This window comes from Acidimicrobiales bacterium (assembly GCA_035531755.1).
Lineage (GTDB): Bacteria > Actinomycetota > Acidimicrobiia > Acidimicrobiales > UBA8190 > DATKSK01.
The window spans coordinates 1-43,715 of record DATKSK010000044.1 but is presented as its reverse complement, the minus strand read 5'-3'; the positions used below and the strand labels follow the sequence as shown (position 1 = coordinate 43,715).

The window sequence follows — 43,715 nt, the reverse complement described above, 5'->3', positions numbered from 1 at the left end:
GACACCACTGGAGCATGTCCTCGGGATGGAGCTCGCCCGCTGGCACAAAGTGTCCGTAGTGCTCGTCGCTGCATTTCCACACGAGGTGGTCAGCCGTGACGTCGAGTTGGTGCCCCGCCTTGGTGTGGATCCGGAGGACGTTCTTCCGCCCGTTGTGCTTGACGGCAACGACCCGCGTCAGCCCGAAAGCGTCGAAGACCTTCGCCCCGATGGCGTTCTCCTCGACGAGCTGGCCGATGGGGACCAGGCCCTCAGGTGTGCTCACCAAGGCGTGGTACGGCTGGCACGCGCTCGCCTGCTGTGGCACGCCCCGCACCCCGATGTTGAACCACACCGGGGAGTTGAAGGCGGCGCGCTGGTTCACGATGATGTGCTTCAGCTCGTCGCGGAAGATCTCGGCCTCGTCGGCGTCCTCGAAGTAGCCGTCCTTGATCCCCCAGTCGGCGATGGTGTCGGCCACGCGGTCGGCGACCTGGCGCAGCGACCACTCCCGCTCGGGGGAGCCGGGGGTGCCGCGGAAGTACTTCTGGGCGAGGATGTTGGTGGCGTTCAGGCTCCAGCCGGCGGGCACCTCGACGTCGAGCTGCTCGAAGGCCACGCTGCCGTCGCGGTAGTCGGTGATGCGCGAGTCGCGTCGCTCCCACGCGATCTCGTCGTAGGGGTGGACCCCCTCGGTCGTGAAGTGCCGCCGAAGGCCGATGGTGGTCCGCTGCGGGGCGATTGCCATGGTGTCCTCCACCTTTTCGTTGGGTCCCAGCGTAGGTTTTCCGTGGCCGGGAGCGGTGCGGGCCGGCCGGCCCGCTGCTGCCCCGATACCACAAGATGTTGTGGTTCCCCCCTGAGGGCCCCACCAGATGCGGTGGCTATTACAGCACTGTAGTTACGAGGGTGTCAACGGCCTCGGCCCCACGTCCTCCCTGGTCGGCACCCGTTCGCGAAAGTTTGCATTTCCGGCCACCGGGGAGCCCCTCCGAGGGGCCGGGCACGACCCGGATAGGGTCCCGCCCCGTGGCCTGCGTGATCGCCGTGGATGCCGGGACGAGCAGCGTCCGGGCGCTCGCCGTGGACGAGCACGGGGCGGTCCTCGACGTGTCGCAGCGCGAGCTCACCCAGCACTTCCCCCGTCCGGGCTGGGTCGAGCACGACCCGGCCGAGATCTGGGCCGCCGTGGTCGCCACCCTCGGCGAGGTGGCCAGTCGCCGCGGCGACGCCGGCGACGCCGTGGCCGCCGTCGGCATCACCAACCAGCGCGAGACGGTGGTGGCCTGGGACCGGTCGACGGGCCGCCCCCTGCACCGCGCCCTCGTGTGGCAGGACCGCCGCACGGCGGCTCGCTGCGACGAGCTGCGCCGGGAGGGTCGGCTCCCCCTCGTCCGGGCGCGCACGGGCCTCGTCCTCGACCCGTACTTCTCGGCCACCAAGATGGAATGGCTCCTCGGCCCCGGCGGCGTCGAGGTCACGTCCGACCTCGTGCTGGGCACGGTCGACGCCTGGGTGCTGTGGAACCTCACCGGCGGCACCGACGGCGGCACCCTCGCCACCGACCCGTCGAACGCGTCGCGCACCATGCTCTTCGACATCTCGGCGATGGCGTGGTCCGACGAGCTGTGCGACCTCTTCGGCGTCCCCCGCAGCGCCCTCCCCGAGGTCCAGCCGTCGTGCGGGCGGTTCGGCGTCGTGCGGGTCGCCGTCGGCGACCGGGGCGACGCCCTCGTCGGCGTGCCCGTGAGCGGGGTGGCGGGCGACCAGCAGGCGGCTCTGTTCGGCCAGGCCTGCCTGTCGCCGGGGATGGCCAAGGTGACCTACGGGACGGGGAGCTTCGTCCTCATGAACGTCGGTGAGCGCTGCCCGCCGCCGTCGGAGGGCCTCCTCACCACGGTGGCCTGGGACCTCGGTGGGCGCGGCGGCTCGTCACCCGTGGCATACGCGCTCGAAGGCGCCGTGTTCGTCACCGGCGCGGCGGTGCAGTGGCTGCGCGACGGTCTCGGCCTCATCGAGGAGGCGGCCGACGTCGGACCGCTGGCCGCCCGGGTCGACAGCAGCGAGGGCCTCTACGTGGTCCCCGCCTTCACCGGGCTCGGCAGCCCCTGGTGGGACCCCTACGCCCGCGGGACCATCACGGGGATCACCCGGGGGGTCGGCGCCGCCCACATCGCCCGGGCCGTGATCGAAGCGATGGCATACCAGGTGCGCGACGTCGTCGACGCCATGGCCGCCACCGCCACCGGTGTCGCCGCCCTGCGCGTCGACGGCGGCGCGGCGGTGCTCGACCTCCTGCTCCAGATCCAGGCCGACCAGCTGCGCGTGCCCGTGTGCCGACCGGCCACCACCGAGACCACGGCGTTGGGGGCGGCCACCCTGGCCGGGCTGGCCGAAGGCGTGTGGGGCACGCCGGCGGACGTCGCTTCCACCTGGTCGCCCGACGCCGAGTTCGGCCCCCGGGCATCGGCGGTGGCCGCCGACAGCGCGTACGCCGGCTGGCGCCGCGCCGTCGAGCGGTCCCTGGCGTGGGCCGCGCCGGGCACCGAGGAGACCTAGCGCCCGACCCCGACGCCGATCCCGGCGCACCGCTCCCTACGATGACCTGGCCCCGATCGGGCCACGGGGCGAAGGGGGCGGCGGGCCGTGCTGCTGCTGTACGTCATCGGCTTCCTGGCAGGACTGGTCGCCGGCATCTCCCCGTGCATCCTGCCCGTGCTGCCCGTCGTTCTCGTGGCGGGCGCCTCGGCCCCGGTGCAGGACTCGTCGGCCGACGACGGCGTCGAGGCGGGGGGTGGACGGCCCGAGCCCGAACCCGGCGGCGCCCCGACGACCGGCCGGGCGCCGGTTCGCTCCCCGCGGCGCAGCTACCGCGCCTACGCGGTCGTGGCCGGGCTGGTGGTGAGCTTCACCGTCTTCACCCTGGTGGGCTCGTCGCTGCTCAGCGCGCTCGGCCTGCCCCAGGATTTCCTGCGCGACGCCGGCCTCGTGGTCCTCGGGGCGGCCGCCGCGGGCCTCATGGTCCCCGCCCTCGGCCACGTCCTGGAACGCCCCTTCGCCCGGTTGGGACGGCGCCAACCGACCACCGATGCCGGCGCCTTCGTCCTCGGCCTCGGGCTGGGCGTGCTGTTCGTGCCCTGCGCCGGGCCGGTGCTCGCCGCCATCACCGTCGTGAGCGCCATGCACCAGGTGGGCCTGCGTGCCGTGGTGCTCACGATCGACTTCTCGCTCGGGGCGGCCGTCCCGCTCTTGGCCGTGGCCCTCGCCGGGCAACGGGTGGCCGAGCGCGTGAAGGCGTTGCGGTCCCGGGCCCCTGTCGCCCGGCGGATCGGCGGCGCCGTGCTCCTGGCCATGACCCTGCTGATCGCCTTCAACGTCACCGACGGCCTCCAGCGTGACGTGCCCGGGTACACGAGCGCGCTCCAGAAGCACATCGAGGGCGGCGCCTACGCCACACACCAGCTGGCGTCGCTCACGAGCGGGTCGGGCGCGTCGCCGTCGCTCGCCGACTGCACCCCCGGCGTGCCCGTGCTCGAGGACTGCGGCGCCGCCCCCGACTTCCGGGGCGTCACGGCCTGGCTCGACACGCCGGGGGGCCGCCCCCTGACGCTGAAGGGACTGCGGGGCAAGGTGGTGCTCGTCGACTTCTGGACGTACTCGTGCATCAACTGCCAGCGCTCGCTTCCCCATGTCGAGTCGTGGTACTCGCGTTACGAGGCCGACGGGTTCGTCGTCGTGGGCGTGCACACCCCCGAGTTCGCCTTCGAGCATGTCGTCTCCAACGTCGTGACGGCGTCGCACCAGCTGGGCGTGCGGTACCCGGTGGCCGTCGACGACGGGTACAAGACGTGGACCGCCTACAGCAACCAGTACTGGCCGGCCGAGTACCTGATCGACGCCAGCGGCCACGTCCGCCACGCCGAGTTCGGCGAGGGCGACTACCGCGTGACCGAGTCGCTCATCCGCCAACTCCTGGTGGCCGCCCACCCCACCCTCCGGCTGCCGGGCACGACCCACGTCCCCGACGTCACCCCCACCGGCGCGCTCACCCCCGAGTCGTACCTCGGCTACACGCGTGTGCAGAACTTCGCCGGCACCTCGATCACCCCGGACCGCGCCGCCGCCTACCGGTTCCCGGCGGTCCTGGCCCCCGGCACCCTGGCGCTGGCGGGGACGTGGACGGTGGGCAAGGAGAAGGCCACCGCCGGGGCCGGGGGGCGCCTGGAGCTGTCGTTCCACGCCAAGCGCGTCTACCTCGTCCTCGGGGGCACCGGCACCGTCGACGTGGCGGTGGACGGCCTGCACACGCAGACCGTCGCCGTGTCGGGCATCCCCCGCCTCTACACGCTGGTGCAGGCGCCCGGTGTCGAGTCGGCCACGTTGGTGCTGGGCATGTCGCCGGGCATCGATGCCTACGACTTCACCTTCGGGTGAGCGAGCCCAGCGGGGCCCAGCCGCAGTCCATGTCGACCGTCGTCGGGACGTGGCTGGACGACGACGGGAACCGGCGGTAGGACTGGTACCCGTGGTGGACGACCTCCTCGACCCGCGCCGCGTCGAGCCGCCCTTCGTGGCGAGCGAGCGGGCCATGCTCGCGGGGTGGCTCGAATTCCATCGCGTCACGCTCCTCTTGAAGTGCGAGGGCCTCGACGATGCCCGCCGCAAGGCCCGGCCGATCCCCACGTCGAAGCTGTCGCTGCACGGCCTGGTGCGCCACATGGCCGAGGTCGAGCGGTCCTGGTTCCGGCGGACGCTTCTCAGCGCGCCGGAGACGCCGCCCATCTGGTACGACCCGGCGATCGAGGACAGTGAGCTCGTGCCGCTCGACGACGCCGACTGGGCGGCCGACCTGGCCGCATGGCAGGAGGAATGCGGGCACAGCCGGGCGGCCGCGGCGGCCCACGACCTCGACGACACCGGCCTGCGCCACGGCGAGCCCTGTTCGCTGCGATGGATCTACACCCACATGATCGAGGAGTACGCGCGGCACAACGGCCACGCCGACCTCATCCGCGAGCTCGTCGACGGTGCCGTCGGCTGGTGAGCACCCACGACACCGTCGCGCAACCCCACGCCTCCGACGTCGCCGGCGCGTCACGCCGGGGACGCCGGTGCGTCACGGTTGGATCAGAAGGTTGCCGAGTGACGCGTATGCCAGGAAGACGATCGGCAGCATGAACGCGAACGAGATGGCGATGGGCTGCCATCCACGGCGACGAGTCACCGCCGCCACCGCGATCAGCGCCGGGAACGCCCACGCCAGGAAGCGCGGCTTGAACCCGAGGCTGTTGCTCACGAACATCAGCGCGAACGTGGCGATGCAGTACCCGGTCAACAGCAACGGGGGCTTCGCCCGCACCAGCACCACGATCGAAGCGACGACGGCCACGAGTCCCACCCACTCCATCCAGCCCTTGCCCTGGAAGCCACCGGACCACGGATGGACGAGCAGGACCAGCAACGACTTGCCGAAGTCGACCTGGGCGCTCCAGGCTTGGTGTTGAAGGTGCCACCAGTACAGCATGTCGTGGTACCTGAGACCGAGCCCCACCACGTAGGCGACGAACCCCATCGGAATGAGCGCCGCGGCCACCAGCGCACGCGGCGCCCTGCGTCCACGGAGCGCCTGCACGACGGCGACGAGGGCCGCCACCGTCAGCGGTAGCGCCATGGGGCTCGTCGCGGTGGCGACGGCGCCGGTGACGCCTGCCCAGAACCATCGCTCCTTGACCATGAGCAGCAGGCAACCTGCGGCCAGCGCCAGCCCGACGCACTCGCTGTACGTCATGCCCCAGGCGATGGCCATACCCGGGAACACCGAGAAGAGCATCGCCCCGATGCTCCCGACGCGTTGACCGTAGACGGCTGTTCCGAGCCGCCAGACGAGGATCACCGACACGGCGCCGGCCACCAACGAGACGGCCACTGCCGCCTGCACCGCGGTGAACCCGGCGAACTCGACGGCCCGGATGAGCACGGGGAACACCGGTTCGAACCCGGCGGCACCGTAGGTGAGGTGTCCACCGGCCGTGGGGGCAGAGGCGGGATAGCCATGGGCGGCCACCGACAGGTACCAGTGCCCGTCCCAGGCCGTCAGCGGCCCGTCGGGGTGCGTCCCGTAGGTGAGGTGGCCCGCCAGCGCGTCGGCGACCAGCAGGCCGGCCCGCACGATCGCGTAGATCCCCAGGAGGGGCAGGGCCGGGCGGAACCACCGATAGGCGGGCTCGACCCACGGTGCAAAACCGAACCTCTCCCATCCCGATCGTGGCACCGGGGGTGCACCGACGGAAGGATGGTCAACCCAGACTGATCGAGCGATCGCCACCACGGACCCCCCGCTAATGGGCTCCCAATACTGTAACGACTGGGTCGGCAACGACCGGGATCAGCAGCGACTGGGATCAGCAGCGACCGGGTCGAGAACGACTCGGTCAGGCGGCGGAATCAGACGCAGCCGACTCGGGCTGCGGTGCCACGGGCGGCACCGGCGCCGGTGCATGGCCGTCGCCGTTCGGCGACGAGTGGACGTGAGCCACCTCGGCGCCCCCGACCACGCCGTGGCGCTTGGCGTAGCGGTCGACGTACTCCTGGCCCGACAGGGAGCGGATCTCGAACATCAGCTCGTCGGTCACGAGGCGCAGGGTGAGCGGGTCGGCGGCGGCGTCCCCGCCGACCCGGGCCAGGTGGAGCGGCGGCCCGAACCGCACCACGACCTTCTTGAACGGCCGGGGCAGGTTCGAGCCCGGGAGCTGCACCCGCGACGTCCCGACCAGCCCGACGGGGATGACAGGGGCACTGCACCCGATCGCCAGTCGCGCCACCCCGGTGTGGCCGCGGTAGAGGCGGCCGTCGGGCGATCGGGTCCCCTCGGGGTAGATGCCGAGCACCTTGCCGTCGGCCAGGACGTCGCGGGCGGCGGCCAGCGCCCGCTCCGACGCGCTCCCGCCCTCGCGGCGCATGGGGATCTGGCCGGCGGCTCGGAAGAACCACGCCGTCTTCCACGAGTCGAAGTACTCGGACTTGGCCACGAAGGTGACCCGCCGGCGCAGCACCAGCGGCAGGAACAAGGAATCGAGGAAGGTGACGTGGTTGGGGGCCAGGATCACGGGCCCCGTGGTGGGGACGTGCTCGCGCCCCTCGACCTTGATCCGCCACAGCAGGAAGAAGATGGGGCTGAGCAGGACCTTCAGCACCCAGTAGGCCACGGGCACACGGTAGCGCGCCGCATGGCGCGCCGCCGTGGACGCTGGCCGGGGGCCCCCGGTCCCTGCCCCCGCGGGCGGTAGCTTCTGGCGATGGCACGCCGCTTGACCGCACGGGGGCAGCGGCGGCGCCAGGAGCTGCTCGACTTCGCGGCGCGCCAGTTCGCCTCACAGGGCTACCACCCGACATCGGTCACCGACATCGTGGACGGCCTGGGCGTGGGCAAGGGCGTCTTCTACTGGTACTTCGCCTCGAAGGAGGAGCTGTTCCGTCAGATCCTGGCGGACGCCCAGCGCGACCTGCGGCGCAACCAGCGCCAGGCCATCGGGGACGAGCCCGACCCCGTGCGGCGCATCGAGGCCGGCATCAAGGTCACGGTGGCGTGGCTCGACGCCAACCGCCACCTCTTCACCCTGCTCGAGTTCGCCCGCACCGAGGAGCGCTTCGCCGCACTCATCCGCCAGGGCGAGGAGCAGGCGGTCGCCGACGCCCTCCCGCACGTGAAGGCGGGCATCGCCGCGGGCATGATCCGGCGCGACGATCCCCTGGTCCTGGCGCACGGCATCCTGGGCGTGACCGACCGCCTGGCGCGGGTCCTCGTCCTCGAACAGGGCCGGGCCGCCGAGGAAGCCGGTGCGGCGGCCGTCGCCTTCTGCCTCGAGGGGATCCTCTCCCCCGCCGCCGCCCAACGCCGCCTGGGACGCAGCCCCGGCTGACGGGTGCGCCGCGACTGGACACCGGTGCCGGAGAAGTCGCCGACATGCGGCGCGAGCCGGCGCCGGGCGGCGTCGTCATCGCCGGCCACCTCGCCGAAGACCGCGGCGGCCGAGAGTTCGGGCGCAGCCACCTCAGGACTGCGCCGCGAAGCGCGCCAGGGCGTTGAGCTGCGCGGCCGTTCCGACGCCGATCAGGACGTCGCCCGCCTCCACGGTGACCTCGGGCGCCGGATTGGTGGCGAAGGTCCCGTCCGGGCGGCGGATGGCGAGCACCAGGGCACCCGTGGTGTCGTGGAGGCGGACGGCCCGCAGCGTGTTGCCCGTCAGGGGCGAGGTGGCCGACACCGGCATCTCCTCGAGCCGGAACTCGAGCGTGCCGTCGTGCATGACGACGTCCACGAAGTCGACGACGTGGGGCTGGGTGACGAACGACGCCATGCGGTCCCCGCCGAGCTGCTGGGGGTTGACGACGCGGTTGGCGCCCGCCCGGATGAGCTTCGGCTCGGAGGACTCGTTGCGGGCCCGGGCGATGATCTGGAGGTCGGGGCGCATCGACCGGCACGCCACCGTGACGAAGAGGTTGTCGGCGTCGGTGTCGAGGGCGGCGACGAGGGTGGCGGCCCGCTCCACGCCCGCGGCCATGAGGGTGGCGTCCTCGGTCACGTCACCGGTGACCGACGGGTACGGCACCTCGCTCATGCGCGCCGCGTCGCGGTCCACCACCACGACCTGGCGGCCGGCGGCGTCGAGGAAGCGGGCCACCTCGCGGCCGACCCGTCCCCATCCGCACACCACCACGTGCCCGGACATGCGGTCGATGTTGCGCTCCATGGACCGTCTCCTCATCAGGTCGCGCATGTGGCCCTCGAGCAGGACTTCGAGGACTGCGGAAAAGGAATAGAGGGCGGTGCCCACGCCCACCAGGATCAGGGCGATGGTGAAGATCTTGCCGCCGGCGCCCAGGGGGTGCCCGGTGCCGTAACCGACGGTGGTGACCGTGATCACGGTCTGGTACAGGGCGTCGAGGAAGCTGTAGCCGAGCGCCAGGTAGCCCACGGTGCCCGCCAGCACCACCAGGACCAGGGCCGCCAACCCGATCCGCACCCTCCGGAATGGATCCCGCACGGGCGCCATCATGCCCGACACCGCCCCCTGCGCCCGCCGGCCGGTGTCCCGGTCGCCGAGCGGGGTCAGTGCAGCTTCGTGAGCGTCCGCCGCAGGTTGCGGACGGCCTGGCCGATGCGCTGCTCGTTCTCGATGAGCGCGAAGCGCACGTGGCCGTCGCCACCGGGGCCGAACCCGACCCCCGGTGACGTGGCCACCTCGGCCTCCGACACCAGGAACGAGGCGAACTCGAGCGATCCCATCTCGCGGTAGGGCTCGGGGATGGGCGCCCACACGAACATGGTCCCCTTGGGCGGGGTCAGGGCCCACCCGATCCGGTTGAGACCGTCGCACAGCGCGTCGCGGCGGGCCAGGTAGGTCTCGTTGACCCACTTCGGGTAGTCGGGTGCCTCGTTCATGGCCACGATGGCGGCGATCTGGATCGGCTGGAAGGTGCCGTAGTCGAGGTAGCTCTTCAGCTTGGTGAGCGCGGCCACCACCTCGGCGTTGCCGACGAGGAACGCCACGCGCCACCCCGCCATCGAGAACGACTTGGTCAGCGAGTACAGCTCCACCGCCACGTCCTTCGCCCCGGGCACCTGCAGGATCGACGGCGGGCGGTAGCCGTCGAAGGCGATGTCGGCGTAGGCGAAGTCGTGCACGAGCACGATGTCGTGCTCGCGGGCGAAGTCCACGATGCGCTGCATCCACGCCAGGTCGACGCAGGCGGTGGTGGGGTTGTGGGGGAACGACAGCACGATGACCCGCGGCTTGGGCCACGCCGACCCCCACGACTCCATCAGGTTGTCGAAGAACGCCTCCGACGCCGGCGTGCCGTCGGCGTCGCCGGCACCGGCCTGCTCCAGGCGGACCTGGCGCACCTCGGCACCGGCGAACAGCGGGGCGTAGATGTGGATGGGGTACGACGGCGACGGCACGAGGGCGCTGTCACCCGGCCCGAGCAGCACCCACATCAGGTGCGACAGGCCCTCCTTGGCGCCGATGGTCGTCACGACTTCGGTCTCGGGGTCGAGCTCGACGCCGAAGCGCCGCAGATAGAGCGAGGCGATCGCCTGGCGCAGCTTCGGGATGCCCCGGCTCGCCGAGTACCGGTGGTTGCGCGGGTTGTGCACCGCCTCGGCCAGCTTCTCGACGGCCGCGCCGGGGGACGGCAGGTCGGGATTGCCGAAACCGAGATCGACGACGTCCGAACCGGCTCGACGGGCCGCCAGCTTCAGCGCCTCGATGTGCGCGAAGACGTACGGGGGCAGGCCGTTGATCCGTCGGAATTCCATGGCGAAAGGTTACCGGTGGCTTCAGGCGCCCCGGACCAGTGCGGCCGCTTCGGCGACGGCCTGCAGGGACTCGGGCCAGGCGCACACCGCCCAGGTCGCCCCGGCGCGGGCCAGCTCCGACAGCCACTCGGCGGCCTCCGCCACGCCGGCGGGCACGGGGCCACCCCAGGTGACCTCGCAGCGCGTCCGGAGTGCCGCCACGGCGGCCGGCTGTCCCTCCCACAGGTTGACCGCGGCGCCCACGTCCACCGCCAGCTCGACCGTGGCGCGGGCGCCGCCGCCCACCCACACCGGGATGCCCGCCGCCAACAGCCGCCGGGCGCAGTCGCCGAGCGACAGCCGGCGGGCGTCGGGCGGCGCCACGGGGATGCCGTAGGCGAGGTTCTCGGCGGCGCTCTTGCGGTCCCCGGTGCCGAGCCCCGCGATCAGCCGGCCCGGCGCCATGAGGTCGAGCGACACCAGCTCGGCCACCAGCACGTCGTCGGGGAGGAGGCCGACGCGCGCCACGAGCGGCCCGAACCGGATCGTGCTCGTGCTGGCGGCGACGGCGCCGAGCACGGGGAACGCCGACAGCGCGGGGCGCCGCGGCGCGCCCATGGGCCACAGGTGGTCGAACACGAAGACGCCGTCGAGGCCGAGCGCCTCGGCGCGGCGCGCGGCGTCGAGGGCGGCGGCGTCGTCCCGGAACGTCGGCAGCGTGACCCCGATCCGCACGGCGCCGGCTCCCGGTCAACCCGCGTCGGACCGGTAGCGGTCCCCGGCGCGGGCCACCAGCGCGGCCCCGATGGCCCCGGCGCGCTCGCCGAGCTGCGCGGGCACGATCCGCACGTCGGGCCGGTAGACGCGACCCTCCAGGAGGTCGTTGAACGAGTCGCGCACGGCGTCGAGGACGAGGGTGACGGTGTCGACGAGGCCCCCGCCGTAGACCATGACGGCGGGGTCGAGGGCGAGGGCGAGGTTGGACAGGCCGAGCGCCAGCCACCACCCGAGCTCGGTCAGCACCGCCAGGGCGCCGGCGTCGCCCGCCTCGGCGGCCATCGTGACGTGCTCCCCCCTCACCGACTCGGCGTCGCCACCGGCGAGGTGCACCACCTCGTCCAACCGCCCGGCGTGGGCCGCTTCGCGAGCGAGGCGCCCGAGGCCGCTGCCCGAGGCGAAGCGCTCCCAGCAGCCACGCTTGCCGCACGGGCACGGCGGGCCCGTCGGGTCGACCACCATGTGGCCGACCTCCCCCGCGAACCCCGACGCCCCGCGCACCACGTGGCCCCCGGCGATCAGCCCGCCCCCGATCCCCGTGCCCAGCGTGACCAGCACGGCGTCGGCGGCGCCGGCGGCGGCCCCGAACGCCCACTCGCCCACCGTGGCGCACGTGGCGTCGTTGTCGACGACGGTGCGCAGCCCCCCGAGCCGTGTCGAGAGGCGCCCGGCGATGTCGAGGCCGGCCCCGGCGGGCAGGTTCGGGGCGAAGCGCAGCATCCCGGTGTTGTCGACCAGGCCCGGGGCCCCCACCCCCACCGACACGACCTCGGCGTCGACCGTGGCCCGCAGCTGCCCGGCCACCGCCGCCAGGGCCTCGATCACGGGCTCGCCACCGCCGTCGGCGGACCCGGCGACGCGACCGGGCGTCGGCACCCGGACCTCGGCGAGCACCTCGCCGGCGGCGTCGAGCGCCAGGCCCAGCACCTTGGTCCCCCCGACATCGATCCCGAGCGTCACCCCCCCGGGCACGGCACCCTCCTGCAGGACGGGGCGCGCCGCGGCGGTGGCGCCGCGCTCACGTCGTGAGCGAGGACTCGACGCGTGCTTTCAGCTCCTCGAGCGCGGTGTGCATGATGCGGCTCTGGGCTCTGCGCTTGATGAACCCCGGGAGCGGGACCCGCAGCTCCACCTCGAGCGTGTAGGTCACCTCGGTGGAACCGTCCCCGGTGGCCTCGAACCGGTAATCGCCGTCGAGCTTGGCGGTGAGGTCACCGGCGGTCTGCTTCCAGGCGAGGGTGCGGGGGGCGCCCGCGTAGTCGTAGGCGAGGGTGTAGCTGGTGGACCGGCCGAAGGCGCCGGCGCGGAACGTGGCCGCGGCGGGACGGCCCTCGGCGTCATGACCCTCGATCACGACCTGCTTGATGTCGGCCGCCCACTCCGGGTAGCGCTCGACGTCGGCCGCCACGGCGAAGCACTGCTCGGGCGTGGCGGCGACGACCATTCGCTCGGTGGCCAGTTCCGCCACAACCGCTCCTTTGCTCGTGAGTCATGACGGGCTGCACCGACCACCTGCCGCACCCGGGTCCCGGGGCCCGGTGGGCGGCGATCAGCCTTCCACGTCCTGCAACGCCGCGGCCAGCCTATGTGCGAGGAGGTCCCAGGCGAAGCTCTTTACGGCCCGACGCCGGGCGGCCCTTCCCATGCGGCGACGCAGGGCGTCGTCGGTCAGGAGCCGGCGCAGGGCCGCGGCCACGCGCCCGGGGTCGCGCGGGTCGTCCACGACCAGGCCGGTCTCCCCGTGGACGACGGCCTCGTCGGCCCCGCCGCTGCGCCCGGCCACCTGCGGCACGCCGCACGCGGCGGCCTCCAGGAAGACGATGCCGAAGCCCTCCTGCTCGAGGCCGAGCCAGCGGTCACGACAGGCCATCACGAAGACGTCGGCCACGCCGTACAGCGCGGGCAGCTCGGCGTCGGCGACCGCGCCCACCAACCGCACGGGGGCGCCGGTCGACCGCACGCGGGCGTCGAGTCGGGCACGGTCGCGGCCGGCGCCGGCGATCACGACGGTCAACCCGGGGAACGAGGGCTCGAGCGCGGCGGCCGCGTCCACGAGCACGTCCATGCCCTTGCGGGGGACCAGGCGGCTGACGCTCACCACCACGGGGGCGTCGAGGGGCAGGCCCATGCGGGCCCGGGCGGCGCGGCGGGCGGCCGCGGTCAGGGGCCGCAGACGGTCCGTGTCCACGCCGGGCGGGACGTCGACGACCGGCGGCATCCGGCTGCCGGCCACCCGCCGCCCCTCGGCCTCCGGGTACGTCCCGGCGCACACCGCCAGCCGGGCGCGCGCCAGCACGGCCGCCATGGCCTGGCGCGACCCGGGCAGCCGGCCGGGAGCGGTCACTTCGGCACCGTGGAGGACCACGGCGTACGGCAGGTCGCCGAGGGCGGGCCCGGCGAGCGCCAGCGGGAGCGCGGGGTCGATGACGACGAGCGAGGCGCCCGAGTCCCGGGCGAGCGCCCGGATGGCCCGCACCGTCGCCGGGGTGGGCAGGAGCACCCGGCCGGGCACGCGCTCGATGCGGAACCCGAGTCCCTTCTGCTCGGCGTCGAAGGCGGGGGCGTCCGCGTGCGACGACGCCGTGAGCACCGCGAACGACGACGGGTCCAGCCGCCGCCACAGCTCCCACAGGTACGACTGGATGCCCCCCACCTTGGGCGGGAAGTCGTTGGTGACGAGAAGGTGGCTCACCCCCCGCCTCCCGCGCCCGGCCCGTGCACGGGCCCATGGTGGCACGCCCCCGGCGGCCCGCCGCCCGGCAGGGAGCTGTCGCCCCCGCCCGACCGGCCCGGCCGGGGATCAGGCGGTGGCCCAGTCCCGGTCGGCGCCCGAGTGCCGAAGGTCGGGCACGAGCCCGGCTCGCGACAGCATCCGCATGGCGCGCGCCTCTTCCACGTCGACCACGACGGCGTCGTCGGGCTCGCGCCCGAGCACGAAGGTCACGAGGCAGTCCTGGCAGGCCGGCGAGCCCTGCAGCTCGCAGTCGTCGCAGCTGATGCAGATGGTCGCTCCGGTGGTCACGTGTCCCTTTCGGTCCGCTCCGCCCTCGATCACGTCGGCGCCAGGCTCGCACGGGGGTGTGACGCCGGGGCGGCCGGGGCGCGTCAGGCCGGGGCGCGTCAGGCCGGGGGGCCGCCCGCCTCGGCCGCCGTCGGGCTGGGATCGCCGTCCCCCACGTCGTCGACCACCTCGACGGCGCGGCCGTGCCCGCACCAACGGCAGCTCACCTCGACGACGGACTCGGAGAGCACCTGCTCGTCCTCGACCGACAACTCGCCGCCCACGCTGAAGTGATGGAAGGCGCGAGTGCGCCGGTCGGTCACGACGTCGAAGCGCGTGAGGTTCCCGCATGCCGCGCAGCGGTACCGGACGGGGGCCACGGGCCCACGCTACCGCCGCCGCGCCGCCCTGCGGCCGCCGACCGGGCGGCCCTGCCCCGCCTTGCGGCGGCCCGGGGCGGCGGACGGTCCGCCCCGCCGTACACCCTGGTGCTTACGATCTCCCCAGTGTCGATCGCCTCTTCCCGGTGGGCGCGTTGGGTGGGCCTGAGCGCCCGGCTCGAGGCGCGGTCGGCCGCCGCCACGGCCACCACGGCCCTGCCGTCCGGCGTGGACCCGTGCACGGCGCTGTTCGACGTCCCCTTCGCCGTGATCGACGTGGAGACGACGGGGGGGTCGCCGGCCACGTCCACGCTCACCGAGATCGCCGCGGCCACCTACCGCGGCGGCGAGTGCCTCGGCACCTTCCAGACGCTGGTCGACCCCGGGTGCGGCGTCCCACCGCTCATCTCGCTGCTCACGGGGATCACCGACGACATGCTGATCGGCGCCCCGCCCGTGTCGTGCGTCCTGCCGTCGTTCCTGCAGTTCGTGCGGGGGTCGGTGCTCGTGGGCCACAACGTCTCGTTCGACCTGTCGTTCCTCGATGCGGCCCTGCGCGCCGAGGGGCGCGGGCCGCTCGACAACACCGTCGTCGACACCCTGGCGCTGGCGAGGCGCCTGGTGCGCCCCGAGGTGCCGAACTGCCGGCTGCGCACCCTCGCCACGTGCCTGGAGCTCGAGCACCTGCCCTCGCACCGCGCCCTCGACGACGTGCGGGCCACCGCGGACCTCCTCCACCGCCTGATCGAGCGCGCCACCGGCTTCGGCGTCTTCGTGCTCGCCGACCTGGTCGACCTGGTGGCCACGCCCGTCGCCGGCCTGGTCGGCACCCCCGGCCTCAGGCCGGCGCGGGTGTCGTAGGTAGGCTCGGGGGCGTGCTCCACGCCTTCGTGCTCATCGACGCCGAGCCGTCCCGCATCGCCGCACTGTGCGAGGAGCTCGCCGCCACCGACGGGATCAGCGAGGTGTTCTCGGTGGCCGGGGGCGTCGCCGACCTCATCGCCATCGTGCGGGTCCGCCACCACGACGACCTGGCGGACGTGGTCACGCGCCGGATCGCCGCGCTGCCGGGGATCCAGGAGACGACGACCCTCGTGGCCTTCCGGGCGTACAGCCGCCACGACCTCGAGGCCATCTGGGACATCGGGCCCGCCTGACGGCGCGCCGCCGGGATCACACCAGGATCCTGGTCCAGCCCTCGCCCACCGGGGACATGAACACGGTCGTGAGCGTCATGGACCGGTGCATCCATACCCCGTCGACCCGCGCGTACTCGTCGTCCTCGTAGCCCGACATCCAGTACGACGTGCCCTCGGCTCGCCGGCACGGGCTCAGCAGGTCCCAGCGGGCCACCGCGGTGTCGCCGTCGACCTCGATGCGCGGGTTCACGAAATAGTGGCGCGCGAACGTGAGCGTCGGCTCGCGCAGCCGCGCCGCGATGGCCCTGCGGCCGGTGACCCGCCCGAGCCCGGGACCGCCGTCCCAGGTGCCGTCAGGGGTGAAGAGGCCGGCCACGGCCTCGGCGACCTGCGCCAGACGATCGGCGTCCACGACCGCCCCCGCCGAGAAGCGTCGGTCCACGAGCTCGGCGTAGCGCGCCTTGAGCGTCTGGATGGCGAGCACGCTCTCGGCCACCACCACCCGGGTGCGGAGCGCGGCCACCTCGGCCGCCAATGCCTCGACGGTCATCACCGTGACCACCCTCCTCGGTCGCTGGGATGCCGGCCCTGCCATTATCGGACCCAGCCGGTACGGGGTGCGTCGACGGGCCGGTCGGGGTGCGTCGACGGGCCGGTCGGGCCCTGGCGGTGCGATCGTCTCTCAGACGACCCCGAGCTGCCCGTAGGTGCTGCAGAGCCCCACCGCCTCGATGACCACGAAGGCCACCACGATGGTCGCGATCACGACGAACCGCCACCGGCCGCCGCCTCGTGCCATGACCGCCGGCATGTACCAGACGGGGAGCGTGGCGGGAGCCGGCGCGCCCGAAGACTGCGACAGAGACTGCGACAGGTACTCGTGCAGGGGAACCGCATCGGGGCCCACCGGCTCGTCGGGGTCGGCGGCGAGGGCCAGGGCGGTGAGCTCGTCGTCGCCGATGCACGGCAGGTCGGTGCCGGGGCCCGGCCCGCGCTCCGCGTCCGGCCGCTCCACCCGGTCGCGAGTCGCGCGCACGGTCGGCACGCTAGCCCTCCTCCTGGCGTCGGCGTGGTCGCCCCGCCGACACCGACCACCATCGCCGCACTCCGCCACCGGTCACGGTGCGGGCACCTCGTCTGCGGCCGCCTGCGAGGTGCGCACCAGCCGGTCGAGCGCGTCGAGCGCGTCGCCGCCGTCGATGACGGCGCGCGCCCGCTCGACGCCCTGCGCCAGGTCCGGGCTGACCCCCGCCACCACGAGGCCGGCGGCGGCGTTCAGCACGGCGATGTCGCGGTGAGGTCCCCGCTCCCCCGCCAGCACGCGCCGCACCACCCCGGCGTTCTCGGCGGCGTCGCCGCCGCGCAGCTGGTCGAGCGTGGCCGGGGCGAGGCCGAGCGCCTCGGGCGTCACCGTGGTGCGGCGCACCTCGCCGTCCTCGCCGGCTGCGATGATCGAGGACGGCCCGGTGGTCGACAGCTCGTCGAGGCCGTCGGCACCGTGCACCACCATGGCGCGGCGGGCGCCGTTCGCCACGAGCACGCCGAGCATGGTCTGCGCCATGGCGGGGTCGCTCACCCCGACGACCTGCAGGCGGGCGCGGGCCGGGTTGGCCAGGGGGCCCAGGAAGTTGAAGACGGTGGCGACACCGAGCTCGCCGCGCACCGGGACGGCGTAGCGCATCGCCGGGTGGAAGCGGGGTGCGAAGCAGAACCCGATGCCGGCCTCCTCGATGCACCGGGCCACACCCGCGGGCCCGAGGTCGATGACGACGCCGAGAGCCTCGAGGACGTCCGCCGACCCGGCCGCCGACGACGCCGCCCGGCCGCCGTGCTTGCACACCCGGGCGCCCGCGCCCGCCACCACCAGGGCGGCGATGGTCGAGACGTTGATGGAGCGGCTGCGGTCGCCGCCGGTGCCGCACGTGTCGACGAGCTCTCCGGGCACGACGAGCGGCTCGGCGTGAGCCAGCATGGCCCGCACCAGGCCCGTCATCTCCTCGACGGTCTCCCCCTTCATCCGCAGCGCCACGATGAACGCGGCGATCTGCGCGGACGTGGCCGCGCCGGCGAGGATCTCGCCCAGCGCCACGCCCGCCTCGTCGGCGCCGAGGTCCTGTCCCGCCACCAGGCGACCGAGGACACCGCGCCAGCCGCCGAGGGCGGCGAAGGCGCTCTCGCTCTCAACCTCGCTCACGACCGGTCCGTCGTCGTCACCGTCGACCCCACCGGTCAGTCCCACCACAGGTCGCGGTCGAGGACGCCCCGGGCCACCAGGCCGAGCTGCACCTGGCTGGTGCCCTCCACGATGGTGAGCTGCTTGGCGTCGCGGTACCACTGCTCGGTGGGGTGGTCCGCCATGTACCCCGCCGCGCCGAGCAGCTGCACGGCCAACCCCGAGGCGCGCACGGCGAGCTCGGTGGCGTGGTACTTGGCCGCCGACAGCAACGGCACCCACTCCTTCGTGAACTTGCCCTGGTCTGCCAGCCAGGCGGCGCGGTAGGTGAGCAGGCGGGCCGCCTCGAGGTCGACGGCGCACTTGGCGATCTCCCACTGCACGCCCTGGAAGTCGGCGATGGTCTTGCCGAATGCGGCGCGCTGCTGGACGTACTCGGTGGCGTACATGAGCGCGCCCTCCGCCAGCCCGATCCCCCGGGCGGCCACGACGGGGCGCATGGCGTTGAGGCCCAGCATCGCCAGCCGGAACCCGCCGACCTCGCCGATGACGTTGGCGGCGGGGACGCGCACGTCGGTGAGGACAAGCTCGCCGGTGTCCACGCCCCGCACCCCCATCTTGTGATCGGTGCGCCCGACGACAACCCCCGGCCAGGCGCGCTCCACGATGAACGCCGTGACCGAGTCGTGGGCGCGGCTGGCGGGGTCGCCGGTCTTGGCGAACACCGTGTACCAGTCGGCCTCGCGCACCCCCGACATCCAGCACTTGGTGCCGTTCAGGACCCAGCCGCCGTCATCGGCGGGGTCGGGGGTGGCGCGCGTGCGCATGCCCATGACGTCACTGCCCGCCTGGGGTTCGGACAGCCCGAAGGCGGCCCGCCGGGCCCCGCTGGCGATGCCCGGGAGGTAGCGCGCCTTCTGCTCGTCGGAGCCCGCGATCATCACCGGTCCCGTCGGAAGGCGGGTGAGCAGGAGCATGAGGGCGGCGGTGTTGGAGTACTTCGCCACCTCCTCGATGGCGAGCGTCAGGCCGAGGATCCCCGCGCCGGAACCCCCGTGGTCCTCGGGGATGCACAATCCGAGGAGGCCGGCGTCCCTGAAGGCCTCGAACACGTCCATCGGGTACTCGCCGGACGTGTCGATCTCCCGCGCACGCGGCTTGACCTTGTCCCGGGCCAGGCGCCTGACCGTCGCCTGCAGCTCGGACAGCTCCGGGGTGAGGTCGAAATTCATGGCCCGGAGGCTACCGGACGTCCCCGGCGCGCCCCGGCGCTGCCCACGCCGTCTCGGCCGCGCCGGTGCCGAGCCCGGCGCGGCCGCCGGTAATGTCGACATGTGACCAGGGGGAACACGGGTCGTTTCCGCGCGGCCCACGACGGGAGCCCCGCAGACAACGGCACTGCAGCCGCCGACGCGGGCGCGAGGTCCACCGGCGGGTCCGCCGCCGACGGCGACGCGCCCGGTGGAAACGGCGCGTCGGCCGGTGCGTCGGCCGGTGCGTCGACCGGCGCGTCAGCCGGCACCCGTCCCACCACGAGCGTCTCCGAGCCCGCCCGGTACCACGCGCCCCGGGTCTCCATCGATCCCGACCGCACCAAGACGTGGCTGCGCCGGGCGATGCCGATCCTCCGCGCCCACCGGGGGATCTTCGTCACGTCACTGGTGCTGTCCTTCGTGGGCCTGGTCCTGCAGGTGCAGATCCCCAACCTGCTCAACCACGCCATCGACAACTCCGTGGTACGCCGCACCGTGCCCCTGCACTTCTACGTCTGGTGGGTTCTCGGGCTCGGGCTGGCCGGGGGGATCGCCGGGTACGTCTCGAGGCTGTTGCTCTTCCAGACGGCGTACGAGATCGAGTACGACCTGCGCACGATCATCTACGAGCACCTCACGCGGATGTCGTTCTCCTTCTACGACCGGGTGCAGTCCGGGCAGCTCATCTCGCGTGCCAACTCCGACATCCGCTCGGTCCAGATGTACATGACCTTCGCCCCCATGATCCTGGTGCAGTGCAGCATCGCGGTCGTCGCCTTCTGCTTCATGCTCTCCATCGACGTCCCCCTCGCCTTCGTGGCCATGGTGACGATGCCCTTCGTGTTCATCGTCGGGCACCGCATGCGAAAGGGGATGTTCCCGGTGTCCTGGCTCATCCAGGCCCGGCTGGCCGACGTCGCCACGATCGTGGACGAGAACGTCAACGGCGTCCGCGTGGTGAAGTCCTTCGCCGCCGAAGGCGAGCAGCTGCGCTCGCTGGCCAAGGCGGCCGACAAGGTGCAGTGGGGGTACGTCAAGGACGCCGACCTGCGCGCCCGGTGGACCCCTGCCGTGCAGAACCTCCCCCAGGTGGGCCTGGCGCTGGTGCTCGGCTTCGGCGGCTGGATGGTGATCCAGGGGCACCTGGGGCTCGGCGCCATCCTGGCGTTCAACTCCTACCTCCTCATGCTCCAGGCGCCGTTCATGATGCTCGGCATGATCATCATGATGGGTCAGCGCGCCGCGGCGTCGGCCGAGCGCATCTACGAGATCCTCGACGAGAAGCCCACGATCGTGGACTCACCGGGTGCCGTCGAGCTCACCGACTGCCGCGGCGACGTCCGCTTCGAGCACGTGGGCTTCTCCTACGGGGAGGGGCTCCCGGCGGTCCTCGCCGACTTCGACCTGCACCTGCACCCGGGCGAGACCGTGGCCCTGGTGGGCCGGACGGGGTCGGGCAAGTCGTCGGTGGCGCGACTCATCCCGCGCTTCTACGACGTGACGTCGGGACGGTTCCTGGTGGACGGCCGCGACGTGCGGGACCTGACGATCGAGAGCCTCCGGGCCAACGTGGGGGTCGTCCTCGACGAGGCCTTCCTGTTCTCGGTGTCGATCCGCGACAACATCGCCTACGGGCGCCCCGAGGCCGACATCGCCGACGTCGAGGCCGCTGCCCGGGCGGCGGGGGCGGACGCCTTCATCCGGGAGCTTCCCCGGGGCTACGACACGGTCGTGGGCGAGCGGGGCTACACGCTGTCGGGGGGCCAGCGCCAGCGGATCAGCATCGCCCGCACGCTGCTCGACAACCCGCCCATCCTGGTGCTCGACGACGCCACGAGCGCCATCGACGTACAGGTCGAACAGCAGATCCACGACGCCCTGCGCGTCCTCATGCAGGGACGGACCACGCTCATCGTGGCGCACCGGCTGTCGACGATCAGCCTGGCCGACCGGGTCGTGCTCCTCGAGGGCGGCCGCATCGTCGCCGACGGCACCCACGCGCAGCTGCTCGAGTCGACGCCGCAGTACGCCGAGGTCCTGGCCCAGGTGGAGCAGGAGGCCCCGCCGATGCCCGTGCCCGAGGCCGACGGCGGGCCGGCCCCGGCCGGCGCCGGCCGGCCCGGCGACGCCTACGGGGGACGCTGATGGTCTTCGGCGGTTGGGGCGGTGGGCCGGGGTTCGGCGGCGGGGGACGCCCCGGCGCGCCCGCCGTCGCCGGGCTGCCCTTCGGGGGGATCCCCTCCGAACTGCAGGACGGCGTGGACACGCTGCTGGCCGAGGAGCCGGAGCACGGCGAGCCCGACGTCGTCTTCTCCCAGCACCAGAGCGCCAAGGAGCGCCGTCGCCTCACGCTGTGGCAGCTGCTGCTCGAGTACCCCCGCATGCTGGTGGTGTCGACGGTGCTGGTGGTCACCACGAGCGTGGCGCTGCAGGCCGGCCCGAAGCTCACGCAGCTGGCCATCGACAAGGGGATGGTCCCCGGCCACCACCACCTGGACGTTGTGCTGGTGATCGCCGCTGTGTACCTCGGCTTCGTGGCCTTCACCTCGGTGGCCCAGCGGGCCCAGGTGCGGGTGACCGGCCGGTTGGCGGCCGGGGTCATGAACGACCTGCGGGTCAAGGTCTTCTCGCACCTGCAACGGTTGTCGCTGGACTTCTTCACAGCGGAGAAGGCCGGGGTGGTGATGACGCGGATGACCAGCGACATCGAGAACCTCCAGCAGCTCCTGCAGGACGGCCTGGCCCAGTTCGCGGTGCAGGGGCTGACCATGGTGATCATCACGGTCATCCTCTTCACCACCAACGCCCTCCTGGCGCTGATCACGGTCGGACTGGTCGTGCCCATCCTGGTCGCCATGTCCCTGTGGTTCCGGGTGGCGTCCGAGCGCGGCTACGACCGGGTGCGCGACGGGATCGCCGACGTCATGTCCGACCTCTCCGAGAGCCTGCACGGCGTGCGCGTGGTGGCCTCGCACAACCGCCAACACCACAACATCGTCCATCACCGCAACGTCGTGGGCTCGTACCGCGACGCCAACATCTACACCGCCCAGATCAACGCGGTCTACGGCCCCGGCACGCAGCTGGTCGGCTGGCTGGGCCAGGGCGCGCTCCTCGCCATCGGCGGCGTCATGGTCGTGCACCACTCGCTCACCATCGGCGGGCTGATCGCCTTCTTCTTGTACCTGAACCGCTTCTTCGCCCCCATCCAGCTGCTCGTGCAGCAGTACAACAGCTTTCAGCAGGGACAGGCGTCGATCTTCAAGCTGCGCACCCTGCTCGAGACCGAGCCCACCGTCACCGAGGCACCCGACGCCACCGAGCTCCCACCCGTCGACGGCGAGATCGTCTTCGACGGCGTGACCTTCGGCTACGACCCCGAGGTCCCGGTGATCACGGACGTCGACCTGCGCATCGCGCCCGGGGAGACGGTGGCGTTCGTCGGCCCCACCGGAGCCGGCAAATCCACCTTGGCCAAGCTGATCACGCGCTTCTACGACCCCACGGCCGGCCATGTGCTCATCGACGGGCACCGCATCGAGGACGTCACGCTGGCGTCGCTGCGCCGCCAGCTCGGCGTGGTGCCGCAGGAGCCCTTCCTGTTCGCCGGGACCATCCGCGACAACCTGGCGTTCGCCCGGCCCTCGGCGTCCGACGAGGAGGTCGCCGAGGCGGTCCGCGCCGTCGGGCTCACCGAGCTGGTCGACCGGCTCCCCGACGGGGTCGACACCGTCGTCCACGAGCGCGGCCAGTCCCTGTCGTCGGGCGAACGCCAGCTCATCGCCCTGGGGCGGGCCTTCCTGGCCCATCCCCGGGTGCTCGTGCTGGACGAGGCGACGTCCAATCTCGACCTGCAGTCGGAGAACCGGATCGAGGCGGCCCTCGACGTCCTCCTCGAGGCACGAACCGCGGTGCTCATCGCCCACCGGCTCTCCACCGCCATGAAGGCCGACCGGATCGTGGTGGTGGACGGCGGCCGCATCGTGGAGACCGGGGCCCACGCCGAGCTCGTGGCCCGCGGGGGCCGGTACGCGGAGATGTACGCAGCCTGGGTCAACCAGTCCGACGACGGTGCCGAGCGCCCCGACCACGACCGAGGTGCCACTTCCGGTGCTGCTTCCGGTGCGGGTGCCGACCGCGGCGCCCCACCGCCGAAGGCCTAGCGGGCAGGCGCCGCTCTCATGCCCCGTCGGGGGCGAGCGCCACGGTGACCTCGATCTCGACTGCCCCGCCGCGGGGCAGGGCGGACACGCCGATGGCCGAGCGGGTGTGGCGCCCGGCGTCGCCGAAGACGCGGTACAGCACCCGGCTGGCACCGTCGATCACGGCGGGCTGCTCGTGGAACTCGGGCGTCGACGCCACGAACCCGGTGACGGTCAGCACGCGCTCGACGCGGTCGAGGGTCCCGAGCGCCTGCGCCAACACCGCCAGGGCGTTGAGCGCGCAGACCTCCGCCGCCCGCGCGCCCTCCTCCACCGTGACGTCGAGGCCGAGCGTGCCGATGCACGTGAGCTCGCCGGCGATCCGGGGAAGCTGCCCGGAGGTGCGCGCCACCCCGCCGTGCACCACGACGGCGTCGAGCGGGTCGTGGGGCGGGTGGGGGCCGTGCAGGGTCAGGCCGAGGGCCTCCAACCGAGCGGCGATCCGTTCCGGCACGCCGGCATCGTAGAGGCGCCGGCGGTGGGGCTCAGGCGGTCTTGCGCCGCTGGCGGTGGATCCGACGACGCTCGCGCTCGGTGGCCCCGCCCCACACGCCCTCGCGCTCGCGGTGGGCCAGGGCGTACTCGAGGCACGCCTGGCGGACCGGGCACTCGGCGCAGATCGCCTTGGCCTCCTCGGCGTCCTCGTCGGACACCGGGTAGAAGACCTCGGGGTCGATTCCCCGGCAGGCGGCTCGCTTGCGCCATATGGCGACAGAGGGGGCGGTCATCAGAGTCACTTCCTCAAGCACACTGTGCGTTCGTCGTCTTACTCTACGTGTTGTTCTCCGCTGACAAACCTGTGACCAGGGACAATGGTCCCCTGGAGGGGAAATCAGCGGAACTTCCAGTATGGCGCATGCTCGCGACTGTGTAAAGAACACCCCAGGTGGCGGGGCTTGTCCCCCGCCCCGGGCCCGCCCCGGCCCCGCCCCGGGCGCCCCGGGCCCGTCGCCTCCGTGGGCATGGAACCCCAGGTCAGCGGGGTGCCGGCGGGACACCGAGCATGCCCGCGGTGGCCAGCGGGGTGCCGGCGGTGGCCGGCGGTCAACCGCGGAGGTCGGTGAGGAGCTCGGCCCGCACCTCGTCGGGCAGTTCGGCCTCCTGGCGGTACTCGGGATGGTCGATCACCAGGACGACGGGCCCGGTGGCGAAACGTTCCACCTGGTCCGGGCTCAGCGAGACACGCACGTAGTGCACCGACGCCGTGACGGTGGGCCGGGTGAGCGCCTCCTCGTGGGCGGCCTCGGGCTCGGCGCGCACCTCCTCGCCCCCGTCGGACGACCCCCCGGTCAGCCGGAGGACGACGGAGCGCTCGATGCCCACGAGCCGGGGCAGCCACCGGCGCAGCAGGTGCTCGCCGGTCAGCTCGATGAACAGCGTCGCCGAGAGCTCCCCGGGCCCGGGGATGAGGGGGTTGTAGACATCGAGCTCCTTCTGGATCTGCTCGTCGGACGCCATGCGCTCGGCCCTCGCCATCTCCTGGACCTGTGACCGCACCGTCTCGCGGTTCTCGAACACGAGCGACACGATCGGCCCCACCGTCACGCGGCGGCGACGCTTGAGCTCGATCACCGCCCGCCGGTAGTCCTCGCGACCGCGCTCATAGGCGCGCAAGTCCTCGATGTCGTCCAGCGTGAGCGTGCGGGGGGTGCCGTCCATGGGGGAACGTCCTTGGTTTCGGTGGAGCGGGTGCCGGTGGAGATCATCGGGCCGGCCCGGACGAACCGGGCCGGCCCGGACGAACCGGGCCGGCCCGATGTGCGGCGGATCGCCGGATGTCGCCGGCGCCTCCGGTCAGGTCAGGGCCTTCAGGCCCTCGGTGAAGCGGCCGGCGTGGCTCTTCTCGGCGCGGGCCAGCGTCTCGAGCCAGTCGGCGATGTCGGCGAAGCCTTCGTCGCGCGCCGTGCGGGCGAAGCCCGGGTACATCTCGGTGTACTCGTAGGTCTCACCCTCGATGGCGGACTTCAGGTTGTCCGCCGTCGGGCCCACCGGCACACCGGTCACCGGGTCCCCGACCTCGCGGAGGAAGTCGAAGTGCCCGAAGGCGTGCCCCGTCTCGCCCTCGGCGACGGAGCGGAACAACGCGGCGACGTCCGGATAGCCCTCGACGTCGGCCTTCTGCGCGAAGTACAGGTACCGGCGGTTCGCCTGGCTCTCACCTGCGAACGCCTCTTTCAGGTTCTTCTCGGTCTGGGATCCCTTCAGTGCGGGCACGGTGCTCCCTTTCTCCTTCATCGGTTCTACTTGTCTGGACAATCGCGGGCCGGGCGCGCTCGGGGGAACCCGGCGCCCCGCCCTCATACGGTGACGGGTGCTTCGCCGCGGCGGCCTGCTCGGCGGCTCCCACGGGCGCGGCACTGGCGGCAGCGCCCTCTGAACACGACCTCGGCCTCGCCCACGTCGAACCCCTCGTCGGCGCCGACGGGCACCGTGACGGCGCTGAAGTCGGCGTGCAGGTCACGCACCTTGCCGCACCCACGGCACACCAGGTGGTGGTGGACGCCGTCCACGTTGGGGTCGAACCTGGTCGTCCCGGTGCCGAGGTCGAGGGCGGCGATCTCACCCATGGCGGCCAGCTCGTGCAGGGTCTGGTAGACGGTCTTGAGCGAGATCGTCTCCATCTCCGCCCTGGCCGCGGCGTGGATCGTCTCGGCGGTGGGATGGCTCACGTCCCCCTGCAGCAGGCGGAAGATGCACTGCCGCTGCGCCGTCACCTTCCGGCCCTGGGCGCGGAAGAGGGCGGTGATCTCGTCGGGGGGGCGCATGGCGTCGCCGACCCTATCACCAACGATTGTTTTTTGACAACCATTGTTGAAATGTCGCGCTGCGGGCACCCGGTTCTCCCACTGTGGCACCCGGAGGTGGCCGCCGCGCCCGTTCACGCCGGGCCCTGACCGAGCGCCTTCTCCCCCCAGTAGCTGGCGGAGCGGTTGCCGTTGTCGTCCGGGACGGGCCGGTGGCCGGACCGCTCGTAGAGGCGTTGGGCGGGGGGCTGGCGGGGCCCGGTGTCGAGGCGGACGGCGGGGTGCCCTCGCGCATCGTCGGGGACTCTACGTCCCACCGTGCCGGCACCCACGCGTCGGTGGGACGCGGCGGGGTGGTCCCGGGCGCGGCTGTGGCAGGCTGGCCCGATGCCGCCGGATCGCGCCTCCTCCCCGTCGGCACACCGCGGGTTCGACCGGGCCGAGGCCCTTCGCCGGCTCGAGGAGGAGACCTTCGACGTCCTCGTGATCGGCGGTGGCATCACCGGCGCCGGTGTCGTCCTCGACGCCGCCGCCCGGGGGTTGCGCGCTGCGCTGGTGGAACGCCACGACTTCGCCTCGGGCACGTCGTCGAAGTCCTCCAAGATGGTGCACGGAGGGCTGCGCTACCTCCAGCAGCGCGACTTCCGGCTCGTCTACGAAGCGCTCCACGAGCGCCAGCGGCTGCTCGAGAACGCACCCCACCTCGTCGCCCCGCTCCCCTTCCTCATCCCGCTGTTCGGGCGCGACGGCATCGTGAACAAGAGCGTCGCCCGGACCTACGCGACCGCCCTGACCCTCTACGACCTCACCGGCGGGTTGCGCATCGGGCGGCGCCACCGGCGCATAGACCGGGCCGAGACCCTGGCGCACCTGCCGACGCTGCGCACGGACCGCCTCGTGGCGGGCTTCTTGTACTACGACGCGCGCGTCGACGACGCGCGGCTCACCCTGGCCGTCGCCCGCACCGCCGCGCTCGACCACGGCGCCGTCGTGGTCAATTACGCCGAGGTGACGGGTCTCGTCACCGACGACGCGGGCGCCGTGCGCGGCGCCCGGGTGCGCCCGGCGGTGCCCGGGACCGGCGCAGCCTCCGGGACCGGCGCGGCGCCGGCGCCGGAGTTCGAGGTGCGGGCCCAGGTGGTCGTCAACGCCACCGGCGTGTGGGCCGACGACCTGCGCGCGCTCGAGGAGCCGTCGCACCCCCACTCGATCCGCCCCGCCAAGGGCATCCACGTCACCGTGTCCCGGTCGAAGCTGCCCGCCGACATCGCCGCGGTCCTGCCGGTGCCCAAGGACCGGCGGTCGGTGTTCGTCGTGCCGTGGGCCGACGGGGACGACGTGTACCTGGGCACGACCGACACCGACTGGGACGGGCCGCTCGACGACCCGGCCTGCCTTCCCGAGGACGTCGACTACGTCCTGGGCGCCGCCAACGGCGTCGTCACGCGCCCGCTCGAGCGCGCCGACGTCACCGCGGTATGGGCGGGGCTCCGCCCGCTGCTGGCGCCGGCCGACGGCCACCGGGTCAGTGCCCGCACGGCCGACCTGTCGAGGCGCCACACCGTGCGCGTGTCACCGCACGGCATGGTCACGGTGACCGGCGGGAAGCTCACCACCTACCGCCGGATGGCGCAGGACACCATGGACGTGGTGGTGCGCCGCCTGGGGCCCGGCGCCCCCGCCGGCGCGCGCCGCTGTCCGACGAAGCACCTGGCGCTGCGCGGCGCCTCGGGTCTCGAGCAGCTGCGCCGGCCGGCGGCGGCGGCCCGGTTCGGGATCGATGAGGACGTCTTCGCCGCCCTCGTGGCCCGCCACGGTGGCGAGGCGCCCGCGGTGCTCGAGCTGGCGTCGGGTCGGCCCGAGCTGCTCGAGCCGCTCGTCCCGGGCCTTCCCCATCTCCGCGTGGAGGCGCTGTGGGCGGCGCGCCACGAGATGGCCATGACCGTGGAGGACGTCCTGGCCCGCCGGACTCGTGCCGTGCTGCGCCGGGCGGTGGCGGCCGCCGAGGCCGCGCCCGGCGTCGCCGAGCTGCTGGCCCCGGAGTGGGGACGTGACCCCGCTGACGCGGCCGTGGATGCGGCCACCTTCGCCGACCGGGCGCGCCGCGACCTCGCCCGGGCCGGGCTCGACCCCGTGCCCACCGTGCCATGACGACCGTGCCCACCGTGCCATGACGACCGTGCCATGACGACCGTGCCCACCCCGGTGACACCGGTCGACGCCGCCCCCGGCGAGGTCACCGACCACCTGCTCGGCCCGCGCGTGCCCGTGGGCGACCACCTGCTCGAGCGGTTGCGGTCGGTGTGCGCCCACGTCACCGTCGAGGACGCCGATCGCACCGAGGCCGGCCGCGACTGGTGGCCGCTCGCCATCCGGTGGGCGATGCGCGGCGCGGTGCCGGCCCGTCCGGGCGCCGTGGCGCGGCCCACGGATGCCGACCAGGTGGCCGCGGTGCTCGCCGCCTGCCACGACGCCCGCGTGCCGGTGACGGCCATCGCAGGACGTTCCGGGGTGTGCGGCGCCAGCGTCCCGGTGTTCGGGGGCGTGGCCCTCGACCTGTGCGGCCTGGCGGGCGTGGTCGACGTGGACACGACGTCGCTGCTCGCCGACGTGCGCCCCGGCACGTTCGGCCCCGACCTGGAGGTGGCGCTGCGGGCCACGGGCACGACGCTCGGCCACTGGCCGCAGTCGATGGACCTGTCCACCGTCGGGGGCTGGGTGGCCTGCCGCGGCGCGGGGCAGTACTCCACCCGCTACGGCAAGATCGAGGACATGGTGGCCGGGCTCGAGGTCGCCCTGGCCGACGGTCGCCTGATCCGCACCTCGGGGACAGGGCCGCGCGCCGCGGTGGGCCCCGACCTGACCCAGGTGTTCGTCGGCTCCGAGGGGGTCCTGGGCGTGATCACCGAGGCGCAGCTGCGCCTCCACCCCGTGGCCGCCGCCGAAGGCCGGCGGGCGTTCGGGTTTCCGGGCTTCGCCGACGGGCTCGACGCCTGCCGGCGCATCCTGCGCCGCGGCGGCACCCCGGCGGTCCTGCGCCTCTACGACCACGTCGAGTCGGCCCGGAACTTCGAGTCCGGCGACCACTGCGTCCTCGTGGTCCTCGACGAGGCCGACAAGGGCCTGCTCGACGCCACGCTGCGGATCGTCGAGGCCGAGTGCGCGTCGGGGGGCGCGACCGCCCTCGACGAGGCCCTCGTGCAGCGGTGGGTGGGGCACCGCAACGACGTCTCGGCGCTGGCCCCCTTGTACCGCGCCGGCATCGTGGTCGACACCATCGAGATCGCGGCGCGCTGGTCGTCGCTGCCGGGCATCTACGCCGCCTGCGTGGCCGCGCTGCAGGACCTCGACGGCACCCTGGCGGCGTCGGCCCACCAGTCGCACGCCTATGTCGACGGCGCCTGCCTGTACTTCACCTTCGCCGGGCGGATGCCCGAGGCCGCCGGCACCGACGGCCCGCCGGGCGACGACCCGCCGGACGACGACCCGTCGGGGATCGACGCGGCCGACGCCTGGGCCGAGCGCTACTACGCGGCGGCGTGGCGCGTCGTCATGGACACCGTGCGGGCCCACGGGGGGGCCATCAGCCACCACCACGGCATCGGCCTGAACCGGGGGCGGTTCGTGGCGGAGGCCCTGGGAGGCGCGTTCGACGTGCTCGTCGACCTCAAGAACGCGCTCGATCCCCGCGGCATCCTCAATCCCGGGAAGCTCGGCCTGCCCTCGCCCTTCGGCGAGGTCCACTGGCCGTGAGCCGGCGCGACCGGTAGGAGGGCGGGCGTCGTGAGCATCCTCGTGGTCGACGTGGGCACCTCGGGCGTCCGCGCCGGGGTGGTCGAGCCCGACGGGACCGTCGCCCACGTCCGGCACGTGCCGGTGCTGCCCTCGTCGCCGGCGCCGGGCTTCGTCGAGTTCGACGCGGCCGTCATGGCGGCCGCCGTGCTCGACGTGGCGGGCACGGTGGTGCAGGCCGGTGGCCCGGTCGACGCCGTGGGCATCGCCAACCAGCGGGGCTCGACCATCGTGTGGGACCGCGTCAGCGGGGAACCCGTCGGCCCGGGCATCGGGTGGCAGGACCTGCGCACCGTGGGCACCTGCCTGGCCCTCCGGGACCAGGGCATACGGGTGGCGCCGAACGAGTCGGCGACCAAGCTCGCCATGCTCCTCGACATGGCCGATCCCGAGCGCGCCCGCGACCTGTGCTTCGGCACGGTGGACACGTGGGTGGCGTGGACGCTGTCGCGGGGAACCGTCCACGTCACCGACGCCACCAACGCCGGGATCACCGGGATGGTGGGCGGTGACGGGTCGGCATGGGACGACGCCATGCTCGAGGCACTGCGCATCCCGCGCGGCGTGCTCCCCGCCATCGTCGACTCGTCGGGCGCGGTGGGGGCGGCGAGCGCGCTGCCCGGGGCGCCGCCGATCTGCGGCATCGCCGGCGACCAGCAGGCGTCGCTCGTGGGGCAGGGGTGCACGCGGCCGGGCATGGCCAAGGCCACGTTCGGCACCGGCGGCATGCTCGACCTCTGCGTGGGCGAGACCCGCCCCCGCTTCGCCCGGCGTGGCGGCGCCGGGACGTTCCCGATCGTCGCCTGGCAGCGGTCGGGCAGGAAGACCTGGGGCGTCGAGGCCGTCATGCTCTCCGCCGGCATGTGCGTGGAGTGGCTGCGCGACGACCTCGGCATCATCGACAGCGCGGCGGACTCCCACCGGGTCGCGGTGCAGTGCGACGACACCGGTGACGTGTGGTTCGTGCCCGCGCTGCTGGGGATGGGGGCGCCGGCCTGGGACTTCGGGGCACGCGGGACCTTCGTCGGGATCACCCGCGGCACCGGGCGTCCCCACATGGTGCGCGCCGTGCTGGAAGGGGTGGCACACCGCGGCGCGGACCTCCTCGAGTCGGCGGAGGCCGACACGGCCATGACCATCGCCTCGTTGCGCGTCGACGGGGGCATGTCGGCCAACCCCACGTTCGTGCGCGCCCTGGCCGACGCCACCGGCCGACCCGTGGAGATTTCGCCGGTCACCGAGGCGACCACGCTCGGCGCCGCCTACCTCGCCGGCATGGCCATCGGGACGTGGGCCGACGAAGCCGACGTGGCCGCCGCTTGGCGGCCCTCGGCGGTGGTCGAGCCCGCGACGAGCGACGTCCGCCGGGCGGCGGCGCGCGAGCGCTGGTTGGCGGCCCGCCAGCGGGCCCTGCGCGCCGTGCCCGAATTGTCCACCCTGGAGTTCTGACCGCGGGCCGAGTTGTGCCCACGTCAGCGGGGTTGTCCCTGGTGGTGCGTACAGTACGGCCGCGGGCCTGCCGATAACGTGGACCTGATGGAGCGCGCCCACTTCGGGGATCAGCAGGGGACCTCGGACAGCCCCGTGGGCGTGGCCGGGGGCCGGCGCGCGGGTGTGGGCCCCCAGGTGGGAGCGCTCGCCGGCATGCTCGAGGGCCCCTTCCCCGACGACGCCGCCGACCTCGACGCCGCCATCGGCCTCGGGCGCGACCTCGTCGAGAACCTCAGCCGGGTCCTGCTCGGCACACCCGGGGCGCTCACGGCGGCCGCCATTGCCGCGCTGTCGGGCGGCCACCTGCTCATCGAGGACGTCCCGGGCGTGGGCAAGACCGTGCTGGCGCGGGCGCTCGCGGTGTCGCTCGGGGCCGAGCTGTCGCGCGTGCAGGGACACCCCGACCTCCTGCCGTCCGACGTCACGGGCGTGTCGGTGTTCTCCCCCGACGCGGGGACCTGGGACTTCCGCCCGGGCCCGGTGTTCGCGCACGTGGTGCTGGTCGACGAGCTCAACCGCACCCCGCCGCGCACGCAGGCCGCCCTGTTGGAGTCCATGGAGGAGCAGCAGGTGAGCGTGGACGGCGAGTCCTGGCCGCTGCCGCGCCCGCACCTGGTCATCGCCACGCAGAACCCCTTCTCCCAGCTCGGCACGTACCCGCTCGTGGAGAGCCAGCTCGACCGGTTCGCGCTGGCGACGGCGATCGGCTACCCCGACGAGGAGACCGAGGCGCGCCTCGTGCGCCACAGCGGCGGCAGGTTCGCGCTCGAGGAGCTGCGCCCGGTGTGCACCACGCAGGGCTGGCTCGCCGCACAACGCGCCACCGAGTCCGTCGAGGTGGCGCCGGCCATCGCCGAGTACGCCGTGGCCCTGTGCCGCGCCAGTCGCAACGCCACCGGCGTCCGCCTGGGTGCGAGCCCGCGCGCCGCCATCTGGCTCATCCGTTCGGCCCAGGCCCACGCCGTGCTGTCGGGCCGCCCGTTCGTGACCCCCGACGACGTGAAGGCGGTGGGCGTCGCCTGCCTGGCGCACCGCCTCCTCACCGACGGGGGCGTCGAGCAGGGCGTCGTCGTGGTCCGCGCGCTGCTCGACACCACTCCCGCCCCCCGCCCGTGACCGGGCGGGCCGCACGGCCCCGCTCCTCCGGCGGCGGCGGCGGCCGCTGCAGACGCGGGGTGCGCCCCATCCGGCCCCTCGGCCCCCTGGTGAGCTGCGCCGGCGTGCTCCTGGCGTGGTGGCTGGTGGCCCACAACAGCGGTGCCGGATGGGTCCAGGCCGTGGGCGACCTGCTCGCCGGGGTGCTGCTCGTCGGGCTGGCGGCGCCGGCGGTGGTGGTCGCCCGGGCCCGGATCACCGTGGTGGAGGCTCCCGCCGACGCCACCGCCGGCCTGCCGGCCGACCTGACGGTGGCGACCACCACGCGGGTCCGGGCCACGCCCCTCGACCCCCCAGGCCCCGAGGTGTTCGTGGGGCCGGGCGGCCCGCACCGGGGCGCACCGGGGCACGCACCCGGTGGGGCGCTGGCCGGCGATGGCGAGCCCGGCCGACCCGGGACCGAGCCCCTGACGCTCCTGCCCGAGGGGCGCGGGGTGCACCGCCGCGTGGTGGTGGAGCTCGCCAGCGCCGCTCCCTTCGGCCTGCTGTGGTGGCGCCGCACCCGCGTGGTCGAGCTCCCGCGCCACCTCCACGTGGGGCCGCGCCTGGGCCGGCCGCTCCCGCTGCCGCGCGGGCGCCAGGACACCGCCGGCGAGGGCATGCAGCGGGCCCCCGTGCAGGTGGGCGAGCCCCGCGGCGTCCGCCCCTACCGGCCCGGTGACCACCGGCGCTGGGTGCACTGGCCGGGCACGGCCCACAGCGGCGAGCTGATGGTGCGCGAGATGGAGGGGCCGACCGCCGAGCCCCTGGCCGTGGACGTGCGACTCCCGGCCGACCCCGAGGCCGCCGAGCGGGTGGCGGAACGGGCCCTCGGCACCGTCGTGGCGCTCGTCGACCGGGGGACACCGGTGCTCCTCGTCACGACGGAGGACGACGGCCGCACCGTGGCGATCGTCGGTGACCGCCGCACGGCGGGGCGGCGACTGGCGCGCGCCGTCGCCGAGGCCGACGGCGCGGCCACGGGCGTCCGGACCGGTGACACCGCCGGCATCTCCCCGGGATCGTCGCGGCGCCGGTGAGCGTGCTCGACGCCGTCAGGCGCGCCAACCGTCCGGGCCCACCCGAGCACTCGATCACCCTGCGCCTGGCGTGCGCGGGGGCGGTGGTGACCGGCATCGCCGCGTGCCGCGCCGAGGGCGAGCTGTCGTGGGGCGTGGCGGTGGCCTCGACGACGCTCGTCGTCCTGGGCATGGTGCTGTCGTACCGGACGCGCCAGCGGCCGATGGGGTGGATCAAGCCCATCCTCGCCGGGGCGGCCGTCCTCGCCTTCGTGTGGTTCTTCCGCCAGCTCACGGGCCAGGCCATCTACGACGTGAGCACGGTGGAGAACCCCCTCGCCGTGCTGTTCGTGTGGGTCCAGGTGGCGCATGCCTTCGACGTCCCGGCCCGACGAGACCTCGCCTTCTCCCTGGCCGGGTCGGCGAGCCTCATGGCCGTCGCCGCCGCCCAGGCGATCGACATCGCCTTCGGGGCGTACGTGCTGGCGTGGCTGGCCTTCGGCCTCGTGGGCCTGCTCGCCATGTGGAGCTCGGCCAGCCACGGGGGCCGGCTGCGCGCCCGCGGCCTCGTCGCCACCTTCGCGTCGGTCGCCGTGACGGGCACCGCCGTGCTCGTCGTGATGCCCGCCCCGCACGTGGCCGGCCGCATCGACTTCCCGGCCAACGCCGGGCCGGGCTCGCAGATCCCGATCCCGGGGGGTCTGGCCGGCGACGGGCGGGTGGCGCAGCTCGCCAAGCCGGGGAGCCGGGCGGGCGCCAGCCGGGTGGGGGGATACCTCGGCTTCGCCAACCGCCTGGACACCGCGCTTCGGGGCGGGCTCGGCGACACGGTGGTCATGCGGGTGCGAGCCCAGCGCCCGTCGTACTGGGTGGGAGAGACCTTCGACGCCTGGGACGGCACCAGCTGGAAGGCGACACAGCACGGGACGTCGCAGCTGACGGCGGGATCGCCGTTCATCATCCCCGGCCCGGACCGGGCCCCGGTGGGAGCGCAGAGCGACCTGCAGACCTTCTACGTCGTGCAGTCGTCGCCCAACCTCGTGTTCCACGCCGACAGCGCGCACGAGGTGTGGTTCCCGTCGAGCGACCTCTTCTCCACCGACGCCGGCACGCTCATCTCCCCCATCGGGCTCGGGCCCGGCGCCATCTACACGGTGCAGTCCTACGTGAGCACCCCGTCACCCGACCAGCTGCGCGCCGCGCCGGGGCCGGCACAGGACCCTGCGGGCCTGCGGGCGCGGTACCTGCAGCTGCCGCCCGGCATCGCCCGGGCGCAGGCGCTGGCCGAGAACGTCGCGGCCCGCGCGCCGTCCACCTACGACAAGGTCCAGGCCCTCATCGGCTGGATCGCCACGCACACCCACTACGCCACGGACATCCCGCCGCTGCGACCCGGACAGGACACCGTCGACCAGTTCCTGTTCGGGAACCGCACCGGCTTCTGCGAGCAGATCTCCACCGCCATGGCCGTCATGCTGCGGTCGATCGGGATCCCGGCGCGCGAGGCCGTGGGATTCGTCCCCGGGCCCTACAACCCGATCACCGACCTGTACGACGTGCAGGCCCGCGACGCCCACGCCTGGGTCCAGGTCTGGTTCCCGGGCTACGGATGGCGGAGCTTCGACCCCACCGCCGTGGTCCCCCTCGCCAACCCCTCGCCGGGGTCGACGCTGGTGCACGAGGCGGCGGGCGTGCTCTCCCGGCTGCCGTGGCTGCCCATCGGGCTCGTCGTCGGCGTCGGGGCGGGCACGACCCTGGCGCTGCGGCGGCGCCGGCGCCGCCCGCGGACCTGGGCGGCACAGGCCGCCCGGGGCATCGAGGCGGCGGGACGGCGCGCCGGGCGGGCGCGGCGCCCCGGCGAGACCCTGACGGAGTACGCGGCGGCCATCGACGAGGTGGCCGGCGACCCGTCCGGGACGTGGCAAGCCCTGGCCGGCGTCGTGGAGGCGAGCGCCTATGGCGGCCGCCATCCCGGGCCCGAGGACGGCCGGCGGCTGTTGGCGTCGATGCGCGTCATGCGCAGCCGGATGCCGCGCCGACGCGTGGAGGCGGGGCGCCGGCCGGCGACGGCGGCACCGTCGACCGCGCCGCAGGGCCCGTCGGGCCCCGGCACGGTGCGCTCGGCGGCGGTGCTCAGCCCGGCCGGTGTGCCCGAGCCTCGTCGAAGCTCGCCCCCGCCTCGAGCAAGGGGCGGTAGCCCATCAGCTGGCGGGGACGGCTGAAGCCGAGGGCGGCGGTGAACCGTCCCTGGCGGCCGTAGAGGGCCACGAAGCGGCGCTCGGCCGTCGACCCGTCCACCACCGCGATCTCGTCGTCGGGGCCGGGGTGCCCGATGACCTGGATCTTCACGTCGTACTGGTCGGACCAGAAATACGGGACCGAGACGTACGGCGCCGCCTGGGCCCGGCCGGCGAGGAGGTTCCGAGCGGCGGTGGCCCCCTGTTCGGCGGCGTTGGTCCAGTGCTCGATCCGGATGTGGGCGCCGAGCGTCTCGTCGAACCAGCGGGCGACGTCGCCGGCGACCACCACGTCGTCGGCGGCATGCAGCGTGGCGTCCGCCACCACGCCGTCGTCGATCTCGAGCCCGGCGCCCTCGAGCCAGTCCGTGGTGGGCACGACGCCGATGCCGACGACCACGGCGTCCGCCTCGATCACCCGTCCGTCGTCGAGCCGCACGCCGCGCACGCGCCCACCGGCGTCCTCGAACCCCGTCACGCCCGTCCCCGCCACGAGGTCGACGCCGTGCGCGGCGTGCAGGGCGGCGCACGCCGCGCCCATCTCGACGCCGAGCACCCGGGCGAGCGGCTCGGGCAGCGCCTCGACCACGGTGACGCTCGCCCCGCGCCCCCGGCAGGTGGCGGCCACCTCGGACCCGATGAACCCCGCCCCGACCACGACCACGCGGGCGCCGTCGACCGCGGCCACCCGTCCGAGCTCGATGGAGTCCTCCAGGGTGCGCAACGTGTGCACGCCGGCGAGCGGGGGCGCCCCGCGGAGGTGGCGGGGATGGGCGCCGGTGGCGAGCACGAGGCCGTCGAACCGCACCACGGCGCCGTCGTCGAGCTCGAGGGTGTGCCGTTCCACGTCGAGGGCGCCGGCGTGGTGCCCGAGGCGAAGGTCGAGGCCGAGGGCGGTGATCTTGTCCGCCGGCCGCAGCAGCACCCGGTCGAGGCCCCACGTGCCCGCCAAGAATTGCTTCGACAGCGGCGGGCGGTCGTACGGCAGGTGCGGCTCGGCGCCGATGAGCGTGATGGTCCCGGTGTGGCCGGCGGCGCGCAGGGACTCGGCGGCGCGCAGGCCGGCCAGGGACGCGCCGACGACGGCGATGGTGGAGCTCGGGTCAGGCACCATGGGCGGGCACGACCCTACCGGGGCGGCGGGCGGCGCCAGCCTGTGCGCGACCCCGGGTGCGCGGCCCCGGGTGCGCGGCCCGGGTGCGCGGCCCCGGGTGCGCGGCCCGGGTGCGCGGCCCCCGGTACGCGGCGCCCGCGGCGTGCGGTGCCGGTGCCGGGGCGGCCATGGCGCGACGCCGGGGCCGTAGGTGCTGAAGTGGTGTCGTCCACCGCCCCTCGGCGGCGTGACCCGGCCCGGAGGAGACCGCAATGGGAAAGTCCGCCACCACCGAGGAGCACGCCCCGGCCCCGGGGACACCACCGACCCGCGTGCGCCGGGGGATCTACACCACCGGGCGGGGGGCGGCGGCCGCCGAGCATGCCGCCGAGGCCGCCGAGGCCATCCGCCGGGCCCCGCACCTCCACAAGCCCCAGCTGGTGGTGTCGAGGCAGGTGCGGGGCAACCGGGTCCTCGACAAGATCGCCGACGCCGTCAACACCTTCTGCGGGTCGATGTGGGTCTTTCTGTTCATCACCGTGTCCATCGTGGTGTGGCTCTTCGCCGGCAACGTGGTCGGGTTCGACAAGACGCCGTGGCCGCTGTTGCTCACGATCCTCAACCTGCCCCAGCTGTCGATCATGGTCTCGTTGCAGGTGAGCGCCAACCGGGCGCAGACCGCCAGCGACGCCCGCGCCGTGGCCGACCACGAGACCCTGATCGCCCTGCACGCCATGGCGACGCACCAGCTCGACATCCTGGAGGGGCAGAACAAGATCCTGGCGATCCTCCGGGACCTGTCCACCCACGACATCGTCGAGCGTCAGAAGGCGATCGTGGACACCCAGGAGAAGATGCTCGCCATCCTGGACAAGCCCGCGCCCGGCGGGTGACGAGGCCGTCCCCACATCGCCAAGGCCGGGCCCCGGGGCCACGCGACGGGCGATCAGGAGCCGAACATCGTCATCCACTGCTCGGGTGAGCGCAGACGGAAGACGTAGTTGCGCCGGCGGGTGTCCCCCAGGCTGGCGGAGGGCTCGGGCGAGTAGAGGTGCCCCGGGTACAAGACGGTGTCGTCCCCGAAGCGCGCCAGCCGGGTGGTGAGCGACTCGTACATCTGCTCGGCGTCGCCTCCGGGGAGATCGGTGCGCCCGCACCCGTCGAGGAACAGGGTGTCGCCCGAGACGAGGCGCCCGTCGACGTGGAAGCACTGGCTGCCGGGCGTGTGGCCGGGCGTGTGGACGAGCTCGATGTCCACCTCCCCCACCCGCACCACGTCGCCGCTGTGGTGCTGCACGAGGTCGCCCTCCCCCACGCCGGTGGCCCGCACGACCCACGGGGCTTCGTCGCGCTGCACGTGCACGGGCGCCTGCACGGCGGCGAGGAGGTCGGTGATGCCTTCGATCCGGTAGCCCATCAGGTCCCCGCCGACGTGGTCGGGGTGGAAGTGGGTGGCGAGCACACCCGTGCACCGCATGCCGTCGGCGGCGAGCACGTCGAGGAGGGCGCCGACGTCGTAGGCCGGGTCGACGACCACGGCCTCGCCGGTCTGGCGGTCACCGATCAGGTAGCAGAAGTTGACCATCTGGCCCGCCACGGGGTCGCCGGGCGCGAAGTCGCGTCCCGAGAGCAGCTGGCGGAAGTAGAGGCGGTCGTCCGGCATGCGCCCGATGGTAGAGGCCCGACGGGCCCCGGCCGCTCGCCGGGGTGCCACGCCGCCATGGCCCCGCCCTACAGTGGGGCGGGCCCGGTGGTCGCCACCGGCGGCTCGTGGGGAGGGGGAGACGTGCGACACTCCAGCGTGGCCGGCATGTTCCGGGCAAACGTGGCCGAGCACGCCGAGCGGCCCATGTTCCGGTTCGGCGACAGGACCGTCACGTGGGCACAGCACCACGACCAGGCCTGCCGTGTGGCCCAGGCGCTGCAGGCCGACGGGGTCGGGCCCGGCGACCGGGTCGCCTTCCTCGATCGCAACGGGCTCGAGTACTTCGAGGTCCTCTTCGGCGGGGCCCTGACCGGCGCGGTCAACGTCGCCGTCAACTGGCGCCTCGCACCACCCGAGATGGCCGCCGTCATCGACGACTCACGCGCCACCGTGCTGGTCGTCCACCCCGAGCTCGTGCCATGCCTGGCCGGCATGCACAGCGGCCTCCCCTCGGTGTCGCGCGTGGTCGTCCTCGGCGACCCCAAGGCCGACGCCGACATCGGCGGCGCCTCCGACCTGGCTCGCCGCGTCGGCTACGAGGACTGGGGAGCCGACCGGCCCGCGGCCGACCCCGGCTACGAGGGCGGACCGCAGGACGTGGCCATGCAGCTGTACACGTCGGGCACCACCGGGCTCCCCAAGGGCGTGATGCTCGCCAACGCCAACATCCGGTGCATGCTCGAGCAGGCCGCCGGGGAGGCCTTCGAGATCGACGACCGGACCGTGAGCCTGGTGGCCATGCCGCTGTTCCACATCGGGGGCTCGGGATGGGCGTTGAGCGGGATGTCGCGCGGCGGCACGTCGGTCATCCTGCGCGACATGGACCCGGTCGAGCTGCTGCGCCTCGTCGCCGCCGAGCGCATCACGCACGCCTTCCTCGTGCCGGCGGTGCTGATGCTGCTCCTGGCCACGCCGGCCGTCGCCGAGGCCGACCTGTCGAGCCTCGACACCGTCTACTACGGCGCCTCCCCCATCGCCGAGGACGTCCTGGCGCGCTGCATCGACGTCCTGGGGTGCCGTTTCGCCCAGGTCTACGGCATGACCGAGACGACGGGCGCCATCGTCCGCCTGGCCCAGGACGACCATGACCCGGCCGGCCCTCGTCGTCACCTGTTGCGCGCCGCGGGCAAGCCCTTGCCCGGCGTCGAGCTGCAGGTCGTGGACCCCGACACCGGGGCCGAGGTGCCGGCGGGCGCGGTGGGCGAGATCCGCACCCGCTCGGGCTTCAACATGCTCGGGTACTGGGACAAGCCCGAGGAGACGGCCCGCACCATCGGCGACGACGGCTGGTTGCGCACCGGTGACGCCGGGTACCTCGACGACGAGGGCTACCTCTTCCTGCACGACCGCATCAAGGACATGGTGGTGTCCGGCGGCGAGAACATCTACCCCGCCGAGGTGGAGAACGTGCTGCTCGCCGCGCCGGGGGTCGCCGACGCCGCGGTGATCGGCGTCCCCGACGACACGTGGGGCGAGACCGTGAAGGCCGTCTGCGTGGCCGCCCCGGGCGCGACCCTCGACGAGGCGGCGGTGATCGCCTTCTGCCGGGAGCGCCTGGCGCACTACAAGTGCCCCACCTCGGTGGACGTCGTCGACACCCTGCCGCGCAACCCGTCGGGCAAGGTCCTCAAGCGCGAGCTGCGCGAGCCCTACTGGCGCGACCGCGAACGTCGGATCCACTGAACCATGGCCGACCCCGTCGCCCCCCTCGCCCCGGCCGGGCCTGTCGTCGCGGACGGGCCCGCCGCCGACCGTCCGACGGTCGCCGGGCCCGTCGACCTCGACGCCGAGCTCGTGGCGCTGCTCGCCACGCCGGCGGGGCGCGCCGATCCCTACCCCCGCTACGCCCGCATCCGGGAGCACGCGCCGATCTTCCGGTCGAGCATCGGGAGCTGGATCGTCACCCGCTATGCGGACTGCCAGCAGGTGCTGCGGGTCCCGCATTTCGGCAAGGAGTCCGACCACGACGAGCTGATCCGCATGCGCACCGCCCGGTGGGGGATCCCGGCCGAGGAGATCGCGGACTTCACCGAGTTCTTCGGACGCCGGCAGTCGATGCTGACCCTCAATCCTCCGGATCACACCCGCCTGCGCGGCCTGGTCGCCCGGGCCTTCACCCCGAACACGGTCGAAGCGCTGCGACCGGGCGTGATCGCCCTGTGCGACGGCCTGCTCGACACGATGGCCGAACGCGGTGCCGGGGGTGACGCCGTCGACGTGATGAAGGAGCTCGCCTTCCCGCTCCCGGTGGCGGTGATCGGTGAGCTGCTCGGCGTGCCGGTCGCCGACCGCGCCCGGTTCCAGGGCCTCGTGCGGGCGGCGACGGTGATCCTCGAGCCCATGTCGGGGCTCGAGGACCTGCGCGGCGCCCGGGCGTCGCGCATCACCATGGAGGACTACTTCCGGGACCTCGTCGCCGAGCGCCGGCGGCGGCCCGCGGGCGACCTGCTGTCAGAGCTCATCGCCGTGTCCGACGGCTCGGACCGCCTCACCGAGGACGAGGTCGTCTCGACCGCCATCCTGCTGTTCGCGGCCGGCTTCGAGACCACCACCAACCTGATCGGCAACGGCCTCTTGGCGCTGCTGCGCCACCCCGACGAGCTCTCCGGCCTGCGGTCGTGGGTCGACGACGCCACCGCCGTGCAGCGTGCGGTGGAGGAGCTCCTGCGGTGGGACAGCCCGGTGCAGCTCGACGGCCGCACGGCCACTCGCGACGTCGAAATGGCAGGCCAGACGATCCGTGCGGGTGAGAACGTCATGACGCTGTTGGGAGCGGCCAACCGTGATCCTCGGCGCTTCCGTGACCCCGAGCGCCTCGACCTGCGACGCGACGAGGGGCCGCCGATGAGCTTCGGCAGTGGCATCCACTTCTGCCTCGGCGCATCCCTCGCCCGCCTGGAGGGACAGGTCTGTTTCAGCCGCCTCCTCACGCGCTTCGCCGCCATCGAGCTGCGTGGCGACGACGTCGCCTACCGCGACGCCATCACGCTGCGCGGCCTCGCCGAGCTGCCGGTGGGGTTGGCCGCCGCCTGACGGCCCGTCGGCGGACCCGCCGCCCACACGATGCTCAGAACGGCAGCTGCTCCCCCTCGACGTCGCCCTCGTCCTCGTCCTCGTCCTCGTCGCCGGCGCCGGCGTCGGCGCCGGCCGGGCCGGGATCCTCGGGCCCGGGACGGCCCTCGTCGGCGGCGCGGCCGACGGCCTCGAGCTTGGGGACGAGCTCTTCGACCTGGGCACGGGTGCGCCGGATGCGCCGGTCGAGCTCGTCCACGATGGCGGTCGCCCGCTCGAGCCGGGCGACCAGTTGGTCGACGTCGACCTCGCTCTTCTCGAAGAACTCCACGATGCCGTCGAGCTCCCGACTGGCGGCGGTGTAGCTGAGCTCCCCGACGGGGGGCTCAGCATCGGTCCCGGCGTGGTCGCGTCCGTCTGTGCTCATCCGATCTCCTCGTGCGTCGAGTCGTGCGACCCAGTGGCCTCGACGGACTCCACCGCCGAGCGCGCCCGGCCGTCGGCGAACCTCGTGATCACCACCGCACCCCTTTGCAGCTCGTTCACCGACCGCACGACGTGGCCGTCGGGCCGCACCGTGATGGTGTAGCCGCGCTCGAGCTGCCGTTCGATGTCGTAGGCGGCCAGGAGACGGCGCCAGGTGACGGTCCGGTCCTGTTGGCGGTCGAGCTGGCCGAGCGCGCACGGGCCGAGGCGCGCGGCCCGGCGGTCGACCGATGCACCGGCGGTGTCGAGCTGGCGGCGCGCCTGGGTGGTGACGGTGCCGACGCGCGACTGCAGGCGCTCGGCGTGCCGGTGCAGCTGGCTGCGAGTGGCGCTGCCCAGCCGCAGGCGCGCGCTCCTGTCACGCCCGGCCGCGGCGTCGACGACCGCGCCGGCCGACCGTGCGATGCGCGCGCCCGACCCGACGACCGACTCCCACCACTCGCGCACGAGGCGGGCGAGCTCCTGCCCGCACGCCGTCGGCGTCACGAACGCCCGGTTGGCGACGATGTCGGCGACGGACTGGTCGCCGGTGTGCCCGATGCCCGTCCACAGCGGGACCGCCATGGTGGCCACGGCGCGGGCCACGAGCTCGGCGTCGAAGGCGGCGAGGTCCCCGCGCGAGCCGCCCCCGCGCACCAGCACGGCCAGGTCGCACCCCGACCCCGAGGCGCCGTGCAGTGCCCTCGCCACCGACGCCGGCGCCCCCGTGCCCTGGACGTTGGCGCCGTAGAGGACGACCGAGAACGCCAGCCCCGACCCCACCAGCTGACCGACGAAGTCGTTGTACCCCTCCGAGCCGCGGCTGGCCACGAGGGCGACCCGCAGGGGCACGGCGGGTACGGGAAGGGACTGGTTCCGGCGCAACAGGCCCTCGGCCTCGAGCGCCTGCAGCAGAGCGGCCCGGCGCGCCGCGAGCCGGCCCAGGAGCGCGGTGACATCGACGTCGGATGCGATGAAGTTGACCTGGCCCTTGGGCGGGTAGAACTCGACGCGGCCCCGCAACGACACCACCATTCCGGGCTCGAGGACGACGCCTTGCCTGCCGAGCGCGGCCTTGAGCGGGCCCCAGGTCCGGCCCCAGCAGTTGACCTTGAGCACGGGGGTGTCGCGGCCGCGTTGCGCGTCGGGGTCGACCAAGTCCATGTAGCAGTGCCCCGTGCGATCGGTGATGCTCTGGATCTCGCCGCGCACCCACTGGGGGTGGCCCCGTGGGAACGCCGCGCCGATGGCGGCCTGGACATGACGGTAGAGGGCGGCGATGGACAGCGCGTCGGGTCGTTCCTCCAGGGGGAGCCGACCGTCCGATGTCTCCATGGCCGCCACCCTATCGAGGGGGGTGGTCGGCGACGGGCGACACGGTGGGATGCGGGGCAGGTGGGGGGCCGGCCCGCAAACGGCCGTCGACCTGGCAGACTGGTCGGGACGGTGAGTCGGCCGGGTGGCCGCGCCACGGGCCCGTCCTCGGACGGGCACCGTGTCGAGGAAGGTCGGGGCTCCACAGGGCAGGGTGCTGGCTAACGGCCAGTCAGGGCGACCTGAAGGAAAGTGCAACAGAGAGCAGACCGCCGATGGCGGGCGTGAGCCCGAACAGGCAAGGGTGAAACGGTGCGGTAAGAGCGCACCAGCGGTCGGGGTGACCCGGCCGGCTCGGTAAACCCCACCCGGAGCAAGGCCGAACGTGGGACGCGGGCGGCCCGCCCGCCCCGGTAACCCGGGGCAGTCCCCAGGTAGGCCGCTGAGATGGATGGCCACCACGCCCTTCGGGGCGGACAGAACCCCGCCTACAGGCCGACTCACCGTC

Annotated in this window: 42 protein-coding genes and 1 other RNA gene; 18 read left to right on the top strand and 25 right to left on the bottom strand. The window is 73.7% G+C overall.

The window, feature by feature from the left end; all coding sequences use genetic code 11:
- Positions 1-727 (bottom strand): hypothetical protein (locus tag VMV22_09525; protein ID HUY22569.1); only part of this gene is annotated, 727 nt, incomplete at its 3' end.
- A gap of 281 nt (positions 728-1,008) precedes the next feature.
- On the opposite strand from VMV22_09525, the gene glpK reads away from it, so the two are divergent.
- From glpK to VMV22_09510, 3 genes are all read left to right on the top strand, one after another.
- The gene (glpK, locus tag VMV22_09520; protein ID HUY22568.1) at positions 1,009-2,538 is read left to right on the top strand and encodes a glycerol kinase GlpK; all 1,530 of its coding nucleotides are present in this window, start codon (positions 1,009-1,011) and stop codon (positions 2,536-2,538) included.
- A gap of 87 nt (positions 2,539-2,625) precedes the next feature.
- Complete coding sequence (locus tag VMV22_09515) at positions 2,626-4,413, top strand: cytochrome c biogenesis protein DipZ (GenBank protein HUY22567.1); 1,788 nt, start codon at positions 2,626-2,628, stop codon at positions 4,411-4,413.
- Positions 4,414-4,504: 91 nt separating this feature from the next.
- On the top strand, positions 4,505-5,023 hold the full coding sequence (locus VMV22_09510) for a DinB family protein (GenBank protein ID HUY22566.1): 519 nt from the start codon (positions 4,505-4,507) through the stop codon (positions 5,021-5,023).
- A 72-nt stretch (positions 5,024-5,095) separates the two neighbouring features.
- Here VMV22_09510 and VMV22_09505 read toward each other — a convergent pair whose 3' ends face one another.
- Both VMV22_09505 and VMV22_09500 read right to left on the bottom strand, forming a co-directional pair.
- Complete coding sequence (locus VMV22_09505; protein HUY22565.1) at positions 5,096-6,250, bottom strand: hypothetical protein; 1,155 nt, start codon at positions 6,248-6,250, stop codon at positions 5,096-5,098.
- Between the two features lie 160 nt (positions 6,251-6,410).
- Positions 6,411-7,184, bottom strand: coding sequence for a lysophospholipid acyltransferase family protein (locus tag VMV22_09500; protein HUY22564.1), 774 nt, complete (start codon positions 7,182-7,184; stop codon positions 6,411-6,413).
- 90 nt (positions 7,185-7,274) lie between these two features.
- On the opposite strand from VMV22_09500, the gene VMV22_09495 reads away from it, so the two are divergent.
- Positions 7,275-7,898 carry a TetR family transcriptional regulator gene (locus VMV22_09495; GenBank protein ID HUY22563.1) on the top strand — a complete coding sequence of 208 codons (624 nt, stop codon included), beginning with the start codon at positions 7,275-7,277 and terminating at the stop codon, positions 7,896-7,898.
- Positions 7,899-8,030: 132 nt separating this feature from the next.
- On the opposite strand, the gene VMV22_09490 is transcribed toward VMV22_09495, so the two are convergent.
- The 8 genes from VMV22_09490 to VMV22_09455 form a co-directional block, all read right to left on the bottom strand.
- On the bottom strand, positions 8,031-9,023 hold the full coding sequence (locus tag VMV22_09490; protein ID HUY22562.1) for a potassium channel protein: 993 nt from the start codon (positions 9,021-9,023) through the stop codon (positions 8,031-8,033).
- A gap of 65 nt (positions 9,024-9,088) precedes the next feature.
- Entirely contained in the window at positions 9,089-10,297 is a 1,209-nt protein-coding gene (locus VMV22_09485) for an aminotransferase class I/II-fold pyridoxal phosphate-dependent enzyme (protein HUY22561.1), read from the bottom strand.
- A gap of 21 nt (positions 10,298-10,318) precedes the next feature.
- Complete coding sequence (locus VMV22_09480; protein HUY22560.1) at positions 10,319-11,011, bottom strand: LLM class flavin-dependent oxidoreductase; 693 nt, start codon at positions 11,009-11,011, stop codon at positions 10,319-10,321.
- 15 nt (positions 11,012-11,026) lie between these two features.
- Positions 11,027-12,025, bottom strand: a complete 999-nt coding sequence (locus VMV22_09475) for an ROK family protein (GenBank protein ID HUY22559.1) — start codon at positions 12,023-12,025, stop codon at positions 11,027-11,029.
- Positions 12,026-12,071: 46 nt separating this feature from the next.
- The gene (locus tag VMV22_09470; GenBank protein HUY22558.1) at positions 12,072-12,521 is read right to left on the bottom strand and encodes an SRPBCC family protein; all 450 of its coding nucleotides are present in this window, start codon (positions 12,519-12,521) and stop codon (positions 12,072-12,074) included.
- A gap of 81 nt (positions 12,522-12,602) precedes the next feature.
- A complete protein-coding gene (locus tag VMV22_09465) occupies positions 12,603-13,745 on the bottom strand; it encodes a glycosyltransferase family 4 protein (protein ID HUY22557.1) in 1,143 nt (380 codons plus the stop codon).
- Between the two features lie 108 nt (positions 13,746-13,853).
- Positions 13,854-14,075: a hypothetical protein gene (locus VMV22_09460; protein ID HUY22556.1), complete on the bottom strand. Its 222-nt coding sequence runs from the start codon at positions 14,073-14,075 to the stop codon at positions 13,854-13,856.
- 98 nt (positions 14,076-14,173) lie between these two features.
- On the bottom strand, positions 14,174-14,434 hold the full coding sequence (locus VMV22_09455) for a hypothetical protein (protein HUY22555.1): 261 nt from the start codon (positions 14,432-14,434) through the stop codon (positions 14,174-14,176).
- 126 nt (positions 14,435-14,560) lie between these two features.
- Here VMV22_09455 and VMV22_09450 point away from each other — a divergent pair, with 126 nt between their 5' ends.
- Positions 14,561-15,295, top strand: coding sequence for an exonuclease domain-containing protein (locus tag VMV22_09450; protein HUY22554.1), 735 nt, complete (start codon positions 14,561-14,563; stop codon positions 15,293-15,295).
- Between the two features lie 14 nt (positions 15,296-15,309).
- A complete protein-coding gene (locus VMV22_09445) occupies positions 15,310-15,591 on the top strand; it encodes an Lrp/AsnC ligand binding domain-containing protein (protein HUY22553.1) in 282 nt (93 codons plus the stop codon).
- 16 nt (positions 15,592-15,607) lie between these two features.
- On the opposite strand, the gene VMV22_09440 is transcribed toward VMV22_09445, so the two are convergent.
- The 4 genes from VMV22_09440 to VMV22_09425 form a co-directional block, all read right to left on the bottom strand.
- Positions 15,608-16,123, bottom strand: coding sequence for a nuclear transport factor 2 family protein (locus tag VMV22_09440; protein ID HUY22552.1), 516 nt, complete (start codon positions 16,121-16,123; stop codon positions 15,608-15,610).
- Between the two features lie 132 nt (positions 16,124-16,255).
- The gene (locus VMV22_09435) at positions 16,256-16,609 is read right to left on the bottom strand and encodes a hypothetical protein (GenBank protein ID HUY22551.1); all 354 of its coding nucleotides are present in this window, start codon (positions 16,607-16,609) and stop codon (positions 16,256-16,258) included.
- Positions 16,610-16,690: 81 nt separating this feature from the next.
- Positions 16,691-17,767 (bottom strand): anthranilate phosphoribosyltransferase, encoded by a 1,077-nt coding sequence (trpD, locus tag VMV22_09430; protein HUY22550.1) that lies wholly within the window; start codon positions 17,765-17,767, stop codon positions 16,691-16,693.
- 35 nt (positions 17,768-17,802) lie between these two features.
- Positions 17,803-18,978: an acyl-CoA dehydrogenase family protein gene (locus VMV22_09425; GenBank protein HUY22549.1), complete on the bottom strand. Its 1,176-nt coding sequence runs from the start codon at positions 18,976-18,978 to the stop codon at positions 17,803-17,805.
- Between the two features lie 102 nt (positions 18,979-19,080).
- Here VMV22_09425 and VMV22_09420 point away from each other — a divergent pair, with 102 nt between their 5' ends.
- Both VMV22_09420 and VMV22_09415 read left to right on the top strand, forming a co-directional pair.
- Positions 19,081-21,144: an ABC transporter ATP-binding protein gene (locus VMV22_09420; GenBank protein HUY22548.1), complete on the top strand. Its 2,064-nt coding sequence runs from the start codon at positions 19,081-19,083 to the stop codon at positions 21,142-21,144.
- Positions 21,144-23,162, top strand: coding sequence for an ABC transporter ATP-binding protein (locus VMV22_09415; GenBank protein ID HUY22547.1), 2,019 nt, complete (start codon positions 21,144-21,146; stop codon positions 23,160-23,162). The genes VMV22_09420 and VMV22_09415 overlap by 1 nt, the downstream gene beginning before the upstream one ends.
- A 16-nt stretch (positions 23,163-23,178) precedes the next feature.
- Here VMV22_09415 and VMV22_09410 read toward each other — a convergent pair whose 3' ends face one another.
- The 6 genes from VMV22_09410 to VMV22_09385 all read right to left on the bottom strand — a co-directional run bounded on the left by VMV22_09410 (position 23,179) and on the right by VMV22_09385 (position 26,262).
- Positions 23,179-23,655: a RidA family protein gene (locus VMV22_09410; GenBank protein HUY22546.1), complete on the bottom strand. Its 477-nt coding sequence runs from the start codon at positions 23,653-23,655 to the stop codon at positions 23,179-23,181.
- A gap of 31 nt (positions 23,656-23,686) precedes the next feature.
- Complete coding sequence (locus tag VMV22_09405) at positions 23,687-23,929, bottom strand: WhiB family transcriptional regulator (protein ID HUY22545.1); 243 nt, start codon at positions 23,927-23,929, stop codon at positions 23,687-23,689.
- Positions 23,930-24,245: 316 nt separating this feature from the next.
- Positions 24,246-24,860 (bottom strand): DUF3501 family protein, encoded by a 615-nt coding sequence (locus VMV22_09400; GenBank protein HUY22544.1) that lies wholly within the window; start codon positions 24,858-24,860, stop codon positions 24,246-24,248.
- Positions 24,861-24,995: 135 nt separating this feature from the next.
- On the bottom strand, positions 24,996-25,436 hold the full coding sequence (locus tag VMV22_09395; GenBank protein HUY22543.1) for a rubrerythrin family protein: 441 nt from the start codon (positions 25,434-25,436) through the stop codon (positions 24,996-24,998).
- A 62-nt stretch (positions 25,437-25,498) separates the two neighbouring features.
- A complete protein-coding gene (locus tag VMV22_09390) occupies positions 25,499-25,966 on the bottom strand; it encodes a transcriptional repressor (protein HUY22542.1) in 468 nt (155 codons plus the stop codon).
- 113 nt (positions 25,967-26,079) lie between these two features.
- Positions 26,080-26,262, bottom strand: coding sequence for a hypothetical protein (locus VMV22_09385; protein HUY22541.1), 183 nt, complete (start codon positions 26,260-26,262; stop codon positions 26,080-26,082).
- Between the two features lie 70 nt (positions 26,263-26,332).
- Here VMV22_09385 and VMV22_09380 point away from each other — a divergent pair, with 70 nt between their 5' ends.
- The 6 genes from VMV22_09380 (at position 26,333) to VMV22_09355 (ending at position 35,603) form a co-directional block, all read left to right on the top strand.
- Positions 26,333-28,096 (top strand): glycerol-3-phosphate dehydrogenase/oxidase, encoded by a 1,764-nt coding sequence (locus tag VMV22_09380; GenBank protein ID HUY22540.1) that lies wholly within the window; start codon positions 26,333-26,335, stop codon positions 28,094-28,096.
- Positions 28,097-28,129: 33 nt separating this feature from the next.
- Positions 28,130-29,698 (top strand): FAD-binding oxidoreductase, encoded by a 1,569-nt coding sequence (locus VMV22_09375; protein HUY22539.1) that lies wholly within the window; start codon positions 28,130-28,132, stop codon positions 29,696-29,698.
- Positions 29,699-29,728: 30 nt separating this feature from the next.
- Positions 29,729-31,186, top strand: a complete 1,458-nt coding sequence (locus tag VMV22_09370; GenBank protein HUY22538.1) for an FGGY-family carbohydrate kinase — start codon at positions 29,729-29,731, stop codon at positions 31,184-31,186.
- A gap of 87 nt (positions 31,187-31,273) precedes the next feature.
- Positions 31,274-32,344, top strand: a complete 1,071-nt coding sequence (locus VMV22_09365) for an AAA family ATPase (GenBank protein ID HUY22537.1) — start codon at positions 31,274-31,276, stop codon at positions 32,342-32,344.
- A 59-nt stretch (positions 32,345-32,403) separates the two neighbouring features.
- Positions 32,404-33,402, top strand: a complete 999-nt coding sequence (locus tag VMV22_09360; GenBank protein HUY22536.1) for a DUF58 domain-containing protein — start codon at positions 32,404-32,406, stop codon at positions 33,400-33,402.
- The gene (locus VMV22_09355) at positions 33,399-35,603 is read left to right on the top strand and encodes a transglutaminaseTgpA domain-containing protein (GenBank protein ID HUY22535.1); all 2,205 of its coding nucleotides are present in this window, start codon (positions 33,399-33,401) and stop codon (positions 35,601-35,603) included. The genes VMV22_09360 and VMV22_09355 overlap by 4 nt, the downstream gene beginning before the upstream one ends.
- Here the strand turns inward: VMV22_09355 and VMV22_09350 are convergent.
- A complete protein-coding gene (locus VMV22_09350; protein ID HUY22534.1) occupies positions 35,515-36,732 on the bottom strand; it encodes an FAD/NAD(P)-binding oxidoreductase in 1,218 nt (405 codons plus the stop codon). The two genes, VMV22_09355 and VMV22_09350, sit on opposite strands and share 89 nt — an antisense overlap.
- A gap of 251 nt (positions 36,733-36,983) precedes the next feature.
- Between VMV22_09350 and VMV22_09345 the strand changes: the two genes are divergently transcribed.
- Positions 36,984-37,604: a hypothetical protein gene (locus tag VMV22_09345; GenBank protein ID HUY22533.1), complete on the top strand. Its 621-nt coding sequence runs from the start codon at positions 36,984-36,986 to the stop codon at positions 37,602-37,604.
- Positions 37,605-37,657: 53 nt separating this feature from the next.
- Here VMV22_09345 and VMV22_09340 read toward each other — a convergent pair whose 3' ends face one another.
- Complete coding sequence (locus tag VMV22_09340) at positions 37,658-38,374, bottom strand: MBL fold metallo-hydrolase (protein ID HUY22532.1); 717 nt, start codon at positions 38,372-38,374, stop codon at positions 37,658-37,660.
- Between the two features lie 57 nt (positions 38,375-38,431).
- On the opposite strand from VMV22_09340, the gene VMV22_09335 reads away from it, so the two are divergent.
- On the top strand, positions 38,432-40,099 hold the full coding sequence (locus VMV22_09335) for a long-chain-fatty-acid--CoA ligase (protein HUY22531.1): 1,668 nt from the start codon (positions 38,432-38,434) through the stop codon (positions 40,097-40,099).
- A 3-nt stretch (positions 40,100-40,102) separates the two neighbouring features.
- Positions 40,103-41,449, top strand: a complete 1,347-nt coding sequence (locus VMV22_09330; protein HUY22530.1) for a cytochrome P450 — start codon at positions 40,103-40,105, stop codon at positions 41,447-41,449.
- A gap of 34 nt (positions 41,450-41,483) precedes the next feature.
- Here the strand turns inward: VMV22_09330 and VMV22_09325 are convergent, their stop codons facing one another.
- Positions 41,484-41,855, bottom strand: coding sequence for a hypothetical protein (locus VMV22_09325; protein ID HUY22529.1), 372 nt, complete (start codon positions 41,853-41,855; stop codon positions 41,484-41,486).
- Positions 41,852-43,228 (bottom strand): exodeoxyribonuclease VII large subunit, encoded by a 1,377-nt coding sequence (gene xseA / locus VMV22_09320; GenBank protein HUY22528.1) that lies wholly within the window; start codon positions 43,226-43,228, stop codon positions 41,852-41,854. The genes VMV22_09325 and xseA overlap by 4 nt, the downstream gene beginning before the upstream one ends.
- Positions 43,229-43,340: 112 nt before the next feature.
- On the opposite strand from xseA, the gene rnpB reads away from it, so the two are divergent.
- Positions 43,341-43,714: RNase P RNA component class A (gene rnpB / locus VMV22_09315), an RNA gene on the top strand.
- Position 43,715: the final 1 nt, after the last annotated feature.

What these genes read in the sequence shown, in the direction of transcription:
- VMV22_09495 (HUY22563.1), top strand. Translation starts at nt 7,275, where the DNA reads ATGGCACGCCGCTTGACCGCACGGGGGCAGCGGCGGCGCCAGGAGCTG.
- VMV22_09485 (HUY22561.1), bottom strand. Translation starts at nt 10,297, where the DNA reads ATGGAATTCCGACGGATCAACGGCCTGCCCCCGTACGTCTTCGCGCAC.
- VMV22_09440 (HUY22552.1), bottom strand. Translation starts at nt 16,123, where the DNA reads ATGACCGTCGAGGCATTGGCGGCCGAGGTGGCCGCGCTCCGCACCCGG.
- VMV22_09425 (HUY22549.1), bottom strand. Translation starts at nt 18,978, where the DNA reads ATGAATTTCGACCTCACCCCGGAGCTGTCCGAGCTGCAGGCGACGGTC.
- VMV22_09415 (HUY22547.1), top strand. Translation starts at nt 21,144, where the DNA reads ATGGTCTTCGGCGGTTGGGGCGGTGGGCCGGGGTTCGGCGGCGGGGGA.
- VMV22_09405 (HUY22545.1), bottom strand. Translation starts at nt 23,929, where the DNA reads ATGACCGCCCCCTCTGTCGCCATATGGCGCAAGCGAGCCGCCTGCCGG.
- VMV22_09400 (HUY22544.1), bottom strand. Translation starts at nt 24,860, where the DNA reads ATGGACGGCACCCCCCGCACGCTCACGCTGGACGACATCGAGGACTTG.
- VMV22_09395 (HUY22543.1), bottom strand. Translation starts at nt 25,436, where the DNA reads ATGAAGGAGAAAGGGAGCACCGTGCCCGCACTGAAGGGATCCCAGACC.
- VMV22_09390 (HUY22542.1), bottom strand. Translation starts at nt 25,966, where the DNA reads ATGCGCCCCCCCGACGAGATCACCGCCCTCTTCCGCGCCCAGGGCCGG.
- VMV22_09380 (HUY22540.1), top strand. Translation starts at nt 26,333, where the DNA reads ATGCCGCCGGATCGCGCCTCCTCCCCGTCGGCACACCGCGGGTTCGAC.
- VMV22_09375 (HUY22539.1), top strand. Translation starts at nt 28,130, where the DNA reads ATGACGACCGTGCCCACCCCGGTGACACCGGTCGACGCCGCCCCCGGC.
- VMV22_09365 (HUY22537.1), top strand. Translation starts at nt 31,274, where the DNA reads ATGGAGCGCGCCCACTTCGGGGATCAGCAGGGGACCTCGGACAGCCCC.
- VMV22_09350 (HUY22534.1), bottom strand. Translation starts at nt 36,732, where the DNA reads ATGGTGCCTGACCCGAGCTCCACCATCGCCGTCGTCGGCGCGTCCCTG.
- VMV22_09345 (HUY22533.1), top strand. Translation starts at nt 36,984, where the DNA reads ATGGGAAAGTCCGCCACCACCGAGGAGCACGCCCCGGCCCCGGGGACA.
- VMV22_09340 (HUY22532.1), bottom strand. Translation starts at nt 38,374, where the DNA reads ATGCCGGACGACCGCCTCTACTTCCGCCAGCTGCTCTCGGGACGCGAC.
- VMV22_09335 (HUY22531.1), top strand. Translation starts at nt 38,432, where the DNA reads ATGGCCCCGCCCTACAGTGGGGCGGGCCCGGTGGTCGCCACCGGCGGC.
- VMV22_09330 (HUY22530.1), top strand. Translation starts at nt 40,103, where the DNA reads ATGGCCGACCCCGTCGCCCCCCTCGCCCCGGCCGGGCCTGTCGTCGCG.
- VMV22_09325 (HUY22529.1), bottom strand. Translation starts at nt 41,855, where the DNA reads ATGAGCACAGACGGACGCGACCACGCCGGGACCGATGCTGAGCCCCCC.
- xseA (HUY22528.1), bottom strand. Translation starts at nt 43,228, where the DNA reads ATGGAGACATCGGACGGTCGGCTCCCCCTGGAGGAACGACCCGACGCG.